The organism is Bacteroidota bacterium (assembly GCA_041658205.1).
GTDB lineage: Bacteria > Bacteroidota > Ignavibacteria > UBA10030 > UBA8401 > UBA8401.
Genome location: JBBAAO010000001.1, coordinates 1 through 57,671, shown reverse-complemented (window position 1 = coordinate 57,671; position 57,671 = coordinate 1). Strand labels below are relative to the sequence as shown.

Here is a 57,671-nt window from a genome sequence, read left to right as displayed (position 1 = left end):
AAGCCGGCGATGTGTACGTTACTGGAACGAGTGAAGGTCTATCAAATGATTACGCAACGATCAAATATAATGCAAATGGAGAGATTGCATGGGTACGAAGATATGGTGGACTGGGAAATTATGATGACGGTGCCGCTTTTATAACAGGAGACGAAAGCGGGAATGTATATGTCAGCGGGAAAATCAATGGTGATTACGCCACGATCAAATATAATACAAATGGCGACACTGTCTGGGTCCGCAGGTATGAAGGGCCGGGAAATTCTGATGACAGTGCATATTTAATTGCTGTTGACGGAAGCGGGAATGTGCTTGTAGGAGGGACAAGTTATTTATCAGGTGTATATAATTTTATCTTGATCAAATACAACGCGAACGGTGAAACTGTTTGGACACGAAGTTCCAACACACCAGGAAATTCTTTTGATCTACCCGCTTCACTTGCCTTTGATGATAGTGGAAATGTATATGCAACCGCGGAAAGCTATTGTTCAGGATTATCTGTTGACTACGTTACTATCAAATACAACACCAATGGAGATACGATCTGGGCAAGACGATATAATGGACCCGGAAATAGTAACGATGAACCATCTTCACTCACTGTTGATGGAAAGAGGAATGTGTATGTAACGGGTATTAGAGCAATAAACTATGCCATGGGTGAATTCACAACGATTAAATATGACCCGAATGGTGATACATTGTGGATGAGACGGTACCAATATTATTGGCCGAATAGTTCTTTCACTAGAGCCCCCTCGCTCTCTGTTGATGGAAACGGGAATGTGTGCGTCACTGGTTCCAGTTTGAGCGCGTCAAACGACGATGAGTACACTATTATCCAATACGATTCTGCCGGCGTTAAGACTTGGGTACAGCACAGCAAAGGAAGTTTAACATCGCATGCCGTTGACGGAGACGGGAACGTATTTGTTACCGGTTATATTTATTCCACATCTCAGTTTACAACAATCAAATACAACACAAAAGGTGCATCAATTTGGCAAAATTTGTTTTATGGACCCGGACTAAGTTCTGACAGGGCATCTTCCCTTGCTGTAGACGAAGTTGGGAACGTGTATGTCACGGGTTCGAGCTACAACGCATCTGGAACTTCCGATTATGCGACTGTCAAATATAACAAGAATGGTGAAATACAATGGGCAAAACGATATAACGGACCGGTGGATAGTACTGATGATGCAACATCCATTGCCGTTGATGGAAGTGGAAATGTATATGTCACGGGAATGAGTACCGGTTCGGGTTCATATGCTGATTTCGTGACCATCAAATACAATGCAAATGGAGACACAGTATGGGTAAGGCGATATAATGGACCGGACAACGGTATTGACAATGCAATTTCATTAGCCATTGATGGTAACGGGTATGTGTATGTAACGGGTTCAAGCAGCGGAGATAATGCCACGATTAAATACAATTCAATTGGTGATACGTTCTGGATTCGTCGATACCCCGGGATTGAAGCAAAATCTCTCGCTATTGATGGTAGAGGAAATGTGTATGTTGCAGGTAATTGCAGCGAAACGGGCGGGTACTATGATTACATTACGATCAAGTATAATGAAAACGGAGATACCGTTTGGGTGAGACGGTACGATGGGCCCGGGAATAGCGCTGACTGGATGACCACCCTTCTTGTTGACGCTAACGAAAATGTGTACGTCACGGGAGCGAGCGGAATATGGCCAAATTATGATTACGCCACGATCAAGTACAACTCCAATGGAGATTCTCTTTGGGTGAGGCGATATAATGGAACCGGAGATAATTATGATTCACCATCGTCTCTTGCCATAGACAACAGCGGCAATGTGTATGTTACGGGTGAAAGTGATGGATCTGAACCTTACTATTCTGACTACGCCACGATTAAATATAATCCGAATGGTGATACCGTCTGGGTGCGAAGATATAATCGGCCCGAGGAACACTTAGACGCTGCTGCAAAATCCATTACGGTTGATGTTCATGGGAATGTGTACGTTACAGGTGAAACTGACATTGCTAGAGGCTTGTATGGCAGGATCAACGGAGGCGACTGCACGACAATAAAATATAATAATGCTGGCAACGAGGAATGGACAACAACGTACTTTGATAGGATAAGAAATACACCCGTTGGAATTCAAGTGGATGCTATTGGCAATATCTATATCGCCGGTACCAAAACATATAGCGACGATTGGAATTACCAAAACTTCTATTCAATTCTCAAATATACTCAAACACCAACATCGGTGAAAATTGTTTCGTCTGTAATTCCATCGAAATTCACACTTCAACAAAACTACCCTAATCCGTTTAACCCGAGCACGGTAATCAGTTATCAGTTACCAGTCAACAGTAAGGTGACGCTGGAGATTTACGATGTGTTAGGACGCGAAGTGGCGACGCTGGTGAACGAAGAACAATCTGCGGGATGGAAGGAAGTGCGATGGAACGCGAGCAAGGTTTCGAGCGGAATTTATTTTTACAAGATACAAGCGGGTAATTATGTCGAGGTAAAGAAGATGCTGGTCGTTAAATAGTTTTCAAACCTTGCGAAGGTTTCAATAAAAATGAAAACAACCTTCGCAAGGTTGCACATGCAGAACAAAGAACAATCGGCCTGCAAGAATAAAATCATTTGGTTCTTTTTTATATTGTTGAATCCAACAGATCAAATATGTATGTTCTTTCGGCTATGATGCTGTCATTCGGGGATTTTGAATGAATCGAACAGAACATCATCTGGTGGCATTCGTAATATTCTTGTCGCTGGTAACACTTCCTTCCATTATTGTTCCTTCCCAACTTCGTGTTCCTCAACAATTTCGGACAATTCAATCCGCAATCAACGCTTCAGCGATTGGGGATACTGTTTTAGTCAATGATGGTCGATACTATGAAAACATCCGCATCAGCAAAAATATCACAGTGGCCAGTCATTTCATTTTGTACAATGATACATCGCACATTTCTAGTACAATTATTGATGGAAGCAAACCTCGTAATATTCTGAAGGCAAGTGTCGTCACCATCATGGGAAAAACAGATACAACATGCACACTTATTGGATTCACTATTTGCGGCGGAACAGGAACATACATTTACAATGATTCACTAAAAAGAGAGGAGATTCTTGGCGGCGGTGTGTATATCGAAAACGCCGGTATGCGGATCGCACACAACATCATTACGAAAAACACTTTGTCCACAAGTATGATTCACACAAATTTCAATGTAGGTATTCCACTCCCCAATCAGTCGAGTATTGTTAAACTCAAGAATAATCTCTCCGCTGGAGCCGGCATCGAAGCCCGTGACTCTTCCGGCGGAAAAAATGTTCCTCCCTATATCATCATCGACAACAATTCGATAATTGGAAACATCTCCTCAGGAAACTGGGCTGCGGCTGGTGGAATCGATATCGCTCAACCGGGGAGTATTCGAAATAACGTTATTATCGGCAATCAGGTAAAATCTCAAAACCGCGGTTGGGGCGGAGGAATATTTTCTGAAACAAGTGCTAAGTACGATGTCATAGTGGAGGGGAATTATTTTTCACGCAATGTTGCCGGTATAGGGGGAGCCCTGCTTATTGGAACAAGAACTGCACGGCATGGAAGAACAATCGTTTCGAACAATATCATGACGAGGAATGAAGCATTCGAGGTTGGTGGGGCGGTTAATGTCGGAGAGGAATCATACGCGGTCTTCATCAACAATACCATTGTCAGAAATAAAGCGATGTCCAGCGGAGGAGGAATCAATATCACCTCCGGCTCCCAAGTTACTCTTGTGAACAATATCTTGTGGAACAATAGCATCGATCAAGTATCGTTATGGGGAAATGTTCAATCGATTACCAATCTGATTGAGGGAGGATTGCCGGGATGGAACAATATCGACCGCAATCCTGAATTCCTTCCGAATGATTCACTCTTCCGTCTTTCTCCAAAGAGTCCATGTATTGGAACGGGAGTCAATTCTCTTCGTCTTTCTGATAAACTTTTTCCGTTTCCACAGAGAGATCAAACCGGTGCTCTGCATGCTGTTCCCGCAGGCAACGCACCTGATATTGGTGCTGTAGAATCTCACTTTGAAGTCAGTCCGGCTTCTGAGGAGTTGCTACAATTGCGAAAAGGGGCTTCCGATGCTTTTGTTAAACTGACGATTATCATACAACAGATCTCCCCCACTGAGCATAGTTCTACTAGTCAGGAGATACTTCAAGCCGGCCGAATGTCCACAACTGTTATTGTGAACGATTCAATACGTTCAATGTATGATGAGTCATCAGCAAATCATTCATTCACACTCAACCCTGGCAAGAATCTTCTTCAAGTTGAAATAGTCGGCAAGTCGAGAGATTCAATAACCGGTCTCAGCATATACTTTTGGCTCGAAGGATCTGATCCCCAAGTTACAATCCTCTATAGACGTTGGGGATCGATATATCATTACTACTCCGACCTTCGGCCAGGGACGTACCGATTGGTAATTCAGCCTCAGGATGAAGAGCATATTTTAGGACACACGAATAGGTTTTCCTTCGATATCACCGTCCTGCCGTATTGGTATCAACGATGGTGGGCGTTCGCTTTATACACATTTGGTATAATAGGAATAACATTTGGTTTATTTCGAATCCGGCTTCAACGTGTTATGCTCGAACAAAAGTTACTGGCTGAACATATACAGACCGAGAAACAGACCGAATTGAATGCAATGAAATCCCGTTTTCTTGCCAATGTCTCACACGAACTCCGTACACCGCTGTCGCTTATCTTAGGTCCGATTGACTATTTGCAAACCAAAAAAATGGACAAAGAGATTCATGTGCAGCTCGGTATCATACAACGCAATGCCGATCGATTACTGCGGCTTATTGAATTGTTATTGCAATATTCGCGGATGGAATCGGGTACGATCAAACTTCGCGTTGCGCAGGAAGATGTTGTTTCTCTTCTTCGTCGATGCACAGGATACTTTTCAAGTCCGGCAGCAAAGAAACAGATTGAAATAAGATTCATACCCTCGCAAGAAAACATGACAGTGTTCATTGATGCTGAGAAGATTGAACACATATTGCAGAACTGTCTCTCTAACGCCATTAAATTCACTCCACTGGACGGGACTATTGAAGTTCAGGTGTGGAAGGAAGATCCAGATGTTGTTTTTTCTGTGAAGGACAACGGTTCAGGCATCGCACCGGAACATTTATCGCATGTTTTTGAACGCTTTTATCGCGCAGATGCAACCCACAAAACAGAAGGAACTGGAATCGGCCTTTCCCTTTCAAAAGAACTTGCTGAAATCCATCATGGATCGATGCAAATTGAAAGTAAATTAGGTGAAGGGACTACCGTGACGGTGCGCATTCCCTTGTCAGGATATACCGATTCAGAATTTTCATCAGAACTTAGAAATATTTCAATACCACAAGAACCTCCACCTGTTTCATCATTCATTGATACTGAAGAATCACCCGTTGATGCCGAAGAGCTACCCGTGATATTGATCGCCGAAGATAATGAGGATGCCCGTACGTTCATCCGCACACAACTGGAAAATCATTACACCATTCTCGAAGCTGAAGACGGTGAGGATGCACTCAGCAAAACAAAATTCCAGATCCCCGATCTCGTCATCACCGATGTGATGATGCCGAAGAAGGATGGACGGGAGCTTTGCAAGGAATTGAAACAGGATGAACGTACAAGCCATATTCCGGTTATTCTTCTTACAGCATTAGCAGAAAAAGAGGATAAGATCAAAGGTCTCAATATCGGTGCTGATGATTATCTGGTAAAGCCGTTTGATGCACAAGAATTGCTCACGCGCGTACGAAATCTTTTGGAGAACAGGAAAAAACTGAGAGAAACATTTGGCAGAACTGTTCCCTTAAAACCAGGTGAAATATCCGTTGCATCACTTGATGATCTGTTTTTAAACAAGGTACTCGCAATTATTACCGCACATATCACGGAACCGGAATTTGGAGTGGAGAGATTTGCTCGTGAGATATTCATGAGCAGGTCACAACTTCATCGAAAGCTTAAAGCAATCACGAATCTTGGTCCAAGCGATTTCATCCGATACATCCGTCTGCAGCGGGCAAAGGAACTTCTCGAAAAGAATGCCGGCAATGTTGCAGTAATTGCAGATTCCGTCGGATTTACAAATCACTCCTATTTTGCCAAATGTTTTCAAGAACAGTTTGGCCTTCTCCCCAACGAAATACGACACCCGTAGAAATACTATTTTTGAATTCGTTCATTATTCATCCTGAACGAATTTAATAGTTTTTCCTACAACGAGTCAAAAGCAGATAAGGGATAATCTTCAATTCATTACGTTCGTACACCCTTCGGCTTGTTGCATTCGCTCAAGGTGACTTTCCTTTGTTTGATTTGGGCTTTTCAATTCCCTTAAACAATACTTTTTTGTCTTTATTTGTATAGCTCTTTAACGTTGAAAAATGCGCCATCAATGGTATAGTTTGCGACATTGGAGCTAACACTTCTGTATGCACATTCTTTAATTTCAACGAGGTTTATCCTTTCTGTTGACCACAAATTATTGGAGGCACTATGCACGCAATGGGTACGGTATTTTTCTTGGCGTTCTTTCTCTTTATCTCTGAATCTGCAGCAACCACTCGCAGAGTGCCGCAGGATTTTGCTAAGATTCAACTTGCGATTAATGGAGCAGTAAATGGCGATACAGTGTTGGTATCGGAAGGGACATATAAAGAGAATCTTCTTATTACAAAAAAAATAACGCTTGCCAGTTTATTCTATCAAGATAAAGATACTTCACACATCTCAAAGACGATCATTGACGGAAGCGCACCGAGCAATATTGATTCGGCATCTGTTGTGATTATAAATGGAGCAACTGATACTACCATGGTAGTCTGTGGATTTACAATTACTGGAGGAACAGGAACTAGTGTCCTGAATGGAGCATTTCGCTTTGGTGGAGGAATTAACATTGAAGGGGGCGGAGCAACGATCAAGAACAACATCATCTCTAAGAACACAATCACTGGCATTAAGGATGTCTATGGTGCCGGAATTAATATCTATCCCGGTGGTACCTATGAAATTTCGTATTGGATTGTCGAGAATAACATTATCGTGAACAATGCCGCCTCCTCTTCTGCAACAGCGACCAATGGAGCAGAAGCAGCAGGTGCTGCGCTCGCCAACAATGGAAGATTTAACAATAATCTGGTTATGAATAATACCGTATCGGGAGTCTATCGCGGCAATGGAGGAGGTGTGGGTATTTCCGGCACACCAGGACACGGCAGCACAAATATTGAAATGTCAAATAACCGTATACAGGGCAACCAAGCCAGCAACAATGGAGGCGGAATGTTATTGTATACTTATTCCTCCTCCGTCCCCTATGTGGTAATAAAGAACAACATCATCAGCGGTAATAGTGCTAATAACAATGGAAGTGCAATCTTAGTTATCAGCGGAGATTATAATTTTATTAACAACACAATCACAAACAATACGGGTCTCTCGTCACTTAATCTGAGGATAGATTTTGGCGCGTTAAACTCAAGATTCCTGAACAACATTATCTGGAATCCGAATTCTCTTGTTGAAATTAATACCGGAGCGACATTCAATGCACACTATAATTGTATTCGTGGAGGATATGCAGGCACGGGAAACTTCAACTCCGATCCTCTCTTTGTTGCAAACGATTCACTGTATCATCTTTCCAACTCTAGTCCGTGTATTGGTGCAGGCATTTCGTCCGATTCAGTTGGAGGGTCATTATTAAACGCACCATTGTTCGATTACTTTAATACTCCGCGTCCAAGAGCAGCCGGAACGAAACCGGATATTGGTGCGGTGGAAAGCGACTTTTCCACTGATGTAGAAGAACTTTCGGAAAGAATTCCTACTTCATTTGGTCTTGAACAAAATTTCCCCAACCCTTTCAATCCATCAACAACAATTCGGTACGCTCTTCCAAATTCTGCAAATGTAAAACTTGCTATCTACGATCTACTCGGAAGAGAAATTACAACACTCGTAAACGAAGAACAATCGGCGGGATGGAAGGAAGTAGAATGGAACGGGTCGGCGTTTAGTTCAGGATTTTATTTTTACAAACTACATGCGGGGAATTTTATTGAAATGAAAAAAATGATGCTGGTAAAATAAATTATTCAAGAAAGAAGAGGCTTGGATGAACAGAATAAAACGTTTTCTCGTAGTGACACTCACACTCTTTTCCGGTGTCACAAACATATTTTCACAATTTGTAGTGAATAGCAATACTGAAAAAGATCGGCCTCAGCAGCTGCCTGTCGTGATACGTCCTTTGACGCATCCTCAAGGGCTTTCAGAAAAATCATTCGCTTCTACACGTTCATTCTACAAGCAAAAAGCTGATTGGCAAAAAATTATCGACTCTACATGGGGACCGGGTCTTCCATTGGCGCAAAAGCTGCAGATCTTTGACAGCTATGCAACAATTCTCAATAACAAGTTTGACGGCTTTCTTTCACTCGGACTTAACTGGGATTCTCTGAGAGTGCATTTTCGTTCCAAGATTGATTCAACGACAAGCCGTGGAAGGTTTTCAGCAATCATGAGCAGGTTTGCATTTAGTCTCCGTGATGGACACACGGGTGCTGATGATACTACCGTCACATTTACCCCTTTAGCACCTGGTGTTCCAGTTCTCATTATTATGGCATGGGCTTCAGCAGAACATTTCGGAGCAGTCCTTACGTCGCTTCCGGACAGTACGGCTCTTGTTTTGTACACAGTCGCAAACCACCCTTTAGGTCTTTTGCCCGGTGATATTATTTTGGGATACGAGAATAAACCGTGGAAACAACTTGTTTATGAGCTGCTGAATGCAGAGATCCCATTTCATAGTTGGGGATCAGGTACATTATCTTCAGAAACTCATAAGCTCATGCGAAACGTCGGAAACAACTGGCATCTGTTTGACACCATTGATGTTTTGAAATACTCTACAAAAGATACATTACACCTCTCTGTCACTCCTTTGCTTGCTCTTTCAGCGGAACCAATGTGGGGGTACGAGCAATTACCAATACCAGGCATACCTTTCGTAAAATATACCCTAGATTCCAAAGGATATCCCTTAGGCCAACAAGTATCCTACGGAAAACTACCCGGCACAAATATTGGGTACATTCAACTCGCCACCGAATGGCCGACAGTTCAGGCGGACCAATCATTCTATCAAGCAATTAATGCATTATGGAATACAGAAGGTCTTGTCATAGATATGCGGTGGAACACGGGCGGGTGGGCGCTGTTCGATCATGCCTTTGCAATGATGTTCAGCCAACGCATCACGACAATTGAGGATGCGTATCGTATCGGACCAGCTAACTTTAATCTTGCAGCTGTTGGAAACAGCAAAACGTACTTGATCCCAGGTACACCGGGATCACTATATGATAGACCGATTGCCGTTCTGTTGGGTCCCACCTGCATAAGCATGGGAGATATTACTGCTCAACGGCTACGGTATCATCCAATGGTGCGCTTTTTTGGAAAGCCTCCAATATCCAGCTTGGGAGATAATACTACACTTACCGGCTTCCCGAATTGGTTCATGAACTATTCATTCGGCGATATGTTTCACACATCTGAGCCGGGCGTCTATCTGAATAGAAGTGTATTTCCGATCGACGAGCCAGTCTGGTTCAATCCGGACGATGTGGCAAAAGGAAAAGATCCTGTGCTCATACGCGCGCAGGAATGGATGAAGAGTCTCTCATACATTCATGACTTCACCGTTATGAATCCGTACGTTCGCCCCGGCATTGACTCACTGATAGTGACAGGTATTTTAAATAATCCTGCCAATCATGCATTGTCCGCACAGGTGACTATCACAAATTCCGGTGGAATTGTATTAGACAGCGCATTGATGAAGAATGATGGACTCCATGGTGATGGTTTGCCGGGTGACAGTGTTTGGGGCGCACATCTCCACACTCCTTTTGCTGAAGAATTTTATACCCTGAATGAATCAGTTACAGACCAAACGCTTGGATCGATGCGTCAACTTCCCGCATTAAAGTTCTTCACGACGGCAGGTCCGATTGTGTGCTTTGGAGACACATCGTCAGTTGTTCCTCAATGGGGGAAGACTATGGATTTTCGATTTAAGATCCGGAATAACGGAAAAGTGTCTCCAGCTTTTGCAGTAACAGGAAAAATACGTTCGCTTGATACATCTGCTAATATTACTTTCGGGAATTTGATGTTGATCGGCGATTTTATTGCCGGACAAGAGCGACTCAGTAGTACCGTAGGAATTACCTTCTCTTCATTTGGAACCGGAAAACGAAAAGTTCCGTTTGCGCTCTCTTTTTCAGCTTCATCCATTGAATATTGGCGGGACACTATTTTAATCACCGTAGATAATCCCACTAGTGTTGCTTGGAACGAAACCATTCCTTTGAAATTTTCACTTGAACAGAACTACCCCAACCCCTTCAATCCTTCAACAACAATTCGTTATGCTCTCCCCTCCTCTGCACACGTAAAATTGGCCATTTACGATATCCTCGGCAGAGAAATTGCCACACTTGTGAACGAAGAACAATCTGCGGGATGGAAGGAAGTGCAGTGGAACGCAAGCAGCGTGTCGTCGGGGTTTTATTTTTACAAATTGTCAGTAGGGAGTTTTGTTGAAACGAAAAAAATGATGATGGTAAAATAATCTGTAGGACGGATCGCCGATCCGTCCTACAAAAACGAAGAACAATCTGCGGGATGGAAAGAAGTAGAGTGGAATGCTAATGGAGTTTCATCGGGCATATATTTTTATAAAATACAGGCGGATCTATTTGTTGATGTGAAGAAAATGATGGTATTAAAATAAAATGTAGGACGGATTGCCAATCCGTCCTACATAAACGAATCACAATCGTCAGATGGAGGGAAGTGGAGTGGAACGCCCGCCAAACAATATGATGGACAGGCCGATCCGACCCACAAGAACGGAGAACAAACTACGGATAGAAAGAAGCAAAGTGGTTTGCTCTCCATGCTTAGTCATGGTTCAGCAGAAGGAGGTCAGGCAAATGGTTTTACAAACCGAATAGATATCATGACAATTGTGGCACATAATCCTTCGATATGCTCACAACAAAGTTTTACACAGACGAAGAGAATATTATTCTTGAAGTAGTACGGCAAACAATGTCGATCGCTTGTATCGCGTTTGTGGAATTATGATGGAGGGTTCGACGAGCAAAATGGGGTCTATTCTGTCAATAGTTAGTTAGCATTACAGGGAGAAATATTCACTTCGCACAATGCAATACGACCACCATCTATTTAAAAAGATTGGGATAAATACGAATGTTTTGACGTTTCATCAACACTCCAGTGAATATCGAGTCCAAAATGAAATTCGCCGGTATTGATAAATTGGTTTTGCGTCATCCACAATCCAAGACGAAATGTTCCGGAGAGTGGAATTGATCCCGATATGCCTGTTGTCAACGTTGTGCTGAAAATATTGTTCATTCGACTGTGGTATGAAAAACGATACGTGTGCTTTAAAAGAAATTCCCATTGCACACTAAGGAACTCCGCTGAATTAATCACGCCCGCGCGAAGTGAACTAGGTGCCGCATCTGAATATATCTCTGCAGATGCAAATGGTGAAATAACAAATGTGTTGTGCTTGAAGAGAATCGTTTGGGAAAATAATACAATGTGAAATCCCATCGTTTCTTCACTCAGATAATTCAGATCGAGTTGTTTATACTTGAACAGTGTATGGTAACCATTTTGAATAGTGCTTCCCCCATACATTCCGTTGAGCGCAAAACCAGCTCCTAATCGGTACCGAAATGATGACGACGTTCCTTCGATTCCGGACCGCAGAATGATAATATCCGTTCTGAATTGCCGTTGGCGATCGGTTAAAATGGAAAATGAAGCGTCCGCAAAATAATGGACATCGTTCAATGAAAATGATGTGAGAAGATAAAAACCTGTGGTGACATGATCGTCGAGTGCTGGAAACAATTTGTTACCGACAAAATCGTTTATCTCGTTTTCAACAAGAAAATCGTCGTTAAAATAACCCATAGTGACCGTGTGATGACTGTGTATCTGTAAGGATGTATCTCTGTTTTGCGATAATGTCAACAGCGAAACGAAACACCATAATAACGATAAATACATTGCAGAGCGGGTTGCGTTCATTAACAAATATAATCATTTATTTTCACACCAATGAATCGTTCAAAGGTATTCATAATCAACGCACACAACAGCATGATTCAAAACAATAATAATTGTGCTCGTACAGAATTTCAAAACCCCATAAGGGTGAAGTAGGTTGTTACTATCTGCTGCAGGAAGCGCCGGTTATTACCGGAACAATATAAAATTTGACATTGTAATTGTTTTCAAGTACGTTTTCTATGCGAACATCGTATTCGTCGGTTCTTGCCGCGAATTGGATTCCGGGATCTTAGATGAGATTCCCAACACATATCTTCCCTCCTTCCATCTACCGGCTCAGCCGGATCGTAACCTCATATACTTTTAAGACCGAATTATCTTTTATGACATTTCTGTAGAAGTGGTCTCAAAATGAATTTCATTGTCATTCCGAACGAAGTGAGGAATCTCGTTTTTATAATTGAAGACAAAATCGAGATTTCTCGATGCGTCGCATCTCGAAATGACAATCATTAGGTATTTTTGAGACCACTTCTAATTATTTCGCAGAAACACCTGGCATTCCATATTTTTTACCGCTGAACGCTTGAAGATAACTCCTTAAAAATGACAAACTTAATGATCGGTAAAATAATAGCACACTATAGAATACTCGACCATATCGGCGGCGGCGGAATGGGTGTTGTCTATAAAGCCGAAGATACCAAACTCAAACGTATCGTTGCATTGAAATTTCTTCCATCAGAATTCACCCGCGATCCTGATGCACGCAAACGCTTCTTTCGCGAAGCACAAACTGTCTCTTCCCTCCAACACCGCAATATTTGTACAATCCATGAAGTGTCAGAACAAGAAGATGGTCAATTATACATTGTGATGGATTATTATCAAGGTGAAACCCTCAAGCAGATACTGGAGCATGGTCCTTTGCAGATCAATAGAGCACTCAATCTTATAACGCAAGTTGTTGAAGGGATTGACGCTGCCCACAAGCGTGAAATTATCCACCGCGATATAAAACCGGCTAATATCATGGTAACACCCGATGGGATTGTAAAAATTCTTGATTTCGGATTGGCAAAAGCACAGAATGTCTCAACAATTACTATGATTGGAAGTACGCCCGGCACGGTGGCGTACATGTCACCGGAACAGGCAGTTGGGGGAATCGTCGATCGCCGGAGTGATATTTGGTCCGTCGGTGTACTATTGTATGAAATGCTCACGGGTCAACGTCCGTTTCAAGCAGATGTTGAACAGGGATTGATCTACGCAATTACGAATATAAGACAATCACCTCCCCGATCACTCCATCGTGAAATACCGATATCAATCGAACGCATTATTCAAAAAGCACTGCAAAAAAATCCGGTTGATCGTATTTCTTCAGCGGAAGATTTTCTTTTACTGCTTAAGGATATTCAAAAGCATAAATCATTCAATCAAAAAATTTTTACTCTTTTCTCCAATGTACAATTTCTTACAAAAAGTGAGAAAATCATTGTCGCAGTCGTATGTGTGTTCACCATTGGTGCACTGTTTGGTATCCGGTCGGTTCATCGCAATTCACAGGTCCGATGGGCGGAAACCGATATCCTTCCTGAGATCGTAAAACTTGCTCGCGAAGAGAAGTTCCTTCCCGCCTTTCGGCTCACACGTACAGTCGAGAAGCTGATCGCGGATAATCAAAAATTTCAACAGGCACTGAAAGAAATTTCTGGATTTGTCATCCTGACGACAAATCCGGAAGGTGCTGAAGTGCAGCTGCGGAATTACTCCAATGATGATACTGTGTGGGAATCAATTGGCAGAACGCCGTTAGACAGTGTACGTTTCCCGGCAGGATTTGGAAGGCTGAGAATGGTAAAAAAAGATTACGCTCCATTGGAGGTTAGTTTCTCTGTGTCAAGAGAATCACGATGGCCAAAGCCAACGATTGCCTCTTTCTCCCTTGAGAAAGAACAATCCGAGAAGTGCCGAATGGTAAAGATCCCTGCCGGCACTATTGATCCGGTTCTTCTCTATATGAATTTGCCGGAAGTTTCTCTGGATGAATACTATATCGACCGTTACGAAGTGACGAATTTGGAATTTAAACAATTTGTTGATGCCGGAGGTTATGAGAAGGAAGAATTTTGGAAAATTCCTTTCCAAAATAATAAAAAGATTATCCCCTGGAAACAAGCAATGCAAAAGTTCGTCGATCGTTCAGGACGACCGGGCCCTTCAACATGGTACAATGGTACGTACGCATTTGGTAATGATCTATTCCCTGTCGGCGGAATCAGCTGGTATGAAGCGGCGGCTTATGCCGCGTTTGCGAAGAAAAAACTCCCCACAATCTATCATTGGACCAAGGTAGCAGGATTTGAGCAAGGTTCGTTCATTATTAACACAAGTAACCTGAATGGAAAAGATCCTGCTTCGGTAGGTACCTATCAGGGTATCGGGCCGTTCGGCACATATGATATGGCAGGAAATGTTCGGGAATGGTGTTGGAATGAAATGGAAGGCGGCAGATGTATTATTGGAGGATCGTGGAAAGATGAACCGTATACGTTGTACAAATGGTCTGGACTCTCACCGTTCGATCGTTCTGCGACGAATGGTTTTCGTTGCATACAAAGTACAGAAAATCTTCCCGACACAGGTCGTGCATGGAAGTTTGTCAAACAGCGCAACATACTCAATTGCCGTTCGATAAAACCTTGCTCAGAAGAAACGTACAATTACATCAAACGAATGTATTCCTACGATCAGAGCGATCTTCATTCTGTCGTTGAATCGAGAGACAACACATCCGAGGAATGGATTAAAGAACGCATTGTTGTCGATGCCGCCTATAGTAACGAACGGCTGCCGATGGACATTTTCATACCGCGAACAGCGGTAAAGCCGATACAGCCGGTTCTTTATTTCCCGGGTAGTGCTGCGTTCGATGTCCGTGATTCACGATTGCTCCAATTGTCGATGATTAATTTCATCATCCAAAGCGGCCGTGCAGTTGTCTATCCTATCTACAAAGGAACGTATGAACGTGGTCCGTTCGGAACCGATACTCGATCGCGCGAGCGTGACCGCACAATAATGATGTGCAAAGATGCGATGAGAGCTATTGATTACATAATGACTCGTTCTGATTTTGATAGAGAAAAGATCGGTTATAATGGAATCAGTCTTGGTGGTAACATCGGATATATCATTCTTGCTCTTGATCCTCGAATTAAAGCGGCGGTATTTATGGGGAGTGGTTTCGGACAGACGCTCAAAACGGCAGAATATCCGGAAATATTCTATCCTAATTTTGCTCCAAAAGTAAAAACTCCCGTTCTCATGCTGAATGGTCGCTATGATTGTATTTATCCGGTGGAAGAATGTCAGCAACCGTTCTTCGACATTCTCGGAACACCCAATGCAAACAAGAAGCATTATCTTGCGAATAGCGATCACGTCGTTCCACGTGAGGATCAAATAAGAGAAACGCTGAATTGGTTAGACACGTATCTTGGCTCGGTAAAAACAGTCCTTCAATAAAAAGAAATTCAAACCGAAGGTACCATATGTCCGACGACATTACAACACTAAAAACACGAATCAGGGAACTTGAAGAGCTCCAGCTTTTTACAAATTCCTTAAGCGCAACACAGAACGTTTCTGAAACACTTCAACAGATAGCAGTGTGGTGCGCAAAGTATTGCCGTGCAGATGTTGCTTCGATCGTGCTTCTGAAACCAATTCACGGAGAATCAGTCGTCACCATAGCACGAACACCGGAATCAACCAAAGAGAATATTGACCATGGCATCAATGCCGTTGTCAGCGGATGGGTTTGTGAACATCATGCGCCTCTTCTCACTGACGATGTCATCCGCGACATGAACATTTTCTCTCCGTCGGAACGCCAGAAGAAATGTGCGGCAGCGCTTGCTGTACCGTTATTATTGGAAGATCAGATTATCGGCGTACTGAATATGGTGAATCATCGTGGCGGAAAAAATTTCACTGAAGAGACAAAGCGTATCGCCATGACCATTGCTCCGCTTGCAGCAAAATTCATCGAGCGTGCACGATTATATGAGCAACTCTCATTTGACAATGCACTCTTTCAGTCGTATCAAAGTCGTGGAGTGTACCAACGATGGATTCCGAGCGTAAATCCCGCAATGGAAGAAGTGATGGATCGCGTGAAACGTGTTGCCCCAACCGATGCAACCGTGATGATCACCGGAGAAACTGGAACAGGAAAAGAATTAGTGGCGCGGTTGCTCCATCTTCAAAGTCCACGGTCGGATAAACCGTTTATTGCTGTCAACTGTTCTGCAATTCCCATCGCGCTGGCGGAATCTGAATTCTTCGGTCATGAACGGGGTGCGTTCACCGGCGCAGAGACACTCCATAAAGGAAAATGTGAACTGGCAGAAAATGGAACTCTCTTCCTCGACGAAATATCAGCAATGCCGATCGATCTTCAGCCAAAGCTTTTGCGAGTGATAGAAGACCGTAGATTCAGCCGCATTGGAGCAAATATTGAATTGCGTCTGGACGCACGCATTATTACAGCAACAAATAAAGATTTGGGGGCAATGGTAAAACGGGGAGAATTCCGCGAAGATCTCTTCCATCGATTGAATGTTGTTCCGCTTCACCTCCCTCCACTTTGCGAACGTACAGTAGACATTCCACATCTCGCACAATCATTCCTGAAAGAATTCTCTTCGGAACAAAAACAATTTGCTGAAAAAACATTGGAGTATTTGAAATCGTTAGAATGGCGTGGTAATGTCCGCGAGCTCAGGAATACTGTTGAACGCATTGCGATTCTATCGTTGTCTTCCCAAATTCAAATCTCAGATGTAATCAAGTTTGTACCGTTGAACATTCACACACAACCAGTGAATCTCACTTCTGTGTTGAATTCTCTCATCGCTGCAAATGCCGATTCATCGAATCTTCTTGAAAAAATTGAAGAGCAACTCATTAATCTGGCATTGGCAAAAGCAGAGGGCAATATGACGCACGCGGCTGATCTGCTCGGTATTGAACGTACGGCAATGCGTAGGCGTGTCGATAAATATTCTGTGCCGGGAGAAAGAAAAATTAGCATCGAATAATATTTCTATACTACTGTGGTACAACAGTTGAGAGTTAAATAACTGATGTTATGCATATCTGTATTTTTTGGGTAAAATGGTTCGGCGCGGCGCAGAAAAGGTGTCCATCCTGAGTAAATCCTTCGCCTTTTGAAGGATGCGCCGAAGGATGACCTAACGGGTTAAGCCTGCGCCTTGCTCACCATGACCAGTTATATTGTTTTGCGTAACATCAGTTAAATAATATCCACAATGAAATATTCATTGGCCGTGATCTGGGTGGAAGTTCAGCGGTTATTTCTAAGCGAAATCGCCCACCACACCCGGCGAAATCACCCATCATCGAGGAGGCTCCTTCTCTTTTCTATTGTTTTCTCCATTTTTCCGTTGGTACTGTAATTGCAGTGATAAAGATGAAATCGTTGGATTCTATCATCTTTGATATTCTTATGAAATGGAGGGTATATCGATGAAACAAATGGTCTCTAATAAATATTGCGGAATTGTTCTGCAAATCTTTGGAATTATGCTCCTGACGTTTATTCTACTATCACAGAGCATAATGAGCCAAACAAAATTCAAAAAGTATAGCGGTAATCCTGTTCTCACGGCAGGACCAGCTGGATCGTGGGATGAAGCTGTGGATGGAATTTATGGCTGTTCAGTAATGTACCACGATTCAAAATACCATATGTGGTACGGTGGCTATAAAGGTTCTGTCGGTGCATTCGGATACGCATTCTCTAATGATGGTATAACATGGACGAAATATTCTGGTAACCCCGTTTTTACACCGGGTGCTCCCGGAGATTTTGATGCAATCATCGGTGGATGTTCCGTACTTTTCTACGCTGGAAAATTTCACATGTGGTATAACGGATGGAATAACGGAGTAACTCCTGTCACAACAAAAATCGGATACGCGTACTCCGATGATGGAATACACTGGATAAAACATCCTGCATTTGTTTTCGAAAAAGGACCTGTAGGTGCATGGGATGAAAAAAGCGTTGGCATAGCTTCAGTGATCAAAGAAGATTCTGTCTTCAAAATGTTCTATCAGGGAAAGTCCTCAACGAGTTCATGGATGACGGGCATTGCAACTTCGCCGGATTCAATTCATTGGACTCGTCAGAACTCGGGAAACCCTGTTCTTGGTGGTGGAATTTCAGGAGCGTGGGACCAATTTAGCCAAAATGCAGGAACCGTACTACATAATGGTGATCACTACGAAATGTGGTATGACAATCAAAGTAATGCTCCGTACTGCATTGGATATGCAAGTTCCACAAATGGCGGATTGAATTGGAATACATATTCCGGTAATCCAATTCTTACAGGAGATGCAGGAACTTGGGATGCCGGATTTACTATTTATCCTATGGCAGTTCGAAGGCCGGACGGACGATATTTGTTGTATTACACTGCTGTCAACGGTACTTGGTCAGTACAAAGTATTGGTCTTGCAATCGAAGATACTATGTCGGTTGTTGCATCGATGGGGCCAAAATTTAGTGCTTTTTATAATCACATTATTGCAGCAAGCGATTCGCAGAAAAGTGTAATTGTTGATAGCTTCTTCACTGCAAATCCAACAATGCCTTTTGTTGAAGATACAGTTGCTCACTTCGTCTATCGTGGAACTGCAAACAAAGTTACCATACCCAGCGATGCCAACGCAATGACAAACTTCGCATGGTCGATGGAGAGTATTCCTGGAACAGATCTGTGGTATCTGCCAAGAGTGTTTGAACGCGATGCGAGGATAGACTACGCATTTGTCATTAACGGAAGTTCCAGCCTGACTCTCGATACAAAGAATCCGCGAAAAGTTACCGGTGGTTATGGTGAAAAATCGGAATTAGTCATGCCGGATTATATCGATCCGCCGGAAATAAAATTGTATAAAGGAATTCCACACGGCACGTTGTATGATAGCACAGTGTTAAGTTTGAGTCTTGGAAACACGCGAACGATCCGGATCTATACGCCTCCCGGATACAATCCTGCAGCATCTGACAGTTATGCTGTCGCGCTATTTCAAGATGGACCCGAGTGGCTCAATTTCTGCAATGCCGCAAATATTCTCGATTACCTAATAGACAAGAAACGGATCCAACCAATAATTGGCGTCTTCGTACCGCCGGTAGATCGGAATGCTGAATATGGCGGTGCTCAAAAAGAGCTGTACGCCGCCTTTATTGCAAATGTGGTAATGCAATATATTGATGCACGATACAAAACCAAAAAAAATCCTGAGTCTCGCGCTGTGATTGGATATTCAATGGGTTCCCAAATCTCACTTCAGATTGGTTACAGTTATCCCGGCGTGTTTGGCAATGTTGGTGCATTCTCGGGTGCTAGCAGTCATAACCTCTTGGCATACAATGGCGAAAAGCGTCCACTCAAACTCTATGTTGATGTTGGGACGTATGAAAACCCAATTTCTAGCGGATGGAATTTTCTCGATGACGTTAGGGTATTTCATAAAACAATAAACATAATGATGTATGATCACGCCTACAACGAATGGCATGAAGGACATAGTTGTGGAAATTGGCGGGCACATCTGGATAATGCACTTGAGTACTTCTTCCCAGGGAGTGCTTTAGGAATTTCTCAGCAACAACAAGAGATCCCGTCATTGTATGCACTGATGCAAAATTATCCAAACCCGTTCAATCCTTCTACAGTGATCAGTTATCAGTTACCAGTGAACAGTAAAGTGAGTCTGAAAATTTACGATCTGCTTGGAAAAGAAATTGCCACGCTCGTGAACGAAGAACAGACTCCGGGATCGAAAAAAGTGGAGTGGAATGCAATGAATGTCTCTTCTGGCGTATATTTTTATAAACTGTCGACAGGTCAATATTCTGAAATTAAAAAAATGGTGCTCCTACGATAAGAATTTCAAGAGTAAAAGGTGTTATTTTAAAAGGGCCTTCGGGCTCTTTTTTATTTGTTGACCTAGAGGATGCAAATACGTATGTTCTTGCGAACAGAGTCCTGATTATCGGGATTTCCCATGAATCGAACAGAACATACTCTGGTTTCATTCTTACTATTGCTATCGTCGTTGTTTTTTCCAACGCTGGTATTTCCCACACACCTTCGCGTCCCTCATCAATATCGGACAATTCAATCGGCAATTAATGCATCAAAACCTGGCGACACGGTTCTTGTGGATGAAGGAGTCTATTTTGAGAATATTAAGATCAAAAAAAATATTATTCTCGCCAGCAGATTCATTCTTGACAGAAATCGATCTCATATCGAACAGACAATTATTGACGGCAGCCGCTCTCGCGACTTTTTACATTCAAGCACTGTAACGTTTTACGATCGCACAGACACAACATGTGTATTGATTGGATTTACAATTCGCGGTGGTTCGGGAAGTTACGATCACGCTCCCGGCGACGTTTTTAGCGAACATTGGATCGGTGGCGGTGGAATTGCGTTGAGTACTGCCGGAGCACGGATTGCATATAATATCATTCGAGAGAATGTCGTAACATCACGCGACTCCTTAACGTTTGTCTTTGGCGGCGGGATTGCAACGATCAATGCATCTAACAGAAAACCACTCCCTCCCTTTTTCATTATTGAATATAACACCATTCTCCAAAACCAGTGTACTAGCAAATATGCTGAGGCTGCCGGTATCTTTGTGGGTCAGCCAGGAATTGTCCGCTATAATGTTGTTATGCAGAACAAGGTTACATCACAAAAACGATCCCCTGGCGGTGGCGTGTATGTAGCTTTTTTTGACGAATATGATATTCGTGTGGATGGAAATTATATCTGTAAAAATTCTGCCGGCATTGGCGGAGGGGTTCTGGTTACATCAGCGTTCGTTCGACGCGGCAGAGCGATCTTTACGAATAATATCATTGCGAAGAACGATGCATTTGAAGTCGGTGGCGCTGTGAATGTTGCCGAAGAGGCGTATGCCATCTTCATCAACAATACTATCGTGAACAACCGAGGTCTCGCCAGCGGCGGCGGAGTGAATGTAACATATGGTGCTCATGCAACGCTCGTCAACAATATTATTTGGAAAAACGAAGTTGATCATATTTCACTTTGGGGAAATGTTCAAGCCTACCACAATCTTTCCGATGGAAATATGATAGGGGAAAATAATATTCAAGGCGATCCGGAATTTCTCCCAGACGATACGCTCTACCGTCTCTCCCCAAATAGTCCCTGCATCGGAATCGGAACGGGGGCCCTTCATATCATGGCAAAAGATTTTCCACTCTCTGAAAGAGATTTTAATAATCAAATGCGCTCTCAACCTACCGGTTCATTCCCTGATTTAGGAGCCGTAGAATCACCTTTTCAACAGAGCAACGTTACCGCCAACATTCTGAAGGAACAAAAAGAGTTCATCGAATCGAATGTCAAATTAACAATTCTTTTTCGCCAGACCACACCGGTAGAACGCAAAAAAGAAAGCCAGCAAATTCTGCGGGCAGGGAGAATGAAGACTACCGTTATTGTCAATGACTCTGACGCGACGATATTTGACGATGAACATCCCCCGCTTTCAATCACACTTCCGCCGGGAAGGAATCTGCTTGAAATTGAAATTCTTGCGCGAAATATCGATTCGTCAAAAGGACTTAATGTCTACTACCACCTAGAAGGTTCAGATCCTCAAGTGAGAATTCTTCGAAGGAATAGTTCTTATGTTTATTATAGCTATACCGATTTAAAACCAGGGACGTACCAATTAATCATTCAACCCCAAGATGAAGCTGGAATAATCGGACATACCAATAGAATCTCCATAGACATTTCTGTTTTCCCCTATTGGTATCAACGAGAGTGGGCGTTTATTCTTTTCGCATTTGGAGTTCTTGCAATAACATTCGCTCTCTATCGGACCAGGGTACGACGGATCCTGTTAGAACAAAAATTACTGACTGAACATCTTCAAACTGAGAAGTTAAACGAATTGAACCAACTAAAATCGCGGTTCCTTGCCAACGTTTCACATGAACTGCGCACTCCCCTCTCCCTCATACTGGGTCCAACAGAACATTTGCTCAGTCGAACCAATGACAACGAAGGAGTTGAACAATTAGGACTGATTAAGCGAAATGCTCAACGATTGATGCGGATGATTGAGTTGTTGCTGCAATATTCCCGGTTAGAATCGGGCACGATTAAACTCCGAGTTTCCCAAGAAGATGTTGTTCCTATCCTTCGCCGAATTACAGGATATTTTTCCAGCCCAGCAGCAAAGAAGCAGATTGAACTTCGATTCATAACAGAAGAGGAACATATTGACGGCTTATTTGATGCAGAAAAGATTGAACATATTCTTCAGAATTGTATCTCCAACGCCATAAAATTTACACCAGCAGGAGGATCGATTGAAGTACGGGTAAAACACGATCGTATGAATTTGATTCTTACAGTGAAAGATACAGGTGAAGGGATATCACCGGAACACCTGCCGCATGTGTTCGAACGATTTTACCGTATTGATGCAACGCACAAGACAGAAGGGACAGGTATTGGTTTATCACTTTCGAAAGAACTCGTTGAAATTCATCATGGCACCATCCTTCTTGAAAGTGAATTTGGGAAAGGAACTGTCGTCACATTGCATATTCCCCTTTCAGGATATGCATATTCAGAAATTTCTTCTCAATTGAATGGAACTACTGTTTCGGCAAGACAAAAACATGAACCGCTATCGGCCATTGTTGCGGAACAATTTATTGAAACCGATGATCGGCCGATTATTTTAATAGCCGAAGACAATGAAGATGCTCGTATTTTCATCCGGTCTCAGTTGTCGAAACAGTTCACGATTCTTGAGGCAGTTGACGGAGAAGAGGCGCTCAATAAAACAAAATTCCAAATCCCTGATCTTGTCATCAGCGATGTGATGATGCCCAAAAAGGATGGACGCGAACTGTGCAAGGAATTAAAACAGGATGAACGGACATGTCATATCCCCGTTATTCTCTTGACAGCGTTAGCTGATAAAGAAGATAAGATCAAAGGATTAACAACGGGAGCGGATGATTATTTGGTAAAACCGTTTGATGCACAGGAACTATTAACTCGCGTTCGAAATCTATTGGAGAACAGAAAAATTTTGCGTGAAGCGTTTGGAAAAACAGTTCCGTTAAAACCGGGCGAAATACCGATTGTATCTCTGGACGATACCTTCCTGCAAAAGGCACTGATAATCATTAATAGACATATCTCCAATCCCGAATTTGGCGTTGAGATGTTTGCACAAGAGATATTTCTCAGTCGGACACAATTGCATCGAAAACTGAAAGCGATCACTAATTTTTCTGCTAACGATTTTATCCGTCATCTGCGGATGATCCGGGCAAAAGAATTACTTGAACATAATACCGGTACTATTGCCGAAATTGCCGACTCTGTCGGGATAACAAACCATTCCTATTTTGCAAAATGTTTTCAGGATCAGTTCGGCATCCTTCCAAACGAAGTGCGTAAAACAAGTCAACAATAGACTCAACACGTTAAGACAGACATAGTACGGTGAACTATTCAATGATATACTAATCGTTTTATACAGTTTATTCAAGGAATGTATGTATACATTCACTTCGTCACTAAATTTGCTGATTGGTCGTTCATTTTTGTTACTTCGTCATTATGCACTTCCCTTCCCTGCGAAAGTAAAATTGATCATTTATGATATTCTCGGAAGAGAAGTTGCTACCCTTGTCAACGAAGAACAATCTGAAGGATGGAAAGAAGTGACCTGGAATGCTTCCACTGTTTCAACAGGGATATACTATTACCATCTTCATACAAATAATTTCAGCAATACAAAAAAATGCTGATGATACGATAGTATCATATGCCGAGGTGAAACCATACTGAGAGAGTCCACCTATCATAACATGACATTCCATTCCTCATAAAGGTGTGTATGAATAGACTTACCGTGTTTATTTCGCAGTTGAAAGGGATTTTTGTTCACTGTATCCATCAACGTGGAAAGTTGAACAACAACATTCATTTCCAGCAACAAATATTCATTGCTTTCAGTTGTTTCGTTTTGGCATTTATGGAGCAACAAACATTGTATGCTCAACATATTACCGGGAATCTGCTGCTCACAACTGCCGATTCACTTGGTCAACCGATTCCGGATGTGACGGTGGTTATTACCGGCAAGCATGTACTTGGCACTCAAGGTACAGTATCCGATGCGCACGGGCGTTGTGAAATATTCAATATCCCTCCGGGAAGCGTTTCTATTCGGTTAAGCCATATTGCCTATGCACCCCTCACCATTGAACATGTTCTTATCCAAATGGGAAAATCGACGTCGCTCGGAACGATTAAACTTCAAAGTCAAATTGTGGGTATGGCGGAATTGATTATTTCCGGCGAACGTCCTATTATTGATCCCCGCTCAACAACCTATGGCACAAATCTTCAGTCAACCGACATTCAGGATCTCCCGATTGATAGAAATTATCGAAACACCGTTACATTAGTACCGCAAGCCAGTGCTAGTTATTATGGCGACGAAGCAAATATCAGCGGTTCCACCGGAAATGAAAATAAATATTTAGTGGACGGTGTTGAAGTGACGGATCCATTCACCGGATCGACCGGCACTACGCTCCCATACAACTTTATCCAGGAATTAGTTGTCACTCCAGGAGGGTACGGAGCGGACACACGCAGCACTCTTGGAGGATTGATAAACGTTATTACATTTTCCGGTACCAATGAATTTCATGGATCTGTATTCGGTTTTTATACCGGCAATTCATTCATTGGCAGAACGGAACTCGGATTATTGGATCCGACACAAGGAGATTTTTCAAATTATGATGTCGGATTTGGGCTTGGCGGGCCAATCATACGCGATGCGTTATGGTTTTTTACAGCATACAATCCTACCGTAATGCAGAGAGATATTAATGTTCCCGGATTTGGAATCTATTCCGATAAATTAACTACTCATTCCTTTGCGGCAAAACTGACCTGGAAACCTGTTCAAGAATTGAGATGCGTTGTGACTGCAACCGGAGATCCAACAAAACAATACAGCGTTGGACGCGGTATTCTAGAGCCTCCGAAAGTTTTAACAAATCCAGATCCCTATTTACAAAATATTACATCCGGTGGCATCAATCTCTCCTTCAATGGCATCTGGATGCCCAATAATTCCATAATGTTCGAGACAAATGTTGCCAGAGTAAGTACTGACGCAATCGGCGCTGCCGCAACACAGCGCGGTGCAACCGAAATATTTTATGTTGATAATGTAACAAGAACATTGTCCGGAGGAATACCCGCGACATGGAATGCTCCTCGGATAACATATTTGACCGGCATCAAAACCACGCTACATTATGGCAACCATACATTAAAAACAGGCATTGAGTATAAAGATAACAGTATCGATAATCAATATCGTTATCATTCCTACCAAAAATATGGAAACTCAACATACTATGAATACATAGGAGAAGGCTATGGAATTGTACACCACCGAAATCCTTCACTATTTATTCAAGACTCTTGGCAACTTTGGAGTGCTGTAAATATTCATGGTGGTATTCGCTGGGATGGCCAGTATATGATAGGATCGAATGGTGTAATAGCACAGGAAGTTGCAATTCCACTACAGCCGCGGTTCGGTTTTGTTATTGTCACCAATCAAGAAAATACCGAAAAGATCTATGGCTCGGCGGGACGATACGCACAAGAACTCGCCCTGATGCTCTCCGCAGATTTCCATTCTGCAGGGGGATATAATTATTCTTTCGCATATAATCACGATCCAAGAGATTCTGCTACCGGCGGCATCAAAGTCTATAACAACACGCATACTATCCGTCCTAAGATTCCCGATCTGAGGGGACAGTTTTTTGATGGAATCAGCCTTGGATATGAACGGGTGATAGGAATGAACATTCGCGTTGGAGTTCAAGGTGTGGTGAAAAAACTTGGAGATGCGGTCGATAACGTATTCCTCATTGATTCGGCGCGGCACCAATTTGGGAATCTCGGAAGTGGAATTTTATCCGAATGGCCGAAGGCTACACGTGAATATACCGCTTTAATTTTCACCATACAGCGCCACAATGATGAGCATGTTAATTTTCTTGCTTCGTATGTACTGTCACGAGACCGTGGTAATTATGAAGGACTCTTCGATGCCTTCAACCATAATGGTTTCCCTCATCAAAATGTCACATTCAACGATCTCAACACTGCCAGAGTAAATGCGACAGGGCTCGTTCCAAACGACAGGACTCACGTTTTCAAATTTTCCGGATCGTACCGTTTCCCGTTTGGAATGACGACCGGTATCTCATTCATCGCTCAAAGTGGAACACCGCTCAGTGAATATGCATATTCAGATTATGGTATACGATTTCTTTCTCCCCGTGGTTCTCAAGGACGGACACCTTCCATCTGGGATTTAAATGCCCGTCTCATCTATAAAATACCATATTCTTCTTTTGTGGACACAAGGCTTATTCTTGACCTTTTCCATATAGCCAGCCAACGCAAACCCGTGGATATTAATCAAGCCCGTTATAGATATGCCGATCCGGCGGGAAACGTTCGATCTCCAAATTCAACATACGGTAAAGCATATCGGTATCAACCTCCAATGTCTGGACGATTAGGAGTTGAGATGGACGTTTAGCATATCTTTTTAATCTCTTCGGGTAACATTCTCCGCAGGTTGTCCGCCTGAGCCAGGCTTGTGGTACATTTCCTGCAACCTATAGAGAGGTTATTCTGATGCAATCGAAAAAAATACAATCATTACGGTTGCATCAGAATCGATAAATTCCACTCTCCTACTCCACTAAAAATCATACTTTTTAATCTCTTTTCTCGCCCAATCCTTCAACGATGAATTATGCAACAATTTTGGCATAGTTTGCACCATCTGTGTTAACGCTTTAGCATACACATTCATTATTTTGCGCAGTGCTTTTCTTGTTTGCGTATTAAACCACACACAATAAGGAGGATTTATGCGTTCCATTTCTACTGTTTTTCTCACAGTTTTTATCTCGCTAGTTTCTACCACCGAAGCAATCACGCGTAAAGTCCCGCAAGAGTACACCACAGTCCAACTGGCAATCAATGCTGCAGCGAATGGAGATACCATTCTGGTGGCTGAAGGAACCTACCTTGAAAATATTGTTATCACAAAAAAAATCATTCTCGGCAGTCGGTTTATAATCGATAAAGACACATCACATATTTCGAAAACCATACTGGATGGTGGTATTCCCACACATCCAGATTCGGCTTCAGTTATCCGCATCTTTGCAGGGACCGACACAACAACGGTGATCTCGGGTTTCACAATTCGTAACGGTAAAGGGACCAAATTGGATTTAGCCGGTACAGCAGATTGGGTAACAGGTGGCGGCATTCTCATCTTTGCTGGCGGTGCAACAATCACTTACAACACCATCTCCAATAACACACTCAATTCTGCCCTCGGTGTGTATGGCGGCGGAATCACAGTCGATCCGTATCTTGGACCGATCAACTATTGGATTATCGACCACAACAATATTACGAATAATGTCATTACCTCATTGACTATTGCACCGAGCTTGGGTGCCGAGGGAGGTGGAGTATGGTTAACGGGAAATGGAAGATTTACGAACAACGTTGTCTCCGGAAATATTGCTACTAGCAATGGAACACATTCCGCTGGCGGCGGGATCTCTTTAATTGGGTCTTCAACAGTTCTCATCGCAAACAATAACATCCGAAATAACTTTGCAAATAATGGGGGTGGGTTCTGGATGGGTGCGGCAACGCAAACAACGAGGCCGTCGGTTACAGTTCAAAACAATTTAGTTATTAGCAATTCGGGAACAAGCGGTGCTGCAATGAATATCCTCAGCGGAGATTTTAAGCTTATCAATAATACCATCGCGTATAATTATGGTGATACGGCAATAAAGCTATTTAATTTCCGTGGCGGTTTGACGTTCCTTCTCCTCAATAATATTGTTTGGAATCCAGAATTCCCGGGCCAGATCTTCCCCATAGATTTATCTGTCGGCAGTTATAATAATGTTCGAAGCGGCATGGTCGGAACAGGCAACATCAATACCGACCCTCTATTCGTTCCGAATAATTCTATGTATCCTCTTTCTGATTCAAGTCGTTGTATAGGAGCCGGAAGTACTTCCGCGTCAGTTGGCAGTTTAACATTGAATGCACCATTATTTGATTATTTCAACTCAGCTCGTCCTCGTGCGGCGGATAGTAATCCAGATATGGGTGCCGTAGAGAATGATCGTTCATTCCCAGTCACTTCCGTAAAAGAAATTGTGGACGGAATTCCTGTTTCTTTTGACCTTAATCAAAACTACCCCAATCCATTTAACCCGACTACCTCTATTGGATATGCGCTCCCCTTCTCCGCTCACGTGAAGCTGACAATTCACGACATTCTCGGAAGAGAAATTGCAACACTCGTAAACGAAGAACAATCGGCAGGATGGAAGGAAGTTGAGTGGAATGCACTGAACGATGCGAGTGGACTTTCCGCTATAGGCGCCCGCCAGCCATCGGTCGGGCTGGGATACGCCTCTGGCGTATATTTTTACAAACTGACAGCTGGAACATTTGTTGTAACGAAGAAAATGTTGTTGGTGAGATGAGAAAAAATGTAGGGAGGGTCATCTGACCTTCCCTAAGACATGGATTGCCCGCTCAACGAGTCGAGATCTTCGACTAGAACGCAAGGCGGACTGATCATCCGTGCCTACAAAAACGAAAAACAATCTGCGATATGGAAAGAAGTGCAATGGATGCTGGTAATTTTACTAGCGGTATATTTTGTGAGAATGCAAACAGAGAATTTTAGAAACGAAATAAACAAGATTGAGTCCACCTTGGAGGTGAGCTCAATCTCATGTAAAAAATAATTTGGAGTATGTATGAAACAGATTTTTATTACGTTTTCCATTTTGTGCATTATCGTTTCACCATCGGTATCACAGGAGACCTGGATTCTTCAGTGGGAAACAATGAATCGAACGTGTCTCGTGGATTTCCCATCATCTCGAACAGGACAAACAGGGCTGCCTGTTGTATTTAATCTGCATCCGTATGATTGGACTGCCAGCCAAACGCGAAATTATCTAAAGATGCATTTGCTGGGTGACAGTGTCGGTTTTATCACTATCTATCCCAGCGCGAGTGATCTCACTCATTGGAATAGCGGTATTTCTGACAATCCCTCTTGGGTAACTCCAAATTCTGATGATGTCGGATTCATATCAAAAATTATTGATTCACTGATTGTGCGATACACCGTCGATACCTCGCGTATGTATTCGTGCGGTTATTCTAATGGCGGGTTTATGAGTTTAAAACTAGCGGGACAGCTTGGGAACAGAATTGCAGCAATTGCAAGTGTTTCGGGTATTCTTTCCAATAGTACTGCGGCATCGTACAAAACGACAAAACCAGTACCTGCATTATTCATCCATGGCACAAGTGACGGTGAGGTTCCCTACAGTGGGGGAAAAACAGGATGGTACTCAGTCGGTCAAACTATAGAATTTATCAGGAATAAAAATCTTTGCTTACTCCCCGCCGAAACACTCTATGTTCCCAATGTAAATCTCACAGATCAATCGACCGTTGAGAAGTATGCCTATCGGTCGTCGACAAATTTATCCAATGTCATTCTCTTCAAAGTGATTGGCGGTCGCCATGTATGGCCTGACGCACCTCCCTTAGGAAGTGTCCCTATCAATAGAGACATCAATGCCTCTCGTGAAATCTGGAATTTTTTCAAACTGTACACAATGTCCAACGTAACGACTTTTCAAGATTTTGGTGATATTATTTCTTCAGATTTCACTCTTTCTCAAAACTACCCCAACCCGTTTAATCCTTCCACAACCATTCGATACTCTTTACCCTCTTCCGCGTACGTAAAGTTAACCATTCACGATATTCTCGGGAGAGAAATTGCAACACTCGTAAACGAAGAACAATCGGCAGGATGGAAGGAAGCTAAGTGGAATGCAACTGGATTTGCGAGCGGCATGTATTTGGTACGAATGAGAACAAATAATTTCGTAGAGACGAAGAAAATTTTGCTGATGAAATGAAAATCTATATAAGAGGATCTATGAAAATAATTGTAGTGGCAGTGTTGCTCATCATCCAATGCATCTCAGCTCAAGGGTATACTCCAATTGGAAAATACACCGGAAAAAATTGGCAACAATGGATCGATACCACCTGGGGCCAGGGAATTTCTACCACTGAAAAACTAGCGATGTTTGATCTCTACTGGAACACTGTCGATCAAACATTCGGCGGATTTGTCAATCAGCAAGTCAATTGGGATTCATTGAAGAATGTCTACCGACCAATGATTGAAGCAGGAGTCAGCCGTGGTCGTTTTTATGGAATCCTTACCCGCTTAACATTGGCATTGAATGAATGGCATGTCTATGCCGTCGATATGGGCATAGACAGTTCGTTTAAGCATTATGGACTGTACGAATATCCTATAACATCGTTTGATTACAAACCAGGGTTACCGCTCTTTGTATCCAATGAACTTTTCTATACATCAAATTTTGGCGCCGGTGTAACAACAATATCAGACAGTATTGCGCTGGTTTATAGCGTCATGCCGAATCATCCATTAGGCTTACTGCCCGGTGATATCATCCTAGGCTATGATGGAATTCCATGGAAAAAACTAATGGAAGAGATCCTTGCGGCTGAACTTCCGGTGATTAAAGGAGGAGCGGTTTTTGGTTCAACACCCACCGTCCATAAGCATGTCGGTATTATGTGTGTAGGGATGAATTGGGGATTATTCGATACCATCGATGTTTTTAAATATGCAACTAAACAAACTGTTCATTTCCCGACATCATTATTAAGTAGTATTAAAAATCCATTTCCCATCGCTACCGAGCAATTACCGGTGAAAGGTGTCCCTTTCCCAAATCTTGCCGCAAAAGAGATGGTCTCCTGGGGAATTCTTGAGGGGACAAACATCGGGTATATCTACACTTGGGATTGGTATGGAGTGCCAACAGGGAACACCCAAACGCAGTTTTATCAGGCAGTAACTGATTTAGTGTTGACAAAAAAAGTGGATGGATTGATTCTTGACTCAAGAACAAATTGGGGTGGCGCTCCTCGATATGCCAATTCGGGATTTAGCATACTTTTTAATGAAGACCCGACTTCGAATTATCAAATTGCGGACAGGGTGCCCGGTAACGATCATTTTTTATTTACCATACGCTCTGCTCCTTCCAATCATTTCTTTACTCCCACATCCTATATTTTCGATCGTCCGATTGCCGTGCTCACAGGACCGAACAGCGGCAGTTCAGGTGATTATAACCCTTTCAGATTGCGCTTTCATCCAATGACGCGATTCTTTGGCAAGCCAACAAACGGTGCATTTACATTTGATCTTTCTCCGGAGTTTACGTATGGAAGTTCGTATTGGTACGCTCTGCCCCGCGCCGCAGTTTACACGAACGTAAATAACGAGGGTTATCTTGATCACCGCGGAAATCCGGTGGATGAAGAGCTCTGGTTGACGCAGGAAGGCGTTGCAAAAGGCGAAGATGCCGTTGTGAAACGGGCGCTTGAATGGATCAACAATGAAGCCCACGCACATTCACCAGCGGTAAACAAAACAACCTTCAGCTGGAACGAATCCGTAAAGCTGAACGTCATCGTCCGCAATCCATTGAGCCATACGATATCACTTCGCGCATTTACTGTACGACAAGATTCGGGTCCTGCAGATACAGCGCAATTCTTTAATGACGGAATGCATGACGATGGTGCAGCAAACGATTCCATCTGGGGATGCTATCTGAAATCGCCGAATGGAAATACAACGTTCGACTATAAAGTTCAATTCAATAACGTAACGACCGGAACATCTCGAACAGTTCTCTACAAGAATGCATTGGTAAGCCCAGTCGAAGAGAATATTAATGTACTTCCGCTAGATTATTCATTGTCTCAAAACTTTCCCAACCCCTTCAATCCATCTACTACAATTCGTTACGCGCTTCCCACCTCCGCTCACGTAAAGCTGACAGTTCACGACATTCTCGGAAGAGAGATCGCGACACTTGTGAATGAAGAACAGTCTGCGGGATGGAAGGAAGCACAGTGGAATGCTTCCGGTTTTTCAAGCGGGGTCTATTTTGCAAGGATGAGTGTGGGTAATTTTATTGGAACAAAGAAAATTTTGTTGATGAAATAAAAACGATGGATCCCACCAGTATGGGGGACTCTATCGTATTCAAAATTTAGAGGATGATAATGGAGACTGTATGAAATCAATCCACCATGTTGTCTTATCTCTCGTGTTTGCCACATTATTGTTCGGCCAAAATCCATCTGACATGTCAACACGCGATGGTCGAATTCATCTTGAACCGAAGGGGTGGAACAAAATCAAACACAATCAACGGACTCACTCTGCAATTGCCGCATCACATCAATTCAAACAATTTCAAGAGCAGCATAGATTTTCTCGTAATGGTGTCGACACAGCATGGATACGATATTTTGCTTCGGGCAACTTTTCGAGCAACGAAGAAGCTGTAAAGATAGCAACCGATTTCATGGGAAACGTAATAGTGAGCGGGACGAGTGATTCGTCATTTACCGGAACTGATTATGTGACGATAAAATTTGATTCAACAGGAGTACAACAGTGGGTCGCACGATACAGTTCTACCGAACATTGGGATGTGGTTGCTTCTATGATAGTTGATACTCAGGGAAATATTTTTGTCACCGGTTCAGGCGGAACAGTCAAATACAATTCCACTGGACAACGTCAATGGACAGTTGAAGGAGATGGAAATTCTTTGGCTGTTGATGGGAAAGGGAATACTTATGTTGGCGGGGCTTCTGGAACAACCAAAATACATCCAACCGGAGAAGTAGTTTGGCGCGTCGATACCGCCTATTGCACTGCAATAACGGTCGATCAATTAGGCGGTGTGTATATCACCAATACAGGTCACATTACTATCGATGTATATTCATATTCATTTATCAAATCATCAAAATACAATAAAAACGGGAAACACCTTTGGACATCATCCTATTATGGGTTGCCGACAAGTAAAAGTTTTCCGGTAGGTATTCACGCTGATATCTATGGAAATGTTTATGTTTCTGGTACGTGCATCGCGCCAGGCGGGTACTATTACTTAGCAGACTATATCTTAATCAAATATGATTCTTCTGGAACGGAACAATGGGTACAAAAGTATAATGGACCCGGCCATGGTGCAGATTTCGCAACTGCATCCTCTATCGATAAATTTGGCAATGTTTATATAACAGGCAGCAGCGTCGGACTTCAAGGAGTCGGCCAATATTATGCAGATTATGCTACTATTAAATATGATTCAGCAGGTATTCAGCAATGGACTGCACGATATAATGGTCCCAGCAATTTTGACGATGTTCCTGAAGAGGTGACAACTGATAATGCAGGTAATGTATACGTCACAGGCAGAGGGGATTGGTCATGCACCACTGTTAAATACAATGTATCGGGACAAGAACTTTGGGCTGCACAAAAGAAAATTACCGTCAACGATTGGGATGTTGGAGTTTCAATTGCCGTGGATAACTCGGGTAATGTTTGTATTATTGCAAATTCAGACTATACAACAATCAAATACAATTCTGCCGGCATACAACAGTGGATCAAAACCTACAAGGGTCCGGGAGATAGTCGTGAAATACTTAATGCATTTACTGTTGATGAGATGGGTAATGTGTATGCGGCCGGTGTAACACAAGACTTTGACAATGATTACCTCCTGATCAAATACAATTCATTGGGGGGCCTGCAATGGGTAGCAACATATGGAAACAAAAACAATAAAAGTGATGAAGCCACCTCACTCATCGTTGACAAGTCGGGTAATATTTACGTGACTGGTAAAAGTGACTCAAGCTGCGTAACAATAAAATTTGACCCATTCGGAAACCAACGATGGCTGGCAGAAATACAAGGGGACTACAAGAATAAATTTCCCTCCATTTTTTTGCATCCAAACGGCAATGTGTACATTCTAGAAACAGGTACTATCGTTTCATATGATCCGCAAGGAAATAAAGTTTTGCAAAAAGATTTCTCTGGATCTACATTTACATTCGATCAAAAAGGAAATTTGTTTGCGGTGTCAGCGGATTACGATTTCGATCAATCATATATAGTTATTACAAAATATGATCAATATGGAAACCTTAACTGGTCAGGAAAAATTGACAGCGCATACTATCACGATTATTATTTCCCAACTGCTGTGGAAACAGACTCATTGGGAAATATTTTCATCACTGGAGGCTTTGAAGATGAAATGTCGTTTTCACAACTTTTTGTTTCAAAATTTGATACAGCCGGCCACTTTCAATGGTTTGCACAACATTCCGACAGTACATTTGGAGATTCACAAGGAAATGCGATTGGGATCACCAATAATGGAAACGTTTTTGTGACTTGTACAAAAAACTCTTATACAAACATTGAGTATATGACATTACTCTATGATGAAGCAGGGACACTTCGTTGGAGCAAAAAGATCGGCGGGATTGACCTCACCATTGATCATATGGATAATATTTATGTCTGCGGTGCCACAGGAACAACAAAATGTAATGTAAATGGAGATATTCAATGGTCGATACCTTTTACTGCAAATCATATAATTCTTGATGACAAAGGGAATATTTTTTTAAGTAAAACTATTACATGGGATGTGGGATCAGGTATCTTGATAGCCAAACTGCAACAAACTCCAACATTTGTTAACACTACACAAATCGAGTTGCCTTCATCTTTTGCGTTATTCCAAAACTACCCCAATCCCTTTAATCCTTCAACGGTGATCAGTTATCAGTTACCAGTGACTAGCAGAGTGAGTATAAAAATATCCGATCTTCTTGGAAGAGAACTTGCAACGCTCGTGAACGAGGAACAATCAGCTGGATGGAAGAAAGTGGAATGGAATGCGAGCAGGTATTCAAGCGGAATATACTTTCTCACAATGTGTGCCGATAATTTTTCTCAAACAAAAAAATTGGTTTTGATGAAATGATATTTCAAGAACGATTTGAATGTAACGACATATTATGAAACGATTTACTCAAAAATATTATTCTTCATTAATCTTTGCCTGTTGTTCTATCTGCTTTTTAAGGTTTTTCAGTAGCTGCGGGCTTCTTACTAATCAAGAGTATGAATTTAGAGAGATTTATACGGACACGACAGAACAGTTCTACTATTCAAAAGAAGCTGTGAATGAATTCTTAACAATGAGACAACGATTTCCTCCTGATTTTTATTCTGATACACTCATGAACTCCGTCGATGCAAAAACCGCAGTTGTTCTCTACATCATTCCCGATTCCATCAATCACAGTACGGATGACAGTGCAACAGCTCGCCACTGGGTAATAAATTCTATTCCGGCGTGGCAGGGAGAAATTATTTTAAAACAAACGGGAACGAACGAGAAGTATTTTCAATTTTTCCGGTCCAACCAAACGTTTACCGTAAGTCAATTGTATTACAGAGTCAGCAAACAAAAATATGCTTCAATTCCCAAACCACCTTCCGTCAAACGATCCTCTTTAATGGAGAATGATTTTTTGACATTTGAAGCTACTTTCAATGTTCGTCCAATTTCAGTACAAACAGTTAAGGAGTTCTCCGAATATGTGTGGACAACATGGAAGATGACGCATACCGGAACAGGTATGGTCTTCAAACCGCATATTATTGATGAAAGAGTCACAACGAATACTGATTCTACCATCGCTTATTCTTTGTACGAAATTACTGGGTATCAATATGACAATAAGAATGAGTATCGGTATTTTGCCAATAAATTGACTTTTAATTTCAACAAACAAAACCGTGCTGTTTCTTTGAACACCAAAACCATTAGAAAATATCAAGAAACGGGTAAATAATTACAGAATAAGACCAGTTTTTCGAAATAATATTCTGCTTGATTCAATAGTTTATTCCATGTACGTTTACATCACTTACGCAATGCCTTTCGTCGGTTCATGCTGCGAATTGAACTTGGGGATCAAAGTTGCAATTCCTTACGTACCACCTCCCTTCTGCCGACCACAGGTATTTTTGAAATTTCGCATGCCATCTTTTCAAGACATAGCGAATCTCTATCCGGTATTTTGAGTCGTGGAGTTACCATGAACGGAAATATTTGTCCGCAATGCGGAAATGTAGTAATGTCATATCGCCAGTTTTTTCGAGAAGCAGAACCGTATAAAATTTCTCTCTGTAGCCACTGTAATGCAAGACTGAAACGTAGCCCAAAAGTATATCTGCATATTGGTGTAATGTCACTTCTTATTGTCGTTATCGGTACACCATTGTATGTGACAATGCTAAAAGCGCATATATCTGACACCATCATTTGGTTTACGATGATTCTCTGTTTTGCCTGCTGGGTATTACTCACAAATTATTTATCCTGGCGCATCATAGGTTGGAAGTTGGTAAATGACTCACCGTAGTCGATATTTTTGACAACGAGGACATATGTTCATCAAACTGCTACTAATTACCTTGGCGATAGCAACAATCACTTCTGCGCTCTGTGCATTTCTTTTTTCCAAACCTGTCACAAAAATTCTCATCCGACTCATTACCGAAGACCTTGCTCCCACATGGAAACGGTATATCACCTTCGCCGTATACGTTGTCGGTATTTCGGGAGGCGTCAGAATTTGGGAAATGGAAAAGTATATCACTCCGGATAAAGATGGGAAACTACTGATGCTAACTTCCGACCGGTGGGTGATAGAAATTTATAAGACGATCGTCGATTCACTGCAAAGCATTGCATGGATGTTGTTGATCTTTTTTTTGTTCGCTCTTCTTGGTTACGTCGTCATTCGAGGATTCGAAGCAAAACGAAATGTAGCCAACTAACGAAAGGAGTTTTTATGTGCCTGAGACCGTGGATTTGCAAATGGGTGCTATATCTCTTTATCGCAAATGTATTCTTCTGTTACAATTCGTGTGTTTTAAATTAAGACGAAATAAAAAGATCCTGTTTCTATTCAAAATAGAACTCGTTAATCTAACATAGCATTGATAAGAAAAACCCCGCTACTCCGCATTATTTTATACCATACCCTAACAACGATAATTTTAATGTTATGCTTTACAGATAAATGTGATTATTCTCATTCGTTTATTTAAACATCTGTCCTTAACGATCCAGCGAACTTTCAAAAATCACAACGCATAAAAATGATTAAAAAATTGTGTGCAAATAACAAGGAAACTTTTAGTTTCGATTTGTATATTGACTCATCATTATATGGATACTCTTTTAATTTCAGGAGCACGGTATGAAACATTTGTTTGCGCCATTACTATTGTTAACCCTTGTTACACTTTCCGTCATCTCACAGCCTAAATATACTATGAACGATATTCACTCGTATGCCAATTCGGAAGAGGTTATTATCAAACACCTGGGTCTCGATCTCTCGGTAAATTTTGAAGCGAAGACTCTCTCCGGAAAAGCCGCTATCACACTGAGACACAAAAAGAAAACTGATGTGCTCGTTCTTGATACCCGCGGACTCACAATCGAAAAGGTAACGCTTAACGAAAAAGAAATTCCTGCAAAATTCTCCCTTGGAAAAGAGGATAAAATATTCGGCAGTCCGTTAACAATTTCGATCACCTCAAAAACCACCCTGGTAACAATCTACTATACAACGTCACCAACCGCAGGTGCTTTACAATGGCTGGAGCCGTCGCAAACAGCGGGAAAAGAAAAACCTTTTTTATTTACACAATCACAGGCTATTCTTGCCAGAACATGGGCGCCATGCATGGATGGACCGGGAGTTCGAATGACCTATTCCGCAACTATTCGAACACGTCCCGATCTTCTTGCTGTAATGAGTGCTGGAAATCCGACAGCAAAAACAACCGATGGAGTTTATACCTTCGAAATGAAACAACCAATTCCCTCCTATTTATTGGCGCTGGCAGTCGGAGATTTAGAGTTTCAATCGCTGGGAAATCGCAGCGGAGTGTATGCTGAACCGAGTGTTATCGCAAAATCGGCGAACGAATTTGTCGATCTTGAAAAAATGATTGCCGCTGCCGAAGAATTATATGGTCCGTACCGGTGGGAACGATATGACCTTCTTGTGCTTCCCCCAAGTTTCCCCTTTGGAGGAATGGAAAATCCCCGCTTAACATTTGCAACGCCAACCATTCTCGCCGGCGACCGTTCATTGGTTGCACTTGTTGCGCATGAACTTGCCCATTCCTGGTCCGGAAATCTTGTGACCAACGCAACCTGGAACGACTTCTGGTTGAATGAGGGATTCACGGTTTATTTTGAACAGCGCATTATGGAAAAATTATATGGGCGTGAACATTCAGAGATGCTTGCAACGTTGATATTGAAAGATCTCAAATCAACTATCGCATCGTTAGGTACCTCAAACCCTGATACCAAATTAAAATTGGATCTTGCGGGAAGAGATCCCGACGAAGGAGTTACGGACATTGCCTATAATAAAGGGTATTTCTTTTTACGATTGTGCGAAGAAAGCATTGGCCGCGAACGATGGGATGCATTCTTAAAAAAATATTTTAATGAACATGCGTTTACACCGATGACAACTGAACTGTTCCTGGAAAATCTGGAGAATGAGTTCAAAATAAAAGCAAATACAAACTTAGCGGATAAACTAACGATCAATTCATGGGTATATTCACCGGGATTGCCCGAGAATTGCCCCCAACCGAAATCAAGTGAATTTGAAAAGGTTTCTGCGCAAGTACATGCATTCAACAGCGGGACTCCTGCTACACAACTAAACACACAAGGGTGGACAACTCATCATTGGCTTTATTTTCTGAGTAATCTTCCCGATTCCATTCAGTTGGAGAAAGTAATCGAACTGGATTATGCATTTTATTTTACCCGATCCGGCAATTCCGAAATCTTGTGTGAATGGTTTCAACGCTGTATCAAGTCGGATTATGAGACTGCATTCAGACCAATGAATACTTATCTCATAAATGTGGGCCGAAGAAAACTGGTCAAGCCGCTCTACACAGAACTGGTCAAAACGGAAAAAGGAAAAGCTTGGGCAAAACAAGTGTACGAAAAAGCCCGTCCCGGCTATCATTCGGTCACCTACAATACAATCGACGGCATTTTGAAATAAAAAGACGAACCACATAAACACAAAGTTCACGTAGAAGTACTATGTTTTTCTCAGTGTTTATGTGATTAACCTGCAAATTCAAAAATGAAAATATTTTTTCTTCCCCTTTTTTTTATTCTTTGTTCCTGCAACAATCAACCAAAACCATCTTCAGCAAATACATCTTCTGATTCCCTGAGTATTCATAACAAATGGATTGAACGATCATACCTTGTCGGTAAACAATTCTACAATGTTTACACTCCCGGCTGGGAAGGTGCCAATGGTGCTATCGGCGATGCCTATTTATTCAAAGCAACGAATGATTCCCTTTTATTGCAGAGATACCTCAATCAATTCGATCTACTACAAATGAATAATGGTACTTGGGTAGACGATCGGGCGTGGATCTGTCTTGCAGAATTATATTGGTGGGAATTTTCCGGCCGAAAACAGAATCAATGGGTAAACGATGCCGTCCGGCGATACGTTGATGCACGCAGTGAAGGAAGGCTCTCCAATCATGAAGGATTTTGGAGCTGGTATAATTATCCATCCAACGCAAATGTGAATGAAGCAATCATCACCAATAGTAATATGAATCAAATGGTGAATGTCGCTTGCAAGCTATTTGAAGCGACAGGAGATCGGCGATTCCTTGATGATGCGCTTAAAGTGTGGAACGGAGATGGTAAAATCCCCGGAATTGAAAAAATATTTTATCGTGGTAACGGAATCTGGCAAGGGAAAGGAGGACTTGCTGCATTTGGGAAACAACTTCCATGGGAATCGGCAAGCTATTTATCGGTACTGACATCGTTATATCATGCAACGAAAGATCCCAAGTATAAAACAATCGCGGTTGCTTCTGCAAAACATATTCTCGATCCGAAGAACAAATGGATCGATTCGATTGATTGTTATCAAATTCATATGGATGGCAACGGTGCTTTTGTCCATTTTTTACTGGATGCATACGAAATTGCACCGGAAGAGCTTAGCATGATCCCTGCCTTTATTGAGAAAATGCTAGAACATGTCTGGACGAATAATCATGGTAAAGCGATAGTACAACTCCATCGTGAATATGATCATGCAATTCGAAACGGATGGAATCCTCACGGTGGTGAAGATGGTTATGGTGTTGATCAGGTTGGAACCGTGCATGCTCAATCACAGGCATTGCGAGCTTTTGGCGTGTTTACCTATTTCCAAAATAAAGTCAAATCAATAAAATAATCATCGTATCATCGATATTGCTTCTGCAATGAGATGATTCAGATATACCAGCGGTAAATAGGCTGCAAATCCAATAATAATCCCTTTACGCAGCATGTTGGTTGATATTATTCGTTCTTTATGAACTTTCATAAGTAGATAGATGGTGAAAGGAAGATTACACGCAACTGCTGTAACAGCTCCTGGATTATACATTCCTAAAAAAAACAATCCGCTGAAATGCGGCATCAATGCATTCCAAAAAATGATCGAGAGCAGAATTACCATTGCGAATATTTTTCGTTCCGTTAATTCTCCCTTCAAACAATAGAATAAGAATAGAAGAGGAATGAGCGTTACTTGTGCGAGAGAAATATAGAGCTGCTTTGTCGAAAACTGCAAATGTTCAAGCAACCAGATTTTTTCTCTCAGCATCGGAAGGTGCACGGACATCCACTGAGGCATTGTTAACGCTTCTTCCATATTGTGAAACACAAGAATGATTGGGATAAGCAAACACATTCTTTTTATATCGGTGGATTTCCATGAAGGATTTCGAAGTGTCTTGTGTTCCATGAGGCGGATGAAATATCTGAGATACAAAGATTGTTGAGCTACACTGATTTCATTTTAATAATGACATCTTTTTTATTTGTATTATCCCTTCACATTGTAGCTGTGCAAAATATGTTCCACTCGGCATTTTCGAAGCATCAAATGTTGTAGAATAATACCCTGCGTCTAAAACTCTACTTACCAGTGTTGTTATTTCTTTTCCTGCAACGTTGTAAATTTTTAAAGCAACATAACTTGTTGTTCGCGTCCGAAAGTTAATGACTGTCGATGGATTAAATGGGTTCGGATAATTCTGTTCTAGCAAGAGCTGATTCGGTACAGTTGTGCGTAGTTTCGATACGCTCATTGGTGCCACGATGACTGTGAACGAAACAATGACGCTCTTTGTCGAAACACCATCGTTATATGTTACGGTAAGTGTTGAAATCGAATCAGTTGTCGCAGCGGTCGGTTTATAGGATAGATAAATTCTTCGCGTACCGCCGATTTCAATGCTACTGATCGAATCACTCAAAGAATAAAATGAGTTACTAAAGACTGTCGATGTTATTTTTAATGGAGCGTTCCCTGAGTTTGCAAAAGTCAAATAAAGACCTGTCTCATTCCCTACGATCACATTTGTATGAATAACTTTCATTGGAGAAACAATTAATTTCGGTGCAGTTACAATGGTCGCTGTACCCGCAAAATTGTTAATACGGTCGACAAATTCCGGATGATCAATAAACGGGTTCCTGTTCCCTTGAAATTGTTGAACACCATCATTTCTTTTTTTTGATTTCGGAGTCGGCGGGAATCGTTTGTTCCAATCACGAAATACTGCTTCCTGGTAAGGACTTTCAGCCCAAAAACTTCCGTAATTGTTAGGATATCGCGTGATAAAATAAAGCATCGCACGAGCACAATCCCCCTTATGTTGGTCTCTTGGTTCAAACACAATTTGACCGCCATATCCGGTTCCATACTTCGATCCTCCAACGTTCCACGTTGAAGTGACCACAACACCAAACGGATAATTACTCCGTTTTCCATTTGCCGCCTCATCGGTGGAAAAAAGATGATTCAAATCCGACACCATAGGGTCGAGACTGCTGAATTTACTTTGTGGCCAGGTGTGCTCACAATTGAAATTATTTGCGGTTGCATCTGCCCGTGTTGCAAATTTAGCTTTTCGCCCTGTATAAATACATTCTACTGAATCTAGACCGTTATTACTGTCCATATTGCCATACATTTTATCCCGCGCAAAAGTGTATCCAAGCGCTACCTGCCCTTTCGAGGCAATTGCAGTGAGAACAGTCTTCAAAGGTTCGCCCGATTTTCCTTGAGTCGTTGCGTAGAGTGGTTCTGAATATTTTTTCGTCCCGCTTAGAGGAACAATGACAGAACCCGAACTGAGATTTGTTTCGATGAAAACAAAATCATTATAGGAAAGATTATGGATCGATGAAAAATAGATCCATGTCTTAACACTGTCTTTTGCTTTTAAAATACAACTGGTATCCTTGATGGAAAAAATATCGCTATAGATATTGATATCTGGAATTTCAATCTGAGTTACAGTGCTATTGACAATCCACAGAGCAATACTATCTTTCGATGATGTCAATGAAGAATCAAAAACTATTGCCGAAGGATTTGTATACACAGATTGCGAATATATCCTTACCGGCACGATCAAACAAACCAACACCAACAAACGAATGCTTTTAATAATTATTTTCACCTATCGCGCTTCCAATTGTTGAACTGTCATTTCACTTTCATTCCCTAGCCTGTCTATTGCAGAGATCGAAACAGCCGAGAGCACTTCAGATGTTTCCGTGATCTTCACTTCCCCGTTTCGGTTACGAGATTCTTTCTTTGAAATTCTGGAAACCGGTGCAGTGAATGTACTATCATATTTATTCAAAATAGAATAATTCCACACCTTATTATACTGATAATAAACAATTGTCCGAAAAATATCGCTCGCATTTTTATGAGAGATAATGATATGAAGGGTATCATTAGTGATTGACGACGAGACGACAGGTGATAATGGAGCTGTATCATCAAGCCATGGTGAGGGTGGAACGATTGCTTGATTCTGGTATGGACCTTTTTTCAACACTCCATTAATAGCACTACTGTCCCGCATGAATGCTTTCATGCTAAAATGGACGTGACCGGGTGCATCAGAAACAATCCCTCGCGTAATCATAATCTGATTAAAAATCTCATCCGCCGTCTTTTCCTCTCGCGGTCTATTAATAATCATGCCGGGCCAAAGGTTTCTTTGCATGGTATTCTCTTTTGCCCACCACCCAAGCAATACGGGAAAACTTTGCGGGATTTGGTTGATTGGCCAATATAATTGAGGCGTAAAATAGTCGATCCAACCATTATTTAACCACAAACGAGCGTCAGCATAAAGCATATTGTATTGATCATATCCGGCAATCGAAGGAGGATTTTTGGGGCGCCATATTCCAAACGGACTTAATCCGAATTTCACATACTTTTTTTCTGATTTAATTCCTTTATACACTCGTTCAATAAACGCATTAACGTGTGACCGTCTCCAATCTTCCCGTGTGATGGAGCTATCTCTTTTTCTGAATGCTTCCCATTGTTCATCGTCAGGAAATTTTCCGTCATTGTATGGATAGAAATAATCGTCAAAATGTATTCCATCAACATCATATCGCTTTACCACATCCATCACCACCGCATAGGAAAGATCTTGGGTTTCTTTGTTCGAAGGATCAAGCCAATACATTCCATCATTAATTTTTTTTGCCAGATCAGGACGTTTCTTCACGATTGAAGAATCTGAGATTTCATTTCCGCGAGTCAAGAGTGCACGGTAAGGATTGAACCACGCGTGTAGTTCTATACCCCGTTTGTGTGCTTCATCAATCCAAAATTGGAGAGGATCATAGAAAGGATCCGGTGCTTTCCCCTGGACTCCGGTAAGATAATACGACCATGGTTCCAACGAACTTACATACAATGCATCGCAATGCGGTCGAACTTGGAATACAACAGCATTCATGTTCAACGCAACAACAGTATCAAGAATTGCCAATGCTTCACGCTGCTGTTCTTCAGTCGTTAATCCCGGTTTACTAGGCCAATCGATATTTCCAACGGTTGCCACCCACACTCCGCGAAATTCCCGTTCTGCCCGTGGAATTGTCTGGCTAGAAGTTCCTGAAATTGGTCGAATAGTGCTGCAACCAAAGAATGAAATTGAATAGAATGATATTAGGATAAATAAAACAGATATTCTTTTCATGAAACCTCCAGAAGAACATTCAGCAATGCAATAACGCCAAAAAACCAATATTTCCAATCATAATTTACCATCGATTCTAACCAAATCAAAATGTAAAAAGGAAAGTAACAAAGGCTTTTGTATACGAGATCGCCAACCTTCGATACACACATTCCTGCATAGAGTCCGGCAGATAGAGGCGAGATTAAAAATATAATCAGATTTTCATAAGGATGGATGGTGAAACTGTAATCTTCTAGAGATAACAAAATCTCTTGTATTCGAGGTCGGCGACCTCGAATACAATTCATTGGAATGAACTACACTTTTTTTCTTCCTGCAACATCCACAACAATTGGCGAAAAAAATATTGCGTCAGGATTGGTGCGATGCGCCATCCAATCGGCAAGCATTGCGTCACCTTGAGACTGCGTCATCAAGTGTTTGTCCACCATATGCTGAATATGTGTGGAGAAAAACCGGTGTCCCCATTCCATGATAGGACTCTCAGGTCCTCCTGCATTTGAATGCGGAGCGTAATCAATCGTCTGCATATTGTATTTTTTAAACCATTCGGGTATTTTTCCGGTGATGTACGGATCGCCGCCGACAGTGTGATAGTACGCTCGCACAACATCGGCCATTCCGTCAAACGCACCTCCGCGGGGAAACAAGGATAATCCTTCATAGTAATAGTCCTGAATGGCGATGATGCCGTTCGGTTTCAGTGCGCTAAGAAGCTGCGTGAAAAATTTTTCTGGTTGTGAAACAAAGGCAATCACCCACCGCACAAAGATCAGATCGAACTGCTGTTGAGGAAGTACAACGTCTTCTGCCGTTCCGTTCATGACATGAACATTTTTCCACTGTTTCTCTTTTATCTGCTGTGCAAACCAATCCAGAAACATTGTTGAAGGCTCCAAGGCTGTGACGGCGCCGCTTTCGCCTATGCGTTCACGAAGTTCGAATGAAACAAAACCGGGTCCCGCACCGACATCAAGACAGTTCCATCCTTTCCCGACTCCGAGTCTGTCGAAAAATGCATTCGTATTGGAACGCCAGACACTGTGCTGAAACTGCAGCCGGTCAAACTCAGCCTGATTAACTCCTAGAAGGTATTCGGTATTATATTGGGGCATAAGAAATAATGTTTCAATGTTTTTAAAAACAGAAAGACGACCCGAAGGTCGTCACTCTGTGTAAGTTACCATGATGTCAGATAATGAAAGGTCATCTCTATAAAAAAACGTTATCCTTTCTTAAATTCCGAAACCAATTCCTGCATCACTTTTTTAGCATCGCCGAATAACATTTTCGTATTCGGTTCATAGAAGAGAGGATTTTCAATCCCCGCAAATCCGGTCGCCATCGATCGCTTCATCACGATCACCGTTTTCGCTTTATCCACATTGATAATTGGCATACCGTAGATCGGACTTCCTTTATCGGTACGGGCGGCAGGATTAACAACGTCGTTTGCTCCGATCACAATACAAACATCCACTGTATCCATTGTCGGATTAATTGCATCCATTTCGTAGAGTTGGTCGTACGAAACGTTTGCCTCTGCCAGTAACACATTCATATGTCCCGGCATTCTTCCCGCGACAGGATGGATAGCAAAATCGACTTTAATTCCCCGTTTTTCTAACTCATCGCTCAATTCTCGAACGGTATGTTGAGCTTGCGCTACTGCCATACCATATCCGGGGACAACAACCACACGTTCAGCCTGTTCAAGAACAAATTTCGTATCCTCAATGCCAAACCGCGTAATTGGACGATCTTCATGGAGCTTTGACGTATCCACTTGCGGACTTCCGACAGCACCAAAGAGAACATTCGCGAATGAACGATTCATTGCCTTACTCATGACTATGGAAAGTATAAAACCGGATGAACCATCTAGTGATCCGGCAATGATCAACACTTTATTATCAATGGCAAAACCTGTTGCAGCCGCAGCAAGTCCTGCATACGAATTCATCAACGAGATCACCACTGGCATATCGGCTCCACCAATCGGGAGAACGATGAAAATTCCGATCAGGAATGATAAAGCAATCATCGTATAGAATACGGTTGCATCATACGGTGAGAAAATAAGATAAACAAACATTCCCACTGTGATCAAAAAGAGAGTGATATTGACAATATTTTGTCCTTTATAAGTAATAGGAGCACCTTTGATCATTTCGTTCAATTTTCCAAACGCCATTAAGCTTCCGGTAACGGTTAATGCGCCAAAGAGAACCTCAAACCCCAACGCACTCATCAGTCCGTTAGTGATTTCTCCATGATAACTTTTTTCTATATATTCGTTTATTCCAACTAACACTGCGGCAAGCGCACCAAAAGCATGCGAAAGTGCAATTCGCTGCGGCATGGCTGTCATAGGCATGAAGATGGACATCGCCGCTCCGATCACCGAACCGATTGCAATTCCTGCGATGATCCATTCCCACGTAATAATTTTCCCGCTAACAAGTGTTCCCACAACGGCCATAAACATACCAATTTCTGCAAGATGCATTCCGCGTCGTGCCGATTCTGGGTGGCTGAGTCCTTTAAGACCCATGATGAAGAGAACTGAAGAAGCGAGGTAAACAAGTTCCATATAATAATTCATGACTTTCTCTCCTTCTTCTTGAACATCTTCAACATGCGCTCCGTGATCATGAATCCGCCGACTACGTTGATCGTCGCAGCGGTAACAGCGACAAATCCCAGAAGGTGACTGATATCGGAATGCTCACCCCCACCGGCAACACCAGCGACAACGAGTGAACCGACAAGTGAAATACCGGAGATGGCATTTGTCGCAGACATCAACGGTGTATGAAGCGTGGGTGTTACTTTCTTAATGATCTCAAACCCGACAAATCCTGCCAGGATGAGAATGTAGATAAGTTCTATTTGCATGTTGTCTCCTTAAAGTAAATCTCAAAATATTCTACGCCGAGTAGACGGCACAATATGTAATTATTATTTCTCATTTTTTTTAGGAATAAAGTTCGGATGAACGATCTTTCCTCCGTGGGTAATTAAACAGCTCTTAATGATATCATCATCTAATTTCAGATCGAACTGCTTTGTCTCTTTATTCCAGAATTCATCCAACAGGTTAAACAGGTTGTTGGAATACATCAGACTGGCATTCATGGCAACTCGTGCCGGCATGTTTTTTATTCCGATGATCTTCACTCCGTTTTTCTCAACAATTTTTCCGGCGACCGCCCCTTCAACATTACCTCCCGTTTCTACAGCAAGATCGACAATCACACTTCCCGGTTTCATTGCTCCGACCATTTCTTTTGTGACTATGACGGGTGCTTTTCTTCCAAACACTTGCGCCGTGGTAATCACAACATCTGCTTGCGCACAATATTGTTTCATCACATCGCGCTGTTTCTTCAACTGCTCTTCTGTCAACGCCTTTGCATATCCCTGTGCAGTTTGGCCAGTTTCGCCAAGATCAACTTCCACAAATTTTGCTCCGAGTGATAATACATCGTTCTTTGCAACAGGACGTGTATCGAAAGCGTCAACCTTTGCACCAAGGCGTTTTGCTGTAGCAATTGCCTGAAGTCCAGCAACGCCTGCACCAATGATAAAGACTTTGGAAGGCTGGATCGTTCCTGCCGGCGTCATCATCATCGGGAAAATTTTCTGGATATGATTCGCAGCAACAATCACCGCAGCATATCCCGCCAAGCTTGCTTGTGAACTTAACGCATCCATCTTTTGTGCACGTGTTGAACGGGGAATCATTTCCATGGAAATCGCAGAGATATTTTTCTTTGCAATTTCAGTTATCAGTTTTGATTCGTTAAACGGATCAAGATAACTAATATGGATCGCTCCTTTTTTAAGCAATGCTAACTCTTTTGATTCCGGCTTACGCAGACGTAACACAATATCGCCTGATGCAAACAGCTTCTTTCGATTCTTTTCAATTGATGCTCCGGCTTTTTTATACTCTTCATCGGTGATGCCTAAAGATGCTCCAATCCCTGCTTCAACATGGATTTTCGCCCCTTTTTTCACCAATTTTTCGACTGTCAACGGCAAAACCGGTACACGCGTTTCAACAGCCGAATTCTCTTTTGGGATAGATATAATCATAATGTTTTCACTTTTGTAAATTTTGGGGTGAGACTGTGGTTAATTCATTTAATGGTACAATATTCTTTTTAACACTATAAGCAGTTGTATCCGGAACCGATTGGAAGGAACGATACAATGGAACGGCACCTGCATCGTGCTGCGTCATTGGAGGAATTCCCAGAATCAATTCGATTGTCTTCAACACTGATGTTGTTGTATAATGTCTGCTATCCACGAATTTTCTTTTACTATAGGGACTGATAATAAACATTGCTGAACGGTGTGCATCGACATGATCAGAACCGCCATTGGCACTGCTTTCCAGTACAAAGATAGCAGACTCTTTCCAATACTTGCTATGAGAAATCCTCTCAACCAATTTTCCTAATGCAAGATCATTATCCGCTACAAATGCATTTTGCGATTTGATTCTGCTGACCCTGCCATTCGTATGGTCATTTGGAAGTCTGATCAACGATAGCCGTGGAAGTGAATCCCCTCTTTCATAATTATCGAATTCTTTCATCCACGCTGCAATTCTCGATGTATCACTGTAGTTCAAATCCCATCCTCGGTAAATAGGAGACGTAATATTGAATAATCTTTTTGCGAGTGGAATAATTTCTCCGCGCGTGGATGCCTCTTCGTCGATGAACATTCCATAATTTCTCACCGTGAGATTAATTTTTTTAGCGGCGTCCCAGAGATATCCACTTTTCGGCGAAGCAATTCCATCATGCTCATAATTATAAACTCCCCCTCTTCGTCCGAATAATGTCGGAACAGTTTTTTCCGTATAATCGGTAGAGTAAGCGCCGACACTCCATTGCATTCCGTTGACACTGTTCTGACCATTCGCATAGAAATTGTCAAAAAGGACAAACTCTTCCGCAAGCGATTGATGATTGGGAACAACATTCTTGCCGTATTTTGCAAATAATGTATCACCGTTTCCAATAATCATGTCTCCGAAGAGATCATCATATGAACGCATTTCTTTTATGACATAGAATAGATATTTGATTGGAGATTTCTTACTATCAGCAACAGAGTGAGGTATTGGATTATCTGCATTCCAATCAGAAAAAGATTGTTCACGCGTATAAGGATTGTTCGACAAAACCGCAGAGGTATATTCCTCTAACTCCTTATCAGAGGGAACCGGTATAAATGACAGCGTTCCTTTGAGATATTCAAACACGTTCTCTTTGTTTAAATTTTTCCCTGAAGTCTCTCCTCGTCCATTCGCCACAATCAGAACAGAATCAGCACATTCAATTGCCGTTGGATACCATCCAACAGGAATAAACCCTTTTACAACACTTTTTCCAATTGTCACAATTTTTACAACTGCAACTGCGTTATTATCTGCAAGAGCAACATACAATGTGGAATCCCCTTGTCCCATCGCTAGTGCGTTTGGAGTGGATCCTATGGGTGAACCAACTTTCAATGCTACATCAATAATTTCCTCAACAAGAAGTGTTTGCAGATTGATCACTGAAACGTTATTTTCTCCGGAGTTCGATACAAAAAGATGCGTTCCCTTCTTGTTCATCACCATCGCCGAAGGATGATTCCCAACTTCAATCTCTTTTATACTGACAAGGTCATCAGCATGAACAACAGCAACCTTTGCACTTCCCCACTCGCTCACGTATATAAGTTTTCGCACTTCATCAAGTACACATGAATAGAGTGGTGATGAAAATTCCAATGTTTTTTCAATGGTATTGCTATAGGCATCAAGCTTATATAATGCTGGCGTTATTCGTGATACAGTATAAATTTTATCCCCTTCGGAAGTGATTGCCAATCCGGTTGGCGATATAAATGCTGCGGGTGCTTCTTCAGCCAGCTTAATGGAATTCAGATACCATGCAGAATCGTTATGAAAACCATATCGATACACCTTGTTATCATTTCCTGCCGTTACAAAAAAATAATCTCCGTAGGGTCCCCACGCAGCTCCCATCCAGGATTTTCGAATCGGAAGTGTTTGCATAATTGAACGATTTGTAACATTCACTATAGAGAGTGTTTGCTGATAGTAACCGCTATTCACAACAACAAGTGATTTTTTATCGGGAGAGAGAGCCATTCCAAGAGGAAACTCGCCGGTTGATATTGATGTACCGGCGGGAGTAAGGAAATGTCCGTTCGGAAGCCAACGATTACTGGCATGATCATTTTGCGTCGATTGTTTCTGTGAAGTATATGAAGTACAACCACAAAGGAAGAGACACAATACACTGAGAAAGAGTTGTTTCATTGAACCAATACGTTTTAAAAGATAGTGCTAATATAGCAATCTTCTCCGCTGTGAGCAAGGTGAAGATTGAGGTCTAAAAATGGGATCGGTTGAAAGTCAGCGGAGATTTTGGTAAGTTATTGCTGAGTATTTTCAATCACATCAACGGAACTTGCACGCCTATCGCCGCTGTTTTCAAAGCGTCTGCGCAGGCCAGTGGTCAAACGAACGAATGTTTCCAATCTTCTCCACAGTCATACATCAAGATCCTCGTCACAAGGAATTTGAGCAACAAACACTCCCTCACATGGAAGTACTGTATAATTATGGTATTCGAATGACGGGAAACAAAGAAGATGCCAGCGACTTATTGCAGGAGACTTTTTTAAAGGCGTACCGTTTTTGGGACAAGTTTGAACAAGGAACGAACTTACGGGCCTGGTTGTTTAGGATTATGAAAAATACATACATCAACCTTTACCGGAAAGAAGCCAAAGAACCGGATAAAGTTGATTATGATGAGATTGAAGGATATTACAATCTCATCCGCGACCAAAACAGCGATGACAACGATCTTCAGGAAAAAATATTCGGTCAGTTACTCGATGATGACGTTTCAAAAGCACTGGAATTGTTGCCGGAAGAATTTCGAACAGTAGTGATTCTTTGTGATATTGAAGGATTGGCATACGAAGAGATCGCAGAATTCCTTCAAATTCCTGTTGGTACGGTTCGGTCTAGATTGCATCGGGGAAGGAAACTGTTGTACGCCAGATTATACGATTATGCAAAAAAACGCGGCTTCATCAAAAAAGAGGCGAATGATTAATTGAAACAAAGGTGCTCCAGTGAAATGCAGTGAATTTAAAGAATGTGTATGCGAAATTGTTGATCAACGTTTGTCCGACGAACGAACAAACGAATTAATGCAGCATGCGCACGTATGCCCTCATTGCAATTTTGAATTCAAGTCAATGCAGGCAACAAAGAATGTTGTCCATTCAAAATTACAACGCCAAAGCGTCCCGTCCGAAGTATATTACTCTATTATCAATGCTACATTGAATTCTTCGAATAGTTCCTGGTTTAGGAAACTCTTCGGCTTCCAATTGAATCCGGCAATAGCGCTTGTGGCTGTTGCTGTGGTAGCGATTGGGATCTATTCATTATTCATTCCTTCTACTCCTGGAATGGCGGATGAAGCAAATATCATTTCGCAATCATTAAAAAATTATCAAGCAGTAATCGGCGGATCGATTAAACCGCAGCTTGTCAGCACAGAAGATGCCGTCCGTTCATTTTTAGCAAAAGAAGTTGGGTTCGATGTGAATGTTCCGAAGATGAAAGGGTGCAGTTCCTGCGCCGGTAGGTTATCGGAGATTGACGGAGTGAAACTTGCCCATGTTATCTATCAGGTTGACGAAAAAAATATTATCTATATCTATCAAGCATCCATGAGTGATGCAATGGATGGAACGACCATCGGATTACCGAATGATGCTCGAGAGGAACTGAAGAAAACAGATTGGTATGTTCGAGAGCTTGCTAATAACATGACGCTGGTAATGTGGCGTTATAAAAACACACTCTGCTCCGCGGTCAGCGGAATGAAAAAAGATGAAATGATCGCACTCCTTACCGAAAAGGAATTGAAGTAATGAATTATGTTATCACCGCACTCTTCGCACTATCACTGCTTAGCTGCCAATCAAAAACCGAACAACAGTCCAATAATCAACAAGCCTCCTCTCAATACAGGGAAAATGTCTCTCTCTTGTTGACCAATAAACAGCCTAATGGCGAGCAGGCACCAGACTTTACATGGTACAATCAAGATGGAAAACAGGTTTCATTTGTTGAATATTCTAAAGGAAAAGCTGTCCTTGTTAATTTCTGGGCGACGTGGTGTGGACCGTGCGTTAGAGAAACTCCAGACCTTGTAGAGCTAAGTAAAGAATATGCGTCACAAGGTATAGCATTTATCGGTATCTCAGCTGATCGGGGTGACGATGCAATGGATCTTGTCTCAGAGTTTGTCAAAAAATATCAGGTGACATATCCTATCGTGATAGATAACGGAAATCTTGAAGAGGCCTTTGGAGGATTGAGGGGATATCCCACAACATTTTATATTGATAGAAGTGGAAAGATCGTAAAAAAGATGATTGGCATGCAATCGAAGGAGAAGTTTGCTCAGGAACTCAAATCAATTCTTTAATCCCCTTTTTATTTTTTCATTAAAATAAAAAAGCCAAGCTTATCTATGACCCTTTGGGCTGCATCACACTCTCCATTAGAGGCTGTTGCTTCCTTCTCTACGAGTCGTAGACTCTACGAACCGTAGGCCGGACTGGCAGGATTGTCTAACTTTTAGTATTAGTTTCTACAAGAGAGATAATAAAAAAGCCAAGCTTACTGCATCACACTCTCCATTAGAGGCTGTTGCTTCCTTCCGGACCTGGCAGGATTGTCTAATATAAAGTTGTACAGGGCTTGGCAATTTCTAAAACTATCGTAGTGGAGCTGATCGGGATCTCCGCCAAATGCGGAAGCGTCTACGGCGCAGAATTCTTTTGAGCTTTACTGTGGAGCTGATCGGGATCGAACCGACGACCTATTCGTTGCGAACGAATCGCTCTCCCAAACTGAGCTACAGCCCCAATTCTTGTATCAAAGATACGAAAAATTGTGAGAGAGTTCAAATCTGCTTTACATTTCTCTATTTTTTTTGTACCAATCAATCGCTTTTACTAATCCATCCTTCAACGACACTGTTGCTTTCCATCCGAGCGCATTGATTCGGGAAACATCCAACAATTTTCTCGGTGTCCCGTCCGGTTTTGTTGCGTCAAACTCCAATACGCCTTGATAACCAACAATTTCTTTGATCAGTTGGGCAACTTCAAGAATTGTCACATCTTCACCGGTGCCGATATTCACAAACTCATTGCCATCATACGTGTTCATTAAAAAGATACACGCATCGGCCATATCATCAACATACAAGAACTCGCGCCGGGGTTTTCCGGAACCCCATAATACTACTGATGGGTGATTTTTTTCTTTGGCTTCGACAAATTTTCTGATCAATGCTGGCAACACATGGGAATTTTGAAGATCAAAATTATCGTTTGGTCCGTACAGATTCGTCGGCATTACAGAGATATAATTCGTTCCGTATTGGCGGTTGTATGATTTCGCCATCTCAATCCCGGCAATCTTAGCTATAGCATACGGCTCATTGGTCGGTTCAAGTTTACCATCCAGTAAGTAGTCTTCTTTCATCGGCTGAGGAGCCAGCTTTGGATAAATACATGAACTGCCAAGGAAGCAAAGTTTTTTCGCGCCGTTCAAGTATGAAAAATGAATCACATTGTTTTGCACGGCAAGATTCTCATAGATAAACTCCGCTGGATACGAATTGTTCGCATGGATTCCGCCAACTCTTGCAGCAGCAAGAAATACATACTCCGGTTTTTCCTGTTCAAAGAACTCTTTTACTTCAGCTTGATCAGTTAAGTCAAGCTCTGTGTGCGTTTTATAGAGCAGGTTCGAATATCCTCGTTCTTGAAGAAGACGAAGGATTGCAGATCCTACTAATCCTCTATGGCCGGCTATATATATTTTTGAGTTTTTATCCATTGATCAAAGTTTTAATAGCATCACATAAAGGCACAAAGAATTAAAAAACTGCGAGATTTACTTTTAAGAAAAAGATGCCGCAAACTGGAGGTTCGCAATACTTTTTCCTTTGTGTCTTTGTGTGACGGTTTTAATATCCCCGTTTTTTCACCAGTTCATAATCTGCTTTGGCCATTAAGCGGGCAAGATCAGCAAATTTTGTCGTCGCTTCCCATCCCAGCTTCTGCTTTGCTTTTGAAGCATCACCGATCAACAGGTCTACTTCAGTTGGACGATAGTATTTAGGATCTACTGAAACCAATACCTTACCTGTTTTCTTATCAATTCCTTTTTCATTCTCTGCTGCACCTTCCCAGCGAAGTTCTATTCCAAGCTCATTGAATGCAGCCTCCACAAACTTTCGAACTTCATGGGTTTCCCCGGTTGCTAAAACAAAATCTTCCGGTTTATCAAGTTGGAGCATCCTCCACATTCCTTCAACGTACTCTTTCGCAAATCCCCAGTCACGCTTTGAGTTTAAGTTACCAAGGGTCAATGTATCCTGAAGACCAAGTTTAATCTTTGCCGCTGCCATCGTAATCTTTCGTGTTACAAAGGTCTCTCCGCGACGGGGAGATTCATGATTAAACAAAATACCGTTGCAGGCAAAGATGTTATACGCTTCACGGTAGTTCACTATGATCCAGTATCCATATAATTTGGCAACACCGTATGGACTTCTTGGATAGAATGGAGTTTTTTCTGTTTGTGGAATTTCTTGAACTTTTCCGTAAAGCTCACTCGTGGAAGCTTGGTAAAATTTTGTGGTAATTCCTGTTTCACGGATTGCGTCAAGGAATCGAAGTGTTCCTACTGCGTCAACTTCGGCTGTGTATTCCGGCACTTCAAAGGATACTTTCACATGGCTCTGTGCGGCAAGGTTATAGATCTCATGCGGCTCGATCTTTTCCAGCAAACGGTTAATGTTGCTCGTATCGGTTACATCGCCGTAATGCAGAAAAAATTTTGACCCGGCAAATTTCGGATCATTATAGATATGGTCGATGCGACCGGTATTGAACGAACTACTCCGGCGGATCATCCCATGGACTTCGTATCCTTTTTCAAGAAGCAACTCTGCTAAATATGATCCGTCTTGTCCTGTGATTCCTGTGAGTAATGCTACCTTTGCCATGATTAGTTTTCCTTATGATTCCAATATTCTAAAAGATCGGTTAATGTTTTTTTCAGCGGAATTTCTGCCTTCCACCCAATCGAGTGATTGATGGCACTTGCATTGCCGGCAAGCAATTGAATATCATAACCACGCAGGCGTTTTGGTTCAACATTCAATTCAAATTTTTCTCCAAGAATTTCTTCATATAATTTTATGATCTCTTCAATTGCAAAGATCTTCCCGGAACACAAATTAAAAATATAATTATGCTTATTGTCAATTTCCGATAACATCCAATAACCACGTGCAATATCCCGAACGTCGGTAAAATCGCGGCGTGCTTTAATATTTCCAACCCGTAATATTTTTGGGGCTTTTGATTTTTGGATCGTGACGATCTGTTTTGCTAGTGAAGAGCAGACGAAATTCGGCTTTTGACGGGGACCGGTGTGATTGAAGGGACGGGCAATAACAATATTAAGCCCTTCATATTTTTTATACGTTTGAGCAATATAGTCAACGCTCGTTTTGCTCGCAGCATATGGATTTACCGGCTGTGGAATTGACTGTTCCGTATGGAGCATTGGTAATCCGAATGTTTCGCCATAGACTTCGCCCGATGTGACGACGATAATACGGGGAGAAATTTCGCTTGCCTTCACCGCTTCAAAAATATTAATCGTACCGATCACATTTGTCTTAAATGTTTCTGCAGCGTGTTCAAATGAACTCGGAACAAACGCTTGCCCGGCAACGTGGAAAATAACATCCGGCTTGATTTCTTTAATCACTTTAAAGATGGATTGGAAATCCGTAATCTCGCATGTGGAAAGTTGGACGTTGCCGTTCAGCTGACGAAGATTGTCATTCTTTTCCAAATCGCGGAGGATGCCAAAAATTTCTGCGCTGGTATTCGCAGCAATATAATCTGCCAGATGGCTTCCTGCAAATCCGCCGATGCCGGTAATAAGTACTTTCATGTGTAAACGTTTAGGATGGTGGTGATAAATAATTTTTGGAAGATACAAATTTTCTCGTCTGAATAAAAATGAAAAGTAGTTGAGATGACAAGATGACGAGATGTTAGATTTTAGATATCAGATATTAGATTTCAGAATTCAGACGTCGGTATCATGATTTACAATCACACAATTTTGAAAATCTTGTGAATATGATAATCTTGTAATTGGTAATTGTTCTTTGTATGAGATACATTTAAAATAAAAAATCCCGCACACTTGCGTATACGGGATTTGTAAATTAAATCAGGCATCGACCTACTCTTCCACACAGTTACCCATGTAGTACCATCGGCTCGGCGGGGCTTAACTTCTCTGTTCGGAATGGGAAGAGGTGTAACACCCGCGACAAAAACACCTGAATTAAAAATTCAAAATGAAAAGAAGCGCATATGTTTGATCTTATAAGTTTATTGATGCACAAGATATGTGTATTCAAAAAAGAATTGGCAAGTCTCACGAATTATTAGTACTACTCGACTCATACATTACTGTATTTATATCTGTAGCCTATCAACCAAGTCATCTCCTTGGATTCTTTAGGGGGTAAACCCCAGGGAAATCTTATCTTGGAGCGGGTTTCGCACTTAGATGCTTTCAGTGCTTATCCCATCCGGACGTGGCTACTCTGCAATGCCACTGGCGTGACAACAGATTCACCGTCGGTCCGTTCATTCCGGTCCTCTCGTACTAAGAACGAGACTCCTCAAATTTCCTGCGCCCGCATAGGATAGGGACCGAACTGTCTCACGACGTTCTGAACCCAGTTCACGTACCGCTTTAATTGGCGAACAGCCAAACCCTTGGGACCTTCTCCAGCCCCAGGATGCGATGAACCGACATCGAGGTGC

The 57,671-nt window shown here is 42.0% G+C and carries 35 protein-coding genes, 1 tRNA gene, 2 rRNA genes and 1 other RNA gene (1 of these 39 running past the window's edge); 22 read left to right on the top strand and 17 right to left on the bottom strand.

The features are described from left to right. From WDA22_00195 to WDA22_00180, 4 genes are all read left to right on the top strand, one after another. Window positions 1–2,558, top strand: partial view of an SBBP repeat-containing protein gene (locus WDA22_00195; protein MFA5831869.1) — the 3' portion only. 433 nt of this gene lie to the left of the window's left edge; the window shows 2,558 of its 2,991 coding nt (coding positions 434–2,991); its start codon lies off the left edge, out of view; its stop codon occupies window positions 2,556–2,558. 181 nt (window positions 2,559–2,739) lie between these two features. Then, window positions 2,740–6,267 carry an ATP-binding protein gene (locus WDA22_00190; GenBank protein MFA5831868.1) on the top strand — a complete coding sequence of 1,176 codons (3,528 nt, stop codon included), beginning with the start codon at window positions 2,740–2,742 and terminating at the stop codon, window positions 6,265–6,267. Window positions 6,268–6,605: 338 nt separating this feature from the next. After that, window positions 6,606–8,204: a T9SS type A sorting domain-containing protein gene (locus WDA22_00185; protein ID MFA5831867.1), complete on the top strand. Its 1,599-nt coding sequence runs from the start codon at window positions 6,606–6,608 to the stop codon at window positions 8,202–8,204. A gap of 25 nt (window positions 8,205–8,229) precedes the next feature. After that, window positions 8,230–10,755 (top strand): T9SS type A sorting domain-containing protein, encoded by a 2,526-nt coding sequence (locus WDA22_00180; protein ID MFA5831866.1) that lies wholly within the window; start codon window positions 8,230–8,232, stop codon window positions 10,753–10,755. A gap of 620 nt (window positions 10,756–11,375) precedes the next feature. Here WDA22_00180 and WDA22_00175 read toward each other — a convergent pair. Beyond that, a complete protein-coding gene (locus WDA22_00175) occupies window positions 11,376–12,254 on the bottom strand; it encodes a hypothetical protein (GenBank protein MFA5831865.1) in 879 nt (292 codons plus the stop codon). A gap of 600 nt (window positions 12,255–12,854) precedes the next feature. On the opposite strand from WDA22_00175, the gene WDA22_00170 reads away from it, so the two are divergent. From WDA22_00170 to WDA22_00145, 6 genes are all read left to right on the top strand, one after another. Next, on the top strand, window positions 12,855–15,770 hold the full coding sequence (locus WDA22_00170; GenBank protein MFA5831864.1) for a protein kinase: 2,916 nt from the start codon (window positions 12,855–12,857) through the stop codon (window positions 15,768–15,770). Between the two features lie 26 nt (window positions 15,771–15,796). Further along, the gene (locus WDA22_00165) at window positions 15,797–17,347 is read left to right on the top strand and encodes a sigma-54-dependent Fis family transcriptional regulator (protein ID MFA5831863.1); all 1,551 of its coding nucleotides are present in this window, start codon (window positions 15,797–15,799) and stop codon (window positions 17,345–17,347) included. A 541-nt stretch (window positions 17,348–17,888) separates the two neighbouring features. Next, entirely contained in the window at window positions 17,889–20,231 is a 2,343-nt protein-coding gene (locus WDA22_00160) for an alpha/beta hydrolase-fold protein (GenBank protein MFA5831862.1), read from the top strand. Between the two features lie 120 nt (window positions 20,232–20,351). Further along, entirely contained in the window at window positions 20,352–23,834 is a 3,483-nt protein-coding gene (locus WDA22_00155; GenBank protein MFA5831861.1) for an ATP-binding protein, read from the top strand. 82 nt (window positions 23,835–23,916) lie between these two features. After that, a complete protein-coding gene (locus tag WDA22_00150; protein ID MFA5831860.1) occupies window positions 23,917–24,171 on the top strand; it encodes a T9SS type A sorting domain-containing protein in 255 nt (84 codons plus the stop codon). A gap of 89 nt (window positions 24,172–24,260) precedes the next feature. Continuing rightward, window positions 24,261–27,008, top strand: a complete 2,748-nt coding sequence (locus tag WDA22_00145; protein MFA5831859.1) for a TonB-dependent receptor — start codon at window positions 24,261–24,263, stop codon at window positions 27,006–27,008. Between the two features lie 165 nt (window positions 27,009–27,173). Here the strand turns inward: WDA22_00145 and WDA22_00140 are convergent, their stop codons facing one another. Continuing rightward, a complete protein-coding gene (locus tag WDA22_00140; protein ID MFA5831858.1) occupies window positions 27,174–27,356 on the bottom strand; it encodes a hypothetical protein in 183 nt (60 codons plus the stop codon). On the opposite strand from WDA22_00140, the gene WDA22_00135 reads away from it, so the two are divergent. The 9 genes from WDA22_00135 (at window position 27,346) to WDA22_00095 (ending at window position 40,831) form a co-directional block, all read left to right on the top strand. Further along, window positions 27,346–29,001: a T9SS type A sorting domain-containing protein gene (locus WDA22_00135; GenBank protein MFA5831857.1), complete on the top strand. Its 1,656-nt coding sequence runs from the start codon at window positions 27,346–27,348 to the stop codon at window positions 28,999–29,001. The two genes, WDA22_00140 and WDA22_00135, sit on opposite strands and share 11 nt — an antisense overlap. Window positions 29,002–29,280: 279 nt before the next feature. Next, window positions 29,281–30,465, top strand: coding sequence for a T9SS type A sorting domain-containing protein (locus WDA22_00130; protein MFA5831856.1), 1,185 nt, complete (start codon window positions 29,281–29,283; stop codon window positions 30,463–30,465). Window positions 30,466–30,485: 20 nt separating this feature from the next. Continuing rightward, entirely contained in the window at window positions 30,486–32,609 is a 2,124-nt protein-coding gene (locus WDA22_00125; protein MFA5831855.1) for a S41 family peptidase, read from the top strand. Window positions 32,610–32,679: 70 nt separating this feature from the next. Continuing rightward, window positions 32,680–35,472: an SBBP repeat-containing protein gene (locus WDA22_00120; protein ID MFA5831854.1), complete on the top strand. Its 2,793-nt coding sequence runs from the start codon at window positions 32,680–32,682 to the stop codon at window positions 35,470–35,472. A gap of 34 nt (window positions 35,473–35,506) precedes the next feature. After that, on the top strand, window positions 35,507–36,349 hold the full coding sequence (locus WDA22_00115) for a hypothetical protein (GenBank protein MFA5831853.1): 843 nt from the start codon (window positions 35,507–35,509) through the stop codon (window positions 36,347–36,349). Between the two features lie 246 nt (window positions 36,350–36,595). Then, entirely contained in the window at window positions 36,596–36,922 is a 327-nt protein-coding gene (locus tag WDA22_00110) for a hypothetical protein (protein ID MFA5831852.1), read from the top strand. Between the two features lie 25 nt (window positions 36,923–36,947). Then, complete coding sequence (locus WDA22_00105; protein ID MFA5831851.1) at window positions 36,948–37,340, top strand: hypothetical protein; 393 nt, start codon at window positions 36,948–36,950, stop codon at window positions 37,338–37,340. 425 nt (window positions 37,341–37,765) lie between these two features. Then, complete coding sequence (locus WDA22_00100; GenBank protein MFA5831850.1) at window positions 37,766–39,613, top strand: M1 family metallopeptidase; 1,848 nt, start codon at window positions 37,766–37,768, stop codon at window positions 39,611–39,613. A gap of 84 nt (window positions 39,614–39,697) precedes the next feature. Next, window positions 39,698–40,831: a glycoside hydrolase family 76 protein gene (locus WDA22_00095; protein MFA5831849.1), complete on the top strand. Its 1,134-nt coding sequence runs from the start codon at window positions 39,698–39,700 to the stop codon at window positions 40,829–40,831. Here the strand turns inward: WDA22_00095 and WDA22_00090 are convergent, their stop codons facing one another. The 8 genes from WDA22_00090 to WDA22_00055 all read right to left on the bottom strand — a co-directional run bounded on the left by WDA22_00090 (window position 40,832) and on the right by WDA22_00055 (window position 51,024). Beyond that, the gene (locus tag WDA22_00090; protein ID MFA5831848.1) at window positions 40,832–41,332 is read right to left on the bottom strand and encodes an HXXEE domain-containing protein; all 501 of its coding nucleotides are present in this window, start codon (window positions 41,330–41,332) and stop codon (window positions 40,832–40,834) included. Window positions 41,333–41,435: 103 nt separating this feature from the next. Further along, window positions 41,436–43,112 carry an endonuclease gene (locus WDA22_00085; protein ID MFA5831847.1) on the bottom strand — a complete coding sequence of 559 codons (1,677 nt, stop codon included), beginning with the start codon at window positions 43,110–43,112 and terminating at the stop codon, window positions 41,436–41,438. Then, a complete protein-coding gene (locus tag WDA22_00080) occupies window positions 43,113–44,666 on the bottom strand; it encodes a family 10 glycosylhydrolase (protein ID MFA5831846.1) in 1,554 nt (517 codons plus the stop codon). 299 nt (window positions 44,667–44,965) lie between these two features. Continuing rightward, window positions 44,966–45,784, bottom strand: a complete 819-nt coding sequence (locus WDA22_00075) for a class I SAM-dependent methyltransferase (protein ID MFA5831845.1) — start codon at window positions 45,782–45,784, stop codon at window positions 44,966–44,968. Window positions 45,785–45,894: 110 nt separating this feature from the next. Continuing rightward, on the bottom strand, window positions 45,895–47,274 hold the full coding sequence (locus WDA22_00070) for an NAD(P)(+) transhydrogenase (Re/Si-specific) subunit beta (protein ID MFA5831844.1): 1,380 nt from the start codon (window positions 47,272–47,274) through the stop codon (window positions 45,895–45,897). Next, window positions 47,271–47,567: an NAD(P) transhydrogenase subunit alpha gene (locus WDA22_00065; GenBank protein MFA5831843.1), complete on the bottom strand. Its 297-nt coding sequence runs from the start codon at window positions 47,565–47,567 to the stop codon at window positions 47,271–47,273. Before WDA22_00065 ends, WDA22_00070 begins: the two co-directional genes overlap by 4 nt. A gap of 63 nt (window positions 47,568–47,630) precedes the next feature. After that, on the bottom strand, window positions 47,631–48,770 hold the full coding sequence (locus tag WDA22_00060; protein MFA5831842.1) for a Re/Si-specific NAD(P)(+) transhydrogenase subunit alpha: 1,140 nt from the start codon (window positions 48,768–48,770) through the stop codon (window positions 47,631–47,633). Window positions 48,771–48,777: 7 nt separating this feature from the next. Beyond that, entirely contained in the window at window positions 48,778–51,024 is a 2,247-nt protein-coding gene (locus tag WDA22_00055; protein MFA5831841.1) for a bifunctional YncE family protein/alkaline phosphatase family protein, read from the bottom strand. Window positions 51,025–51,235: 211 nt separating this feature from the next. On the opposite strand from WDA22_00055, the gene WDA22_00050 reads away from it, so the two are divergent. From WDA22_00050 to WDA22_00040, 3 genes are read left to right on the top strand one after another with little or no spacing between them, the layout of a single operon-like run. Then, window positions 51,236–51,832 (top strand): sigma-70 family RNA polymerase sigma factor, encoded by a 597-nt coding sequence (locus tag WDA22_00050; GenBank protein ID MFA5831840.1) that lies wholly within the window; start codon window positions 51,236–51,238, stop codon window positions 51,830–51,832. Between the two features lie 19 nt (window positions 51,833–51,851). Continuing rightward, window positions 51,852–52,661, top strand: a complete 810-nt coding sequence (locus WDA22_00045; protein MFA5831839.1) for a hypothetical protein — start codon at window positions 51,852–51,854, stop codon at window positions 52,659–52,661. Beyond that, window positions 52,661–53,221, top strand: coding sequence for a TlpA disulfide reductase family protein (locus WDA22_00040; protein MFA5831838.1), 561 nt, complete (start codon window positions 52,661–52,663; stop codon window positions 53,219–53,221). The genes WDA22_00045 and WDA22_00040 overlap by 1 nt, the downstream gene beginning before the upstream one ends. 183 nt (window positions 53,222–53,404) lie before the next feature. On the opposite strand, the gene ffs is transcribed toward WDA22_00040, so the two are convergent. The 7 genes from ffs to WDA22_00005 all read right to left on the bottom strand — a co-directional run. Then, an RNA gene (gene ffs / locus WDA22_00035) (signal recognition particle sRNA small type) lies at window positions 53,405–53,502 on the bottom strand. 87 nt (window positions 53,503–53,589) lie between these two features. Next, window positions 53,590–53,663 (bottom strand) — tRNA-Ala (locus WDA22_00030). A gap of 49 nt (window positions 53,664–53,712) precedes the next feature. Further along, window positions 53,713–54,645, bottom strand: a complete 933-nt coding sequence (locus WDA22_00025) for a GDP-L-fucose synthase (GenBank protein ID MFA5831837.1) — start codon at window positions 54,643–54,645, stop codon at window positions 53,713–53,715. A gap of 130 nt (window positions 54,646–54,775) precedes the next feature. Beyond that, entirely contained in the window at window positions 54,776–55,819 is a 1,044-nt protein-coding gene (gmd, locus tag WDA22_00020) for a GDP-mannose 4,6-dehydratase (GenBank protein MFA5831836.1), read from the bottom strand. Window positions 55,820–55,821: 2 nt separating this feature from the next. Further along, window positions 55,822–56,781, bottom strand: a complete 960-nt coding sequence (locus tag WDA22_00015; protein ID MFA5831835.1) for a GDP-mannose 4,6-dehydratase — start codon at window positions 56,779–56,781, stop codon at window positions 55,822–55,824. A 284-nt stretch (window positions 56,782–57,065) separates the two neighbouring features. Next, window positions 57,066–57,182, bottom strand: a 5S ribosomal RNA gene (gene rrf / locus WDA22_00010). A gap of 83 nt (window positions 57,183–57,265) precedes the next feature. Beyond that, window positions 57,266–57,671 (bottom strand): 23S ribosomal RNA (locus WDA22_00005); the annotation flags it as partial.

Excerpts from the sequence above, each read along its gene's own strand:
- WDA22_00190 (MFA5831868.1), top strand. The coding sequence starts at position 2,740 with ATGAATCGAACAGAACATCATCTGGTGGCATTCGTAATATTCTTGTCG.
- WDA22_00185 (MFA5831867.1), top strand. The coding sequence starts at position 6,606 with ATGCACGCAATGGGTACGGTATTTTTCTTGGCGTTCTTTCTCTTTATC.
- WDA22_00180 (MFA5831866.1), top strand. The coding sequence starts at position 8,230 with ATGAACAGAATAAAACGTTTTCTCGTAGTGACACTCACACTCTTTTCC.
- WDA22_00175 (MFA5831865.1), bottom strand. The coding sequence starts at position 12,254 with ATGAACGCAACCCGCTCTGCAATGTATTTATCGTTATTATGGTGTTTC.
- WDA22_00170 (MFA5831864.1), top strand. The coding sequence starts at position 12,855 with ATGATCGGTAAAATAATAGCACACTATAGAATACTCGACCATATCGGC.
- WDA22_00165 (MFA5831863.1), top strand. The coding sequence starts at position 15,797 with ATGTCCGACGACATTACAACACTAAAAACACGAATCAGGGAACTTGAA.
- WDA22_00160 (MFA5831862.1), top strand. The coding sequence starts at position 17,889 with ATGAGCCAAACAAAATTCAAAAAGTATAGCGGTAATCCTGTTCTCACG.
- WDA22_00155 (MFA5831861.1), top strand. The coding sequence starts at position 20,352 with ATGAATCGAACAGAACATACTCTGGTTTCATTCTTACTATTGCTATCG.
- WDA22_00150 (MFA5831860.1), top strand. The coding sequence starts at position 23,917 with ATGTATACATTCACTTCGTCACTAAATTTGCTGATTGGTCGTTCATTT.
- WDA22_00145 (MFA5831859.1), top strand. The coding sequence starts at position 24,261 with ATGAATAGACTTACCGTGTTTATTTCGCAGTTGAAAGGGATTTTTGTT.
- WDA22_00135 (MFA5831857.1), top strand. The coding sequence starts at position 27,346 with ATGCGTTCCATTTCTACTGTTTTTCTCACAGTTTTTATCTCGCTAGTT.
- WDA22_00140 (MFA5831858.1), bottom strand. The coding sequence starts at position 27,356 with ATGGAACGCATAAATCCTCCTTATTGTGTGTGGTTTAATACGCAAACA.
- WDA22_00130 (MFA5831856.1), top strand. The coding sequence starts at position 29,281 with ATGAAACAGATTTTTATTACGTTTTCCATTTTGTGCATTATCGTTTCA.
- WDA22_00125 (MFA5831855.1), top strand. The coding sequence starts at position 30,486 with ATGAAAATAATTGTAGTGGCAGTGTTGCTCATCATCCAATGCATCTCA.
- WDA22_00120 (MFA5831854.1), top strand. The coding sequence starts at position 32,680 with ATGAAATCAATCCACCATGTTGTCTTATCTCTCGTGTTTGCCACATTA.
- WDA22_00115 (MFA5831853.1), top strand. The coding sequence starts at position 35,507 with ATGAAACGATTTACTCAAAAATATTATTCTTCATTAATCTTTGCCTGT.
- WDA22_00110 (MFA5831852.1), top strand. The coding sequence starts at position 36,596 with ATGAACGGAAATATTTGTCCGCAATGCGGAAATGTAGTAATGTCATAT.
- WDA22_00105 (MFA5831851.1), top strand. The coding sequence starts at position 36,948 with ATGTTCATCAAACTGCTACTAATTACCTTGGCGATAGCAACAATCACT.
- WDA22_00100 (MFA5831850.1), top strand. The coding sequence starts at position 37,766 with ATGAAACATTTGTTTGCGCCATTACTATTGTTAACCCTTGTTACACTT.
- WDA22_00095 (MFA5831849.1), top strand. The coding sequence starts at position 39,698 with ATGAAAATATTTTTTCTTCCCCTTTTTTTTATTCTTTGTTCCTGCAAC.
- WDA22_00090 (MFA5831848.1), bottom strand. The coding sequence starts at position 41,332 with ATGTGTTTGCTTATCCCAATCATTCTTGTGTTTCACAATATGGAAGAA.
- WDA22_00080 (MFA5831846.1), bottom strand. The coding sequence starts at position 44,666 with ATGAAAAGAATATCTGTTTTATTTATCCTAATATCATTCTATTCAATT.
- WDA22_00075 (MFA5831845.1), bottom strand. The coding sequence starts at position 45,784 with ATGCCCCAATATAATACCGAATACCTTCTAGGAGTTAATCAGGCTGAG.
- WDA22_00070 (MFA5831844.1), bottom strand. The coding sequence starts at position 47,274 with ATGAATTATTATATGGAACTTGTTTACCTCGCTTCTTCAGTTCTCTTC.
- WDA22_00065 (MFA5831843.1), bottom strand. The coding sequence starts at position 47,567 with ATGCAAATAGAACTTATCTACATTCTCATCCTGGCAGGATTTGTCGGG.
- WDA22_00060 (MFA5831842.1), bottom strand. The coding sequence starts at position 48,770 with ATGATTATATCTATCCCAAAAGAGAATTCGGCTGTTGAAACGCGTGTA.
- WDA22_00055 (MFA5831841.1), bottom strand. The coding sequence starts at position 51,024 with ATGAAACAACTCTTTCTCAGTGTATTGTGTCTCTTCCTTTGTGGTTGT.
- WDA22_00050 (MFA5831840.1), top strand. The coding sequence starts at position 51,236 with ATGTTTCCAATCTTCTCCACAGTCATACATCAAGATCCTCGTCACAAG.
- WDA22_00040 (MFA5831838.1), top strand. The coding sequence starts at position 52,661 with ATGAATTATGTTATCACCGCACTCTTCGCACTATCACTGCTTAGCTGC.
- WDA22_00025 (MFA5831837.1), bottom strand. The coding sequence starts at position 54,645 with ATGGATAAAAACTCAAAAATATATATAGCCGGCCATAGAGGATTAGTA.
- gmd (MFA5831836.1), bottom strand. The coding sequence starts at position 55,819 with ATGGCAAAGGTAGCATTACTCACAGGAATCACAGGACAAGACGGATCA.
- WDA22_00015 (MFA5831835.1), bottom strand. The coding sequence starts at position 56,781 with ATGAAAGTACTTATTACCGGCATCGGCGGATTTGCAGGAAGCCATCTG.